The sequence below is a fragment of the Arenibacter certesii DSM 19833 genome, from assembly GCF_000429545.1.
GTDB classification, from domain to species: domain Bacteria; phylum Bacteroidota; class Bacteroidia; order Flavobacteriales; family Flavobacteriaceae; genus Arenibacter; species Arenibacter certesii.
In genome coordinates, this window is sequence record NZ_AUCB01000029.1 from 1 (window position 1) to 57,671 (window position 57,671).

A 57,671-nucleotide genomic window follows, 5' to 3' on the forward strand; every position below is an offset into this window, starting at 1 on the left:
GCTGGAAAAAGCGGCATAGGGACTAGCGATCCGAAACTTCGATGGGAAAGGTATGCCAGAACCTCACTAAAACGACCAAAAAGCCCTCTTAAACCGGACGAAAATCCACTTCGAAAATAAACCATAAAAAAAATCCCGGAAACATCGATGTTCCAGGATTCGTTCTGTCCAGTTTTTAGTGAAAATCGGCCTACTCCCGAATATCCCTTTAAACGAATTGGTAGAGTTAGACTATATGTAGTCTAGCGCCAATTTTAATCAAAACCCTATTATTATGCCAAATCGACATTTTGACAGTGCTGCCTACTTGCATTTTATTGATGATTTAAACCAGATTTTGTCCGATTTCAACATCAATAAATTAACTATTTCCTAAAATGAGGAAATAAGAAAGACTATCTAAGAAAGATTCATTCTTATAGTACTTTGAGGGGGAATCCGTTTGAAGAACAACGCTTCAATGGTATAATAAAGATCCTCAATTAGACCAGTAAGTTATCTTCTTTAGATAGTCTTATCTTTAATTAAGAACGCTATCCTAAATATGTTTTTAGCATTTTGTTCCTTGAATTATGGCGTAGTTTTCTTATCGCCTTTTCTCTAATCTGCCTTACTCTTTCTCTGGTTAGATCAAACGTAAGTCCTATTTCCGCCAGGGTCATGGACTGTTGATCGCCTATTCCATAATATAATTTAATTACGTCAGCTTCCCTCGGTGATAGCGTATCCAATGCCCTGTTAATTTCTGTGTTTAGGGATTGGAGCAATAACGTTTTATCTGGTCTTGGTGATTCTCCAGAACGCAATACATCATAAAGGTTAGAGGTTTCACCTTCTTTTAATGGGGCATCCATAGAAACATGTCTCCCAGAAATTTTCATGGACTGTTCTACTTCTGCAATGGATAGGTCTAATTCCTTTGCAATTTCCTCTGCCGAAGGCGGACGTTCATGCGCTTGTTCCAAATAGGAAAAAGTCCTTTTAATTTTGTTGATTGAGCCAATTTTATTCAAAGGAAGTCGAACCACCCTTGACTGCTCGGCCAAAGCTTGAAGAATAGCCTGTCTGATCCACCACACTGCATAGGAGATAAACTTAAATCCACGAGTTTCATCAAAGCGTTTGGCAGCCTTTACCAATCCTAAGTTGCCCTCGTTAATTAAATCTGGAAGGGTTAACCCTTGATTTTGGTACTGTTTAGCTACGGAAACTACAAACCTAAGGTTTGCTGTAGTTAGCTTTTCCAATGCCAATTGATCCCCATCCCTGATTTTCTGAGCCAATTCCACCTCTTCATCGGCCGTAATCAAATCAATCTTACTGATATCTTGCAGGTACTTATCCAATGATTTTGATTCCCTATTCGTAACCTGCTTGATAATCTTTAGTTGCCTCATATATATCTGTCTTAAAAAATTAAGCTGTTAATCTCTCAGTATACGTTATTATTCCGTCTTTTCCAAAGGTTTACGTGTTAGATAGGCTTAATTGTGAAAACATTATGATAATGATGACCCTTATCAGCATTTTATTTACTAATTTCATTTCTTGTGCGGTTTTTAATCCCAAAAAGATTCTCTTATTTTGCACGGAACCAATTTGTGATTAATGAGCAAAAGAGCATTGACAAAGTATTTGTCCGAGTTAAAGAAGAAAGAGTTGGAAATGCAAGTGATGGATTTGTATACTAGATTTCCAATTGTTAAGGAATACTACGATTTTGTTTTTAATCCTAAAGAAGAGAAACTACTACAAGAGGCAAAAATAAAAATATCCAACGAATATTTTCCCCAAAAGAGGAAACGTGCGAAAGCAAGGAGATCTATAGCTCATAAATTCATCAAACATTTTATTACCTTAGGTGTAGATCCACATATTACGGCAGATCTTATGCTGTACAATTTGGAAGTAGCACAGACTTATTCCATGCAAAATAATCTAGCTACCGCTTTTTATAAAAGTATGGAGAAATCGTTTAGTGAAATGGTGCAGTATATTTCAGTTAACGGCCTATTGTCAGAATATAAAGAGAGGATTGTAAAATGCTATCTTTTTACCACGGAAAATGATTGGCCTTTTCAAGAAGATTTCTCCAAAAGTCTGGATATCCTAGATTAAAAATCATTTAACTTGTGTTAAGGATAGCTCCTTAGATTTCAATTTTAAAGTTTTCCTAGCCTGTATTGAACTGATTGATATGTTTTGCTTTAATTATTTCATACAACCTCAAAAAATCCCTAATTTTGTAAGGTTTGATTGTTTTGAATTTTAAAACTACACGTTAGCTTGGAGTATACCAAAAAAAGTATAGATAAAACACTTTATGATTATCAGGAAGAAGATCTTCAAAAAATTTTTGAATGTTTAGATAATTCTCCAAAAGATTTCAACCTCTTATACCAGTTACCTACGGGAGGGGGTAAAACTGTTGTTTTTTCTGAAATCGCAAGAAGATATATCCAAAAAAACAATAAAAAAGTCGTAGTACTTACCCACAGAATTGAATTGAGCAATCAGACCTCAAAAATGTTGAAAGGGTTTGGGGTAAAGAATAAAATTATCAATAGCGAAGTAAAGGAACTTCAGGATCAAAATCAGTATATGTGTTTTGTGGCAATGGTAGAAACATTGAATAACAGGCTACAGGACGAAAAGGTTAAAATTGACGATATTGGCTTGGTGATTATAGACGAGGCCCATTATAATTCGTTTAGAAAATTATTCAAGTATTTTAAAAATTCAATTATCCTTGGTGTAACCGCAACCCCTCTAAGCTCTAATATTAAGCTTCCCATGAAGGACCACTATCAGAAATTAATAGTAGGGGAGTCTATATCATCTTTAATTGAAAAACAATTCTTGGCCAATGCCAACATGTATAATTATGATGTTAGCCTTAAAAGCTTAAAATTAGGGATCAATGGGGATTATACGGTAAAATCTTCAGATGAGCTCTATGGGAACCAGACAATGCTTTCTAAATTAGTAAATGCCTATCAAGAAATTGCAAAGGGTACCAAGACGCTAATATTTAATAACGGGATAAGCACCTCTAAATATGTATATGAAACCTTTAAAAAAGCGGGCTATAACATTCGTCATCTAGACAATAAGAACAGTGCATCGGAAAGAAAGGAGATTCTTCAATGGTTTTCCAAGACCCCAGATGCGATACTCACCTCAGTAAGTATATTAACCACTGGTTTTGACGAACCTACCGTTGAGACCATTATATTGAACAGAGCAACAAAATCGCTCACCCTATATTTCCAGATGATTGGTAGAGGTTCAAGGGTACTCCCACACAAAGACCAGTTTACCGTTATAGATATGGGGAATAATGTGGCTAGATTTGGTTTGTGGAACGCCCCAATAGACTGGCAGGAAATATTTCATTTTCCAGACTTCTATTTGGAAAACATTAAAAATGATGAAGATATAGAGCGCGAGTTTGTATATGAGATGCCTCCAGAAATTAAAAAGCTGTTTAGCAAATCCAAGGAAATAGAGTTTGATGTTAAGGCAGAGTATAAACGCGTCTTTGCACAAGGGAAAAGATCTAAGGCCGTATTAGAAATGAGTATCGAGCAACATGCCACCATCTGTGTAGAGAATAGTGAGGATGTCTTTGATGCCCGTATTCTTGCCAAGCAACTAAAAGATGAAATTGCCTATAGAGTTCGGCAATATTCCTATTGTATAATGAACAATACAAAAAATTATAAAGAGTGGTTAGAGGAAGACTATGAACGTAAACTTCGCTCCCGTATTTCTCAAAAATTCGCCCAAATAACGTAGATTATTAAAGGGGATATGAAAAAGAAATTATTGATTATTGGCTATATTTGGCCAGAACCAAATACTACCGCTGCCGGTGGTAGGATGTTACAATTAATACACTTCTTTTTGGAACGAGGGTACAAGGTTACTTTCGCTAGTACGGCAGTGGAAAGTGAGTACTCGTATAATTTAGAGCAGTTGGGAGTGCGTAAAAGTACGATTCAGCTGAACCATTCTAGTTTTGATGTTTTTATAAAAGAACTGGATCCAACGGTGGTACTTTTTGATCGATTTTTGACCGAGGAGCAGTTTGGTTGGAAAGTGGCCGAACAGCTGCCAAACGCTCTTCGGATTTTAGATACGGAGGATCTTCATTCGTTAAGGACCGCTAGGCAGGAGGCATATAAACGGAATCAACCCTTTACCATTGAGGGTTGGTTGGAAATGGATATCACCAAAAGGGAAATAGCCAGTATTTATCGCTCAGATCTTAGCCTTATTATTTCATTGTTTGAAATGGAGCTCCTAGAAAAAACGCTGAAAATTAATAATGATATTTTACTTCATTTACCCATGATGTACAAGGCTATAGATTCCAATGAACGTAAAACCTGGCTAAGTTTTGATGAAAAGTCAGATTTTGTATGTGTGGGTAATGGAAAGCATGCTCCAAATATAGATGCCGTTAAAAAACTTAAAAAAGAAATATGGCCTTTAATATATAAGAAACTTCCTAAGTGTAATTTACGTATTTATGGAGCTTATTTACCCAACAGTGTTACGCAATTGCACAATCCAAAGGAGGGATTTTACATTATGGGTCACGCCATCGATAGTAGTGAGGTGATCTCCCGGTCTAGATTAAACTTAGCGCCCATTAGCTTTGGAGCGGGAATTAAAGGGAAATTATTAGAGGGGATGCTTTGCGGCACTCCGAGTATTACTACTGATATTGGCGCTGAAGGTATCTGCAATGCAATGCCTTGGAATGGGGGTATTGCTAATGACCTACAAACATTTGCCAATGTAGCCATTGCCCTTTATGAAAATGAGTCGGAATGGGAGAAAGCACGAGAAAACGGAGTATCTATTATCAACTCAATTTATGATAAAGAAGCACTCCAGGAACGATTTTTATTGAAAATAAGGGAAATTCACCAAAGTTTAAAAAAACATAGAGAACAAAATTTTGTAGGCTCCATGTTACTGCACCATAGCTTTGCAAGTACCAAATACCTATCTAAATGGATAGCGGAAAAGAATAAAAATGATTAAATAGACAACAAGCATCTTGCATCTAATTACAGTGTTTGTGAAAGAATATTATCTTTGAGACCATTAATACAATTTTATCATGCAAAATAAAATCGACTGGAAAGTTGCAAAAGAATTTGAGGATATTACTTATAAAAAATGTGGGGGAGTAGCTAGGATAGCGTTCAATAGGCCAGATGTTCGCAATGCATTTAGGCCCAAGACTACCAGTGAACTCTACCAAGCTTTTTACGATGCACAAGAAGATACGAGTATAGGCGTAGTATTACTTTCTGCCGAAGGTCCTTCAACTAAAGACGGAGTGTATTCTTTTTGCAGTGGAGGCGATCAAAAGGCTAGGGGACACAAAGGGTATGTGGGGGAAGATGGTATGCACCGTTTAAATATTTTGGAAGTACAGCGTTTAATCCGTTTTATGCCCAAGGTAGTTATAGCTGTGGTCCCTGGGTGGGCAGTTGGTGGCGGACATAGTTTGCACGTAGTGTGCGATTTAACTTTGGCAAGTAAAGAACATGCTATTTTTAAACAGACAGATGCCGATGTTACTAGTTTTGATGGAGGATATGGATCTGCATATTTAGCTAAAATGGTAGGACAGAAAAAGGCACGTGAGATATTTTTCTTAGGAAGGAACTATTCTGCACAGGACGCATTAGAAATGGGGATGGTCAATGCAGTAATTCCGCATAATGAGTTAGAGGATACCGCCTATCAGTGGGCCTTGGAGATTTTGGAGAAATCCCCCACTTCAATAAAAATGTTGAAATTTGCTATGAACCTTACAGATGACGGAATGGTAGGGCAGCAAGTTTTTGCGGGAGAAGCTACTAGATTAGCTTATATGACTGAGGAGGCCAAGGAAGGGCGAGATGCCTTTCTAGAAAAAAGAAAGCCCAATTTTGGAAAAAATAATTGGATACCATAAAAAACCTGTAACGAGTTGTTCAAAAATAAAAAAAACCTCATCTGTTAGGACGAGGTTTTTTTCCGAGAACACTATATGAAAATGAAAACTTGTTATTCTTAACTACACCGCTAAAGTAGCATTGGAATTCCATTGGGAAAACAATTTGTTGTGAACGTGTCAAAAACTGTGGTGTAACTAAAGAAAAATGATATTCGATAAAAAAATGTTCTGAGTACTACGAATGTTAAATTGGAACTAATAACAATATAGTGAAAAGGAAACAGACGTCTTTTATAATAGAGAAAGCCAAATTTCGGAAATATAATAGAGTACATTATATGGCATGTTCCTAATAGAACATAATAAAAAAAGCCTCATCTGTTTTAACGAGGCTCTTTTCCGAGAACACTATATGAAAATGAAAACTTGTCCTTCTTATTTTACACTACTAAAATAGCTTCTTAAACCCATTTCGAGAATAAATTGTGGTGAAAGAACCAAAAACTGTGGTGAATCTTGAGAATAATATTATTTCATTAAAACACGAATTAAATATGGCATTTAAAAAACTACTACCCCAATTAAAAGAAGCTTTGGAACGAATAGGAATTACCTCTCCAACGAAATTCCAAAAAGAGGTACTCCCAAAAATTAAGGGAGGGGCCAATTTGTTCGGAATTGCACCTGAAGGCGCAGGAAAAACTGCCGCAATTATAATTGGAACACTGCAAAAATTAGAGTGTTCGGCATTCGAAGAGGCTCCTAGAGCCCTAATTTTTGTTAAGGACAAAGCTGCAGCATTAGAGTTAGAGGAGGAGTTTAAACGTATTGCCTATAGAATGGATCTACGTATATATAGTGTATACGAAGAATTACATATTGAAACGCAGCGCAGCGAAATTTTCGCAGGGACAGATATTGTTATTGCCACCCCAAAAAGATTAAACAAGCTCTTTTACCTCAACGGAATTAATCTGGGAAAATTAAAAATGCTTATAGTGGATGAGGCTGATTTTTTAGCAAACGCAAAAGCGTTTTCCGATTTGGCACGGATTCCGGAGAGCCTAGATCGCTGTCAGTATCTCATCTTCTCTGCCAAGACCCATAAACGTATAGAAAGAATGAGAGAGCTGTTTATGGCCAATGCCCAGATAATTGAACATAAATAATATCATATAACCCAGCTCTTTGGGGTATTTTAATTGTCATATTATCTAGAAATAATTTTTTGAAAAATACTTTTCCAAATACCCATAAACTAAAAAGAGCCTAATCCGGTTGGGATAAGGCTCTTTTACGAGAACACTATATGAAAATGAAAAGCTTTATTTCTTATTTATACTGCTAAAGTAGCCCCATATCCCTTAATGAGAAAATCAATGTTGTGTAAGTGACCTATACCGTGGTGAAAAGTAAGTATATTGTGGTTAGGACAAAAAGCACCAATATTACAATGACACTTAAATTTCCATTCGTTTACAGATATGTGTTCATAATAGTATTATTAGTTTCCCTGTCTAGCTGCAAAAATAAGGAGACGGAGAGTGGTTATTATTGGAAGTCTATCCAGGTAACTGCAACCGCCTATAATTCCTTCCCTTCACAAACCTCCAGAATTCACCCAAATATTACTGCGTGGGGCGATTCCTTAAAACCAGGAATGAAAATCATTGCAGTATCTCAAGATTTAATCCCTTTAGGGCTAGATTATAATACCGTAGTTAGAATAAAAGGAGACACTACTCAGTATTTGGTAAAAGACAAAATGAATTCTAAGTGGAAAAAAAGAATAGATATCTATATGGATAAAGATAAGTCCCGTGCCTTAAAATGGGGGAGGAAAAAGGTAACCCTATTCTATAGGGTGAAAAAAGATTCCCTAAAAGTAGAATGATTTTGTAGTTTTAACAACAACCAATAAATTTTTATTTATGAGATTTGTTACACTGCTTTTCGCTGTCCTTTTAAATTTCTCCTGCGCAGTAAAAAGGGAAATTGCAGATATGCCCATTATATTTAATGAGGAAAGAGAAAATCTAACTTTAGAATATTTATCAGAGAGATACGGTCTGGAACTAGAGAAACCTACTATAGAGCCTAAAATGGTCGTTTTGCACTGGACGGTTATTCCCACCTTAGAAAAATCTTTTCAAGCTTTTAATAATCCAAGCTTACCCAATTGGAGACCAGAAATAGCATCTGTAAGCGGATTAAATGTATCCGCTCATTTTTTAGTAGATCAAGATGGAACAATTTATCGATTGATGCCAGAAACGGTAATGGCCAGACATGTGATAGGACTTAATCACAGTGCCATAGGAATAGAAAATGTAGGAGGAGGCACCAAGGACAAAAAATTAACACCTGCACAATTAAGGTCCAATATTTGGTTGGTGCGCTATTTAAAGTCTAAATACAATATCGACTATGTTATAGGGCATTATGAATATACTCTTTTTGAAGGAACGGAGCTGTGGTTAGAAAAGAATGCGGATTACCGTACAGTTAAATCGGATCCAGGTGAAAAATTCATAAAAAGAGTAAGAAGAGCAACAAAATCACTTAATTTTAAACCCTTACCCACAAGTAAATAAGACCATGAATAAAAAATATTATCAATTAACTATACTTTACTTTTTCACCATGTTTTCTGTTGCAGGGCAAGAGAACGATATTACAGGAAAGCTCTTTTCTACTTATGAGAAGTATCAAGAACCATCTATTTCTGAACGACGAATAAAACATGACGATATACAACCGCTTATTGCCAAAATAGGGGAGGACTCAAGATTTCAAGTAAATAAAGTGGGCGAGTCTATTGAGGGAAGAAGTCTTTCGTTAATAAGTATTGGAACGGGTACTACAAATGTATTCTTATGGTCACAGATGCATGGGGACGAGCCTACAGCAACTCAGGCTATTTTTGATATTCTTCATTTTTTATCCAGTGATGACCTGCAACAGGAAAAGGACGAAATACTTAAGAATTTAAAGCTTCACTTTTTACCCATGCTTAATCCTGATGGGGCACAAGTATATAAACGTAGGAATGCACTAGGAATTGATATTAACCGCGATGCCTTAATGTTGCAATCCCCAGAAGGAAGGACACTAAAAAGGGTACGCGATAGTTTAGATGCTAAGTTTGGCTTTAATCTACACGACCAGAGTACCTATTACAATGCGGAAAGAACTAATAAACCCGCAACTATTTCATATCTGGCACCTGCATTTAATTATGAAAAGGAGATTAATGAAGTTAGGGGAGATGCAATGAAGGTAATTGTCTTTATGAACCGTATCATTCAAAATTACGCTCCTGGACAGGTGGGTAGGTACAATGATGATTTTGAACCAAGAGCTTTTGGAGACAATATTCAAAAATGGGGGACAAGTGCCATTTTAATAGAATCTGGAGGATATAAAGACGACGTGGAGAAACAATTTATTAGAAAATTAAATTATGTATCCATCCTTTCCGCTATTTATACCATTGCCAAAGAGAATTATAAAGATATTTCTATTTCTGAATATGAGGAAATTCCTCAGAACGATAGGAAGCTATTCGATCTAAAGCTCAAAGGAGTTATTTATAACTTATTGGATAAGCAGTATCAGTTAGATATCGGTATCCACAGGAATGAAGTGGATATCCCAAACAAGAATAGCTTTTATTACAGTAGTAGAGTAGCGGATCAAGGAGATCTCTCTACTTTTTATGGCTATGATGTTTTGGAGGCCGAAGAATATACCATTAAGCCAGGGAAGGTTTATCCAAATATACTAAAGAATATAGAGGAATTGTCCCAATTAAAGGTAATGGAAATCTTAAAGTCGGGCTATACCTATATAAGAGTAGAAAATATCCCTGAAAAAAAGCGGTTTTCGGAATGGCCAATACATATTATAGGACCCAGTTATAAAGTTTCTAAATTTGACCTACAGGTAGGAATCAATCCCACTTTTCTTTTGGAAAAGGATGGTGAAAATGAATTTGCCATCATTAATGGGTTTCTGATTAATCTTAGTACAGGGGACGGGAAATTTAAGAACGCCCTAATTCTTAGATAGAGTAATTATTGTTGAGTAACCTTGTTGTACATATTTCACCATAAAAGCTGAATTTTAGTATATTACTAATTGAAAATAGCAAGCGATGAATAATTTTAGAAATATAATTGTCTGTTTTTTAATCCTAGGTTTATACACGGTAGTGGGGCAAGAGACCAAGAGTTATAAGATTCACTCCCATAACGATTACCTTCAACATGCTCCTTTTTGGGATGCCTATGACCATGGGTTAAATTCTATTGAGGTGGATGTATATTTAAAGAAAGGTGTATTATATGCCACCCATAGCGAAGCTGATATAGTAAAGGAGCACACCATTGAAAACCTTTATTTGCAACCCCTTCAGAAAGCATTTTCAAGGCAATTGGGAGCGCAGCAGGATATACAGTTATTGGTGGATATAAAATCGGAGGCGTATAGCACTCTGATTGAAATTATAACAGTGCTGCAAAAATATCCAGACCTGATTCAAAATCCGGCCATTTCAATTGTAATATCTGGAAACCGGCCTAAAACAGAAGATTATACGAACTATCCCGACTTTATAAAGTTCGATTACCAAAATTTGGATAGTAAGCCAAATGCGGAAGCTTGGGAAAAGGTGGCCATGATCAGTTTAAACTTTAAAAAGTTTTCGCATTGGAATGGGGAGGGTAGACTAACAGTAGAAGATTTACACAAGGTAAGGAATACTGTAGAGAAGGCTCACAGTTTTGGAAAGCCCTTTCGGTTTTGGGGTACACCCGATTCCAAAACCGCCTGGAAAGCCTTTATAGAATTGGGAGTGGATTATATTAATACTGATAAGCCAGCCATGGCGTCTTCCTTCATATATTCCTTAAAGGACTAGCGAAGAATAAAGCCTAGAACAGAATTTTAGGGTGTTAAATCACTTCCTAGAGCTTGTCCAAGAAAACGCACTCTGTCTAAAACAGTGTTGGTAAGTTATAAGGGAAAGGTATAAAATTATCGAAGTAAAATTATTTGCACGTAGTTGCCCGTAATGTAAAATAAAGAGCTCGGCAATCAGCATCTTGAGTTATTAAGTAAACGATAAGTTATTGCATAAAAAAAAAGGGATAATGCCATTGACACCATCCCTTTTTAAAATTCTTTTTATACTGATTAAAGACTCTCAGAGTCCAACATTGCAAAGAACTTGTCCAAATTAGGAATAATAACTATCCTAGTTCGTCTGTTTTTAGCTCTGTTTTCTTTGTTATCGTTATCCACTAAAGGTAAGTAACTACTTCTTCCTGCAGCAATTAAGTTTGCTGGGTCTACATTGTACTTATTCTGTAATAATCTTACAACGGAAGTTGCTCTTTTTACACTTAAATCCCAGTTATCTTGGAACATTGCGGTATTAATAGATCTTGAATCGGTATGGCCTTCCACCATAACTTCCATGCTAGGCTCAGAATTGATTACTTCTGCTAGTTTTCCTAAAATGGAATGCGCCTTATTACTAACTCTATAACTTCCAGAGTTAAATAATAACTTATCTGAAATATTGATCATAACCACAGTCTTATCAATGTTTACCATTACATCGTCCTCCTCATCGGAAATAGACTGTTTTAGGTTGTAGGAAATAGCAAGGTTTATGGAGTCTTCCATTGTTTTTGCTTCCGCCAACAAACTTGGATCTACTTTAGCCAAAGTAGCTCTCATTTTTGTTTTAGTATGATTGCTCATAACTGCAACATCATCAATAGCGGTCAATTGAGAATCGTTAATTTCTTGAAGGGAGCTTATTTTTTGGTTGTATTCTGTTACCCTAGCTTCAATTTTGGTCATTTTAGATTCTAGCTCTTCTTTTTCAACCTGTGTTTTCATTAAAACACTTTTGGTATTGGAAAGATCACTTTCTAATGCTACATACTTTTTCTTGGATACACAGGAGGAAAGTACTGCCATTCCCAATATACCTACTAAGACTGTTTTTTTCATTTTACTAAATTAAAGTTTACATATAGTTTTCATTATAGTTATACGTACACTTTGCCTAAATAGTTGTCCAGGTTAAAGTAAAATTGGTCAAAAAAAATAGAGCATCGATATTAGTCGATGCTCTGTTTGTTGGTTATCAGCGAAATACACTGCTTTTATTCACATCCGCCAGTAAAGCCTTTAGCATTAAATTTTGTTTGTACCGCACCTTCTCGGTTACCATACTTCACTTGGATTGCTAAATTGTTCTCGCCACTACCGTCACGTTTTGGACTGCAATATTCAAAAAGATAGAAGCTATTTGCTCTTTCAGAAACACGTTTAGAGATTTCATTAAAGGTAGTTTCCAATTGCGCTTTATCCGTAGCAAATACGCTATGGGTCTTACCTATCTTTTTTAAGATGCTAGGGTCTATTTCATTCCCCAATCCAATACTAAAATAAGAAATGTTATTGTTAGCCCTATCTACCTTTTGGACAGCTGCACTTTCCGTATAACGCGAAGCTTGGTCTGTACCATCGGTAAATATCACTACAGATGCAGCGCCAATCCTATCATTTGTAGTACTTTCTTTAAGTAATTTTTCGGCAGTATCGGTCGACTTAATTACGGCTCCATAGAGGTCCGTGGATGGATCTTTACTGATATTCTTGTTTATACCGTTTATAGAATTGATCAAGTTTTGTTTTACATGGGTTAATGGGGTAAGGGAATGTAATTTATCTTCTCCATTAAACCAATAGATTGCCATTTTAAAAACTTCGGAATCCGTAGCTGGCATCACGTTATTGACAAAACTAATGGATGCCGACTTTAATTCTTCCAAACTTGAATCCAGTACACTATTACTTAAATCCAATACCAGAACCGTATTACTATTGAAAATTTGAGCATTGGGAGAAATCCTAGCGGAGGATTCCGATGGAGATATTTTGTTGAAGCAAGCATCATTCCTGCCCTGTTCGTAGATAGTAAACTGATTGGCCTCTAATCCTGAAACAGGCTTTCCTTCTTTATCCGATACCCTAAAGAATACAGAAACCTTTCCTGGCAAGGTAGTAAATTGATTTTGGATGGATAGTACTAAATCCCCGCCTTCAAGATTTAAACACTTATCCACAGGCTTACCAAGACCTAAATCTCCACTGATATCGGTACTTCCACCAGGGTTAACTCCAAATTCAACATCATCATCCGCGTTACCGCAGGATACAAACAAGGCTATAATAAAGCTAATAGCAGCTATTTTTGTGTAAAATTTCATTTTCAAAATGTATTAGGTTCAATTAGCAGAACGGTCAAAACTATTTAAAATTATAATCGAAAAAAAATTCTATGTTAATAATTGTTAAGGAGTTTATTGACATTATTTTTTTGTAGCTTACCTAGACTATTTCAGCGCAATAGGTAATCCAATTCCATTTATTACTATTTTGTTGAATGAAAGCAAGTTGTTCATAACTAAGGCTATATAATGTGGTGTAGGTTTCTATTAAATTTAAGGAAATTATGCCGCAACATTATGGGGCATTAAACCGTTGACTAGATATGCAAATACACTATTGTTCAGATTATAATGAAATGAGCCAAATGGCCAGTGACCAAGTAATAGCTAATCTTAGGGAGCAACCTAAGAAACTTCTTTGTCCCACAAAAGGAGCTTCTCCCATGGGACTTTATAAGAATTTGGTGGAATACCATGAAAAGGAATCAAAACTATTTGATGAATTGACAATTATTAAACAAGATGAGTGGGGTGGCCTTTCCGCCTCCGATCCTAATTCTTGCGAAACCTACTTAAAAACTAATCTTTTAGAACCTCTGAAGATTTCACAAGAAAGATTTATGTCGTTTGATAGTAGTCCGGTCGATGCTAAAAAGGAATGTAACAGGATGGACAATGAAATTCAAGAGAAAGGGCCTATTGATATTTGTATATTAGGAATGGGAAAAAATGGCCATCTTGGTTTTAATGAACCAGATAAGCATCTAATTCCTAATTGCCATATTGCAGAACTTAGTCCTACCTCCTTAATGGGGAGTATGACCAAGACCATGTTGCACAAGCCAAATTATGGACTAACTTTAGGTATGGCTCACATCTTGCAATCAAAAACAATTATTTTTTTACTAAGCGGTGAGGGTAAATATGAGGCCACTAAAAAATTAATGAACAAAGAAATCTCTACCTACTTGCCAGCCTCTTTTTTATGGTTGCATCCCAATGTACACTGTTATTTAGATAAATCCAGCATGTAGGGGGAAGGTGTTTATGTGAATTAAATAAGGAAATGTAACCTCTCACTCACACACAAGAAACTGTTAAATTGGTTTCTTTTATTTCTAAATTTTATAACTTGTAAAGTATTGATGCAATTTAACAGAGAAAAAATATGCCAACTTATAATATAATAGTAAACGGAATTTCCCAGAGTATAGAGGTAGCAAGCGACACTCCATTGCTGTGGGTGTTAAGGGATCACTTAAATTTAGTGGGCACAAAGTTTGGTTGCGGAATAGCCCAATGCGGTGCATGTACCGTTCATATAGGCGGGAATGCCGTTAGGAGTTGCTCACTTCCAATTTCATCCTTAGACGGAAAAGAAATTACAACTATAGAAGGACTGTCCGAAAACGGAGACCATCCGGTACAGTTGGCTTGGAAAGAATTAGATGTACCCCAATGTGGCTATTGTCAGGCTGGACAAATAATGACCGCAACCGCATTTTTAAATAATAATCCGAATCCTGACGAAACAGAAATAAAATCGGCCATGCACGGTAATATTTGTAGATGTGCCGCCTATACAAGAATTCATAAAGCGGTAGCTCTAGCAGCCAGTAAAATCAGATAACTATTAGGCGTTTTATTTATCAATACTTGTTCCATCATTAACATAAAATCATAAATCCTTTTTTATCAAGGATTAAAATATAAGAACTATGTCAACATCCTCAATAGCTTTTAACAGAAGGGATTTTATTAGAACTTCATCCCTAGTTGGGGGCGGACTGCTAATTGGTTTCAACCTTTTTACGGCCTGTAAACCTAAAGTAAAACCGCCAATAGACATTTCTAAACTAAATTTCAACGATTTTAATGCGTTTATAAAGATTGCGGATAATGGGGTAGTCACTATTTTTGCTCCCAATCCAGAAATAGGACAGGGGGTAAAAACAGCCATGCCTATGCTTATTGCTGAGGAGTTGGATGTGGCATGGAAAAACGTACACGTACAACAGGGCATATTGGATACCGAAAATTACACACGTCAACTTGCAGGGGGGAGTCAATCGATCCGACTTGGTTGGGAACCCTTAAGGCAAACCGGAGCAACAGCAAGACAGATGTTGTTAAATGCCGCTGCTGCTAGATGGGGAGTAGATCCATCAACATGTACCACATCAGAAGGAATAATCACCAATAGTAAGGGAGAAACCCTGGGATATGGGGACGTAGTCAAGGATGCTGCCTTATTGGATGTCCCTGAAAAAGTCACCTTAAAAAGTCACAAGGATTTTAAGATTATTGGTACAGATGCACCTAATGTAGACCTAGATGAAATAGTTACAGGGAAACCTCTTTTTGGGCTGGATTATAAGGTAGATGGAATGGTATATGCAGCAGTGCTTAGACCACCTGCTTTCGGTCAGAAATTAGAATCATTTGATGATACCGCTGCAAGGGCTATGCCAGGGGTTATAGATGTGATCACAATAGGGGAAAAGGCTAGAGCACTTACTTCTGGTGAAAGTAATAACTGGACAGTAGCTTTGGCAAATAGTGATAAGGTGGTCGTTATTGCAAAAACCACTTGGGAAGCCATGAAGGCTAAAAATGCGATAAAAGCAAATTGGGTGGAAGAAACCCCCTTAGAAAGCACCGAATTTCAGGACAAACAACTGTTGGGATTATTGGATGGTAATAAATTTGAGACGTTAAGGAAAGACGGAGACATAAATAACGCATTTGCTCAGGCAGATCAAATTCTTGAACGCACCTATGAGTCGCCCTTTTTACCTCATAACTGTATGGAGCCCATGAACTATTTCGCCAATGTTACCAGTGAGAAAATACATTTGGTAGGACCCGTACAGACACCGGAATTTGCAGCAACTGCTGTTGCAGGTATGCTGGGAAGGGATCCTAAGGAGGTACACTTGGAGATGACCCGTATGGGAGGTGGATTTGGAAGACGTTTGTATGGCGATTTTGTTTATGAGGCAGCTGAAATTTCCAACGCTATAAAAAAACCGGTAAAATTAATATATTCTAGAGAGGATGATATGACAGCTGGTACTTACCGGCCAGCAATAAAATATAGAATTAAAGCAGCTGTTAAAGATGGTGAAGTTACTGCCTACCATTTAAAAGAAGCCGCCATCAATGGTAATATGTACGGGTTAATACCTAATTTTTTTCCAGCAGGAGCTATAGCTAATTATCAGGTAGATGTAGCCAATTATAAGAGTAATATAACCACCGGGGCTTGGAGAGCGCCCTACACTAATTTCTTGGCCTTTGCAGAACAAAGTTTTTTTGATGAGTTAGCGGAAACTATGGAAGTAGATCCAATTCAATTGCGAATAGATCTTTTGCAAAAAGTAAAAGGAACTACAGACGAGCGTATCGAATATTCTCCTGAGCGTTTAGAAAATGTGATCAAGGTAGCAGTTGAAAAATCGGGATGGGGAAAAAAGGGAGCCGGAATCTACCAAGGATTTGCTGCCTATTATTGCCATAATTCCCATGTTGCAGAGGTTGCCGATGTTGAAATAGAAAATGGAATTCCTGTTGTAAAAAAGGTAACCTGCGTAGTAGATTGTGGAATAGTGGTTAATCCTTTAGGGGCAATAAACCAGATAGAAGGTGGTGTAATAGATGGTGTAGGCCATGCTATGTACGGGGATCTAGAATTTAAAGATGGTAAACCCAATTCACAAAATTATGATAGCTATCGTTTAATTAGAATGAGAGAAGTGCCTGTGGTAGAGACGCATATGGTTGAAAGTGATGTAGCACCCACAGGTCTAGGAGAACCTACCTTACCGCCTGCGGGAGCAGCAGTGGCTAATGCCCTAAAGGCCGCTACGGGTAATAGATTTACCGCGCAGCCATTTTTAAAATTCACGGAACTGATGAAGGTTCCGGCAAAATCAATTATAGGATAATATGACAATACTACTTTTTGGAATTACTAAGGACATCGTAGGTAGTTCCACTTTATCTATGCCAAGTTCTAGTGAATTTGGCGCGAAAAATACTAAAACCGTAAAAGAACTTAGAATATACTTGGGTAAAATGTACCCTGAATTAAATAAATTATCCTCTTTGGCGATTGCTGTAAATAATTCCTATGCGGATGATGATACTATTATCGATAATTTTGATGAAATTGCACTTATTCCACCAGTAAGTGGGGGATAATGGAAAATGAGGATACATGTTAATAGACAATCATAATAGAAAAATCAATTATTTACGACTTGCAGTTACGGATCGGTGTAATTTACGCTGTAACTATTGTATGCCTTCCGAAGGAATTGATTTCGCCCAAAAGAACCACCTTTTTACTATCGCAGAATTATGCAGATTAAGCGAAATTATGGTTGAGCAAGGCATTGATAAAATTCGGATTACGGGTGGGGAACCCTTCGTGAGAAAGGATTTAATGGTGCTTTTGCGAAAATTGGCCCAATTGGATGGGCTAGAGGATATTTCTATTACTACTAATGCCACTTTGATTGGACCTTATATAAAAGAATTAAAATCCTTGGGTATCCTAAATATCAACGTAAGTTTAGATGCGGTTGATAAGGAAACTTTTGAAAAAGTTACCCGTAGAGATCAATATGATACGGTCTATAATAACCTTACTAAGCTTATTGCAGAAGGTTTTAACGTTCGCATTAATTTTATTGCGCTAGAAGGGCAGAATACTCAGGATATTATTCCGATTTTAAAATTAATGAAGCATTATCCGGTATCTGTTCGGTTTTTGGAAGAAATGCCTTTTAACGGAGGTACTAAAGCTTTTAACACTATTGCATGGGACTACAAAAAAATACTGGCACATATAGAAACGGAATTTCCTGATATCACCAAACTGGAGTCGCCAAAGACTTCTACTTCTATCAATTACCAAATTAAGGGCCATAAAAGCACATTTGGACTGATCCCTTCTTTTTCCAGAACCTTTTGTGGGAGTTGTAATCGATTGAGAATATCGGCAACTGGAGACGTAATTACTTGCCTTTATGGTAAGCCTAGAATGAATTTAAGGGACGTGATGAGAGGGGAGAATGCAGAGGAGAGAATTAAAGAACATATTCTTAAGGCCATTGGGAGCAGATCTAAAACGGGCTTTGAGGAACAAGAAAAATACGCTGGAATATTCCAAAACTCCATGACCTCTATTGGAGGTTAGGGATATTAGAAAATTGATATTATGAAGGTTGATAAAATAAACGGACTTGTACTTTCCGGAGGAAAAAGTACAAGAATGGGTGTAGATAAGGGGTTAATAGATTATCATGGGATGCCACAACGCGAGTACCTCTATAACTTACTGAAACCGCTTTGTAATGCTACCTATTTGAGTGTTAGGGAAGAACAGGTATCCGAATTCACTGAAGAGTATAAGTTAATTGTAGATAGGGATGAATATAAAGGACCCTATAATGGCCTGTTAAGCGCCCATCACCTAGACCCTAAGGCAAGTTGGTTGGTATTAGCTTGTGATCTGCCATTAATGGATCTACACACATTGAATCAGTTAATCCAAGGGAGGGATTCTAATAAACTAGCTACCGCCTTCGCTACAAGGGAAAGCGGTTTGCCCGAGCCACTTTGTGCTATATGGGAACCGGAAGGTTTACAAAATTCCATTACCTATCTAAAGGCAGGAAATGGATCTTGCCCACGTAAATTTCTAATTAATGGAAACATTCAGCTGCTTTTTCCAGAAAATGAAGAGGTATTGTTGAATGCCAATTATAAGGAAGATTACGAAAAGGTATTGTCAAGACTATCCTAGCTTGAATAGAGTATCTTATTAAAGTTAATTAAAGTGGTTTTCTAATACCTGCTCAAATCTTTAACAGGATGCTCATGTGAAATTAACAATTTTAAATATTGTCATAACATCCCAATAACATTTTGCTATTAATGGAATTCAATAGATATCAAAGGCAGACCAATTTAAACGATTTTGGTCCCGAGGCCCAACAGAAATTAAAAGATGCCCGTATTTTGGTCATTGGGGCAGGCGGACTTGGAACTCCGGCGCTGTCTTACCTAAATGCCATGGGAGTGGGGACCCTAGGTATAATTGAACAGGATATCATAGAACTAACCAATCTACAGAGACAGGTACTTTATACAGAAGCTGATTTAGGTAATTCCAAACTAAAAACGCTGGTGGCGCACTTAAAATCCCAAAATTCAGCGACCCATTTTATAACGTATGAGACTTTTCTAAATAAGGATAATGCCTTGGAAATTATTTCACAATTTGACTTGGTTGTAGATGGTTCAGATAATTTTTCTACACGATATTTAGTGAATGATGCTTGCGTCATCCTAAATAAGCCTTTTGTATCTGGAGCTATCCAAGGCTTTGAAGGACAACTTAGCGTATATAATTATAAGGGAGGTCCTACGTATAGATGTTTGTTTCCCAACATGCCTTTGGCAAATGAAATCCCTAACTGTAATGTGAATGGAGTGCTAGGTGTAATTCCTGGAATTATTGGATCGCTACAAGCTTTAGAAGCTGTTAAAGTAGTTGCACAAATAGGTGAGGTTATGTCTGGTAAACTAGTATTATTCAATGGTTTGTTGCATAGGTATCAAATTATGCGATTCAGTGCAAATCCAGGAAACACGATTATAAAGGAATTAAAAGAAAGCTACGGAAGTGAAAATTGCTATCCTATAACTACTATAAATAGTGGCGAGTTTCTAAAAATATGGAAATCAGAAGACACCCTACAAGTAATAGATGTTAGGACCGAGGAAGAATTTAAAAATGATCCATGCACAAAATCTAAGGCAATTAACATTCCACTGAACCAACTAATGGAATTTAATTTAGATATGGACATTAATAAACCCATTTACCTTATCTGTCAATCTGGTCAACGAAGTAGCACAGGGGTGAAAATATTGCAAGATAAATTTGAGGGTTTTTCTTTTGTTAATGTAGCGGGAGGTCTTAACAAACTACTTATTCTTCAAAAATAATTTGGATATTGGGCATCTCATAGATTCCGTAAATTGCAGGTATGATTTCATTTAAAGAGGCGCATAAAAAAGTAGTAGATAATAAACAGGATTTTGGTACGGAGCTAATTCCATTAAAATTGGCAATGGGTAGGGTTCTTGCCGAAGAGGTAATTGCCGATAGAGATTTCCCTCCCTTTAATAGAGCTACCAAAGATGGCATTGCCATAAATTACGAATCCATTGCTTCCGGCCAGACCACTTTTAAAATAGAAGGGGTGCTTCCTGCAGGCGTGGCACCTAAACCATTGAGCAACACGGAGCATGCAATTGAAATAATGACTGGAGCCGTTGTTCCAGATAATGCCAATACGGTAGTGATGTACGAGCATGTGGTTATAGAAAATGGATGGGCCACCCTAATTCATAATCCGACTAAGGGACAGGATATTCACAGACAAGGCAGTGATCGAAGGATGGGTGAGACGGTGCTAGAAAGTAATACCAAAATTACAGCTGCAGAGATAGGTATTTTGGCTTCTGTTGGGAAATCCACCGTTTTAGTAAAAAGACTCCCTAGGATCGCAATTATATCTACAGGAAATGAATTAGTAGAAGTAGGGGAGCAACCCTTACCACATCAGATAAGGAAATCTAATATTCATACTCTTTTTGGAGCATTATCCCAAGAGGGCATAGTTCCTAAAGAATTTCATCTTGTAGATGACAAGGAAATTATTAGGAAGGAATTAGCTAATATCCTTTATAATTTTGAGGTAGTACTACTCAGTGGAGGGGTATCTAAAGGGAAATACGATTATATTCCGGACGTATTGGAAGAATTGGGGGTAGAAAAAGAATTCCATCGGGTACTTCAAAAACCGGGAAAACCCTTTTGGTTTGGTAAACAGCCAATAATCGGCACCTTGGTATTTTCTTTCCCAGGTAATCCAGCTTCAACGTTTGCCAGTTATCAGGTCTATTTTAAAGACTGGTTAAAATGTTCCTTAAATCTACCCAATCCAACAATTAATGTAATCTTGGAAGAGGGAATCCCTGTTAAGGGCGATTTAACGCTATTGTTAAGGGTTAGGTTAAAATGCACTGATGGACAGTTGTTAGTCTCTCAAGTAAGGGATAATGGATCAGGAGACCTCACCAGCCTAGCGCTTACAGATGGCTTTATTGTTTTAGATCCAGATCAAGAATTTTATGAAGCGGGCGAATCGGTTTCTTTTGTCCCTACAAGACAACTTTGGTAATTATGCTGCACGAACTCAAAAATATCATTAAGGAATACCAACAAGCCACTTTAAAAGGTAAGCAATGTGTATTAGCGACGGTAGTCGCATTAGACGGTAGTTCTTATCGTAGACCAGGGGTTAGGATGTTGATTTTAGAAGATGGGCGAATGGTAGGGGCAGTGAGCGGTGGATGTGTCGAAAAAGAAGTGTTGAGACAGGCACAATCAGTATTTAAGGATAATACGGCCAAAGTTATTTCATATGATGGTCGTTATCGATTGGGGTGTGAAGGGGTGCTTTATATATTGCTGGAACCTTTTCGGCCGGATACAAAATTTTTAGAAGCCTTTAATGAAGCCTTAAAATTACGTTGTAAATTCAAGGTAGTCTCCATATTTGAGAAGAAAGAAGCTTTGAATAAGCATTTTGGTTCTGTGGTGGATTTCGGAAATACTGTTTTGCCATTTTATTCTGATTTCGAAAAAACAGAAGACTTGGAATTGTTTGAACAGGAAATGGAGACTTGTTTTAAGCTCTTTATCATTGGTGCAGAGCACGATGCGGTACAACTAAATACATTGGCCTCTCAGATTGGATGGGAAGTCACAATTATTGCCGATCCTGCCGAGGAAAAGAATATTTTGGATTTTGAGGGTGCCCATGATTTTATGGGAATTTTGCCTGATGAATTCCCTTTTAGTACCATAGATAATCGTACCGCAATTGTTCTAATGAATCATAGTTATTCCAAGGACCTTAGATATCTTATGGTCTTAAAAGATGTGCAGCCCTTATATTTAGGGCTTTTAGGCCCGCACAGCCGCAGGGAGAAGCTTTTTAATGAATTATTGGAGCTTAGTCCCTTAGTATCCTATAATTTCTTGGAACGTATCCATGGTCCGGCCGGACTTAATTTAGGGGCAGAAACACCACAGGAAATAGCAGTCGCTATAATTGCCGAAATTATGTCGGTCCTAAGAAAGCAACAACCCATTCCTTTAAAAGATAAGAAAAAGGGCATTCACGATTAATGAAAGAAATAAAGTTTAATATCGCAGTTATTATCATGGCCGCCGGAGCTTCTTCCCGAATGGGGACAGCAAAACAACTCTTACCTTGGGGGAAGTCCACCTTAATTGAAAATGCTATTAAAAATGCCACAGATTCGGATGCCAAAGAAGTTTATGTGGTATTGGGAGCAAGGGCTGAACAACTTAAGAATAGCATTGGATTAAAAGAGGAGGCTATAATTTATAATCGGGATTGGCAATCAGGATTGGGCAGTTCTATTGCAATTGCTACTAGATTTATTTTGGAGCAAACCGTAAAATTTGATGGTATTCTTATAATGTTGGCAGACCAACCATTGATAGATGCTACCTATTTAAACCAATTGATTACTGCGTTCTATGAAGCTGATGAAAATATAATTACCACAAAATATGATAACGGAAATGGCGTGCCCGCTATTTTTGGTTCTTCACATTATTTGGAGTTACTACAAATTAAAGACGATTCTGGGGCCAAGGATATTATTAGGCGTCATAAAAATAGGCTTGTAAGCATAGACTCTAAGGGGAAAACAGCTGATGTGGACACCTATGAGGAGTATCTGAAGATGTTGGAGGGGAGTGTTGATAAGTGAGTACAAAGTAGTTAGGTATCTTTTTAGTAATAGCTTATTTAAACGGCGAAGCCTAACTCCTTATCCGTAGAGGACCGCGATGTAAATGCAACGATTTGCATTTAAAGTGAGGGGCCAGTTGGCGCGTTGGCCATCGCTGCAACTGGCGCCTTAAAACAAAGGAGCACTGTACCTAGTTTACTGGCCCTGTTCTTTTCTTTTATTCCTACGCTTGTCTATTTTTATTAACGGAATTCATGAATGCATAGCATTTAGGCGAGTAAATAAAATCGACGAAGGAGATTCATGAATACCTTTTATAATTAGATAAAGATCAATGCACTACATCAACGAAGGAGGTTCATGAATTCCTATACTAAATTAAGAAGGTATAATCCTTACCTATTTAAAATTAAGAGATTACGCAATGATTTGTATAATAGATGGCGATATTTGTCAGATTGCGCTCTACCTTAAACAATTAAACCAGTATTAATAACCAATTTCTTTAGCCTTATTCACTACTTCCTGCGCTCGTTCCCATAATTTTTGATTTCCACCCTGTAATACCTGTACCAGTGCTTCCATTTCGGGAATATATCTTTTGGCGAACCCTGAGTCATTGTGGCTTATGCTTGGTAGGTTATCAATTATATCGGCAAGTTTTATGCTTTGTGCCTCACTGCTGACATTGGCTATTCGTTCCGTTTCTTTTTTCTTTCGCCAAGGTCTGTTAAGTTCGGGGTACTTATCTTTGGTAAATTCATCGGTAAGCTCCTCTACTAGCTTGCCCACTTTCTTCCCGAATTCCTTGTTTATTTGCTTTAAAGTGACCTCCGTATCCTCCACAACATCATGTAGATATGCTGCACTAATCATTTCTGGAGTATGAGGGATTTCTTTTAGCATTTCCGCTACACGGATTGGATGTTCTATGTACAACTCTTTCTTATATTTTCGTTGTTGATCACCATGCGCTTTTCTGGCAAATTCTAAGGCTTTTTTTTCCATACTAGTTTAAAGTTAGACGTTCTTAAATGATAAAGCAAAACAGGATAGAGGAAGAGTATAACATTTTGCAAATCCTATCTCATGCAAGCTTTGAGTTACCATTTAAGTATGGCTTCTTTAAAATTTATTGCTAATTCTTCTAATTTATCGTTATAAGCCATAAATTTAGTCCAAAATGTAAGAGTGCTATGAATCATAAAAATATAATCGCTTTACTTTTTATTGTAATTATAACCTCTACAAATCTTATTGGACAAGAAATGGGTTTTGAGGAATACAATCCGATCTCCACCCTTAAAGTCCCTGGAAAGGAAATTTTAAAAGCGAAATTTCCATTTATAGATGTACATGGACATCAATATCAGATGCCTACTCAGGATCTTGCACCTCTTATTTCGGAGATGGATAAACTTAATATGGCTATTATGGTAAACCTTAGTGGAGGATCTGGAGCTCAACTTAAAGAGGCTATTGTCAATGTTAAGACTCATTTCCCGAATCGATTTGTGGTTTTTGCAAATGTAGATTTTGACGGGGTGGGAACATCAGGTTGGGCCAAAGAAGCAGTTACTCAACTGGAAATGGATATTAAAAACGGAGCCAAAGGCTTAAAGGTGTATAAAAGTTTGGGACTGAGAAATAAAGATAATTCTGGGAAACGTCTGGCAATTGACGATCCTAGATTGACGCCTATTTGGGACAAGTGTGGAGAGCTTGGTGTTCCAGTGCTTATTCATTCGGCAGATCCTAGACCTTTTTGGGACGACGTAAATGCCGATAATGAACGTTGGTTAGAACTAAAAACACATCCGCGCCGAAAGCGTTCCAGCACAGATCCCGCATCTTGGGAGCAAATTATTGCCGAACAACATAACATGATTAAAAATCATCCCAAAACTACTTTTATAAACGCCCATATGGGATGGTATGCGAACGATTTACAAACGCTGAGTCAGCTATTGGATCAAATGCCAAATATGTACGTAGGTATAGGCGCCATTATTGCCGAATTAGGGAGACAGCCTCGGAATGCTCGTCAATTTTTCATTAAATATCAAGATCGCATTTTATTTGGAAAGGATAGTTGGAAGCCGGAGGAGTTTCCCACCTATTTTAGGGTATTGGAATCGGATGACGAATATTTTCCATATCATAAGAAATATCATGCGTTTTGGGCTATGTACGGAATGGACCTCCCTGACGAGGTTTTAAAAAAAGTGTATTATAAAAATGCTCTAAAACGTATCCCGGGACTAGACAGTAAACTCTTTATGGAATAATTAACAGCTAATTTCCTTCTGGATCTTTGGAAATCAATGTAAAAATGTAAATAGGAAGTGCGTAAGTGGAGTAATGGATTACACCCTGTAGGCAATCTGAAAGGTGAACTGGTTTACCCCATAATTGAGATGAGTAGAGTAGCGATCAAAATAAGGAAAAATAACAGTAGGCTTAATGCCAATAATCGTATTGATCTATTTACGAATTTGAACTTTGCGGCGGCAATTTTGGAAATAATAAAAATTTGTTGCCCAATTTGATCAAAGAGTTCGACCTCATCCAGGCTAATCTTATAAAACGTTTTTGAAAACTCTTTAATATTCCCATACTTGGTGATTACATCTCCAAAAAAGAATATATTTTTATCAAAATTGGACTCTATCCTAGGCATAAAGCAGCGAATACTAAAATATATCGAAGACATTGTCAACCCTAACCAAATAGCGATTAGGACATAAATAAAATAATAGTCTGTTGCTATAAATAATATATATGAGGTATTTTTATAAATAAAATTAAGAAGGATCCCAAAAAAGGAGAGTATAAGTCCGGCTTTAATTTCTGATGCTTTTATAAGGCTAAATACGTAATTAACACTACCCCAATAGTGGTCAACTAAATCTTCTGTATGACTTCCTCTTCTAATAGGCGGATTAGATTTATCAGGTGTTGCTCCTTCTAAAGGTTGTTGTGGCTGGTCCATAAAAAACTGAGTTAAATTTGTTGATCTAGAATAGCAAGTCATTGTATTAACTTACTAGAGGTGGGGTACTTGTAAGATAAGAAATAGATAGCATAAATCGGATCTTTTTTTCTTGTACCTATTTTAACCGCTGGTAATGGTCTTGGCCATTCAATATTTATTTCTCTTGTTACAGCAAACCGATAACCAATAGAAGCCTTTGGGACATTAAAAGAGGGGTTTCATCCTTATCAGTAGAATTTTGGTGTTGAGCGATGGTATATTACATATTAATTCCAATAAAATCTTCTAATTATGAGAACCAAAAAGAACCATTTCATCATATGGGGAATTTTGCTGCTGATGTTCAGTGGCACTGCTTATGCCCAAACTACACATGTAGTTACCCTATATGTAGATACCGATTTACTTAATCAAGGGAATAATAAAAAGGCATATTCTTTTTCTGTAAGTGAAGGAACCGATTTTTCTGATATAGAGGACCCAGAAGCGTTTACCATTTTTGTGAATGAGAATGATGAAGTAGAGTGGGAAGCCGAGTCTTCCTCTGGAGAAGAAGTAAATATAGAGGAGATTGAAATTTTAGACGATCTTCAAAATCCAAATAGAAAGGACCTTTTTAAAAGTAAAAAACTTAATGGGAATAGGAATAATGACCACAGTAAAAAGAAGGTAAAGGCAAAAATAAAATCAAACACAAAAGACAATGTTTACAAATACATTATAAGATTCAGCCTAGAAGGTAATACCTACGAAATTGATCCAAAAATCAGGGTATAAGTCAAACTCCATCTACGGTATGATTATGACTTTATTCTTTTATATAGCAAGAGGATGTTACAATAAGACCGTTTTTTGCGCCGGAATTCTATTGTTATACTGCTGTATATTTTACGGCCAGAACCAAACAATGGCGGATAGTCTTGAATTGATTTATAATGCAGGCAACTTTGCTAAGAAAGATCGCTTACAACTTCTGGGAGAGCTTGCTAAAAACCATCCTAATCCAGAAAAATCATTACGTTATAGCGAAGAGCTACTAAAAACGGCCAAAGAATTGGGCTCCACCCAATATCTACTTGTGGGTTATCGTGAAAAAGGAAATTCCCTCAGATTAAAAGGAGACCTTAGTGAAGGATTATCGAGTTATTATGAGGGGGTAAAGTTAGCCGCCAAGGATAATCTAAATCACGATTTAGGACTTTTGTATACCTCTATTGCCCATGTTTATTCCATTATGGGTAACCAAAACAACACTATTCTGTATTACAAAAAAGCTATAGCTATTCTCGGGGATTTAAACGATTCCTTGAATTATGCGAATGCCTTGGAAAATTTGGGAGATGAATACAACCTAAATATGGCCAAACCTGATTCTGCTCTTATATTTTTCAAAGAATCTGGGGCTATATTTAAAGCGCTGGATTCAAAGATTGGGATGGCTTATAATCTTGGCAATACTGGCTTGGCCTATGCGCAATTAGGACAATATGAAATCGCTGAAAAAAACATCTCTGAGGCCATTATACTATTAGAGAACCTTGGCGATTATTATCCTATTTGTGTATATCTAACCTATATGTCCGATATATATATGCAACGTGATGACTGGAATGCGGCATTAGAATATGCGCTAAAAAGTCTGAAGCTTGCTAAACAATACGATCTTAAGGATCAGATAAGTGCCGCTTTTCTACAACTTTCGCAATTATATGACAGTAAAAATAACGCTGTAGAAGCTTTTGGTTATTACAAGCAACATATCCTTTATAAGGATAGTGTAAAGAATATAACAGCCGTTCAGCAAATGGCCAATATGCGGACTAATTTTGAGGTTTCACAGAAGCAAACTGAAGTAGATCTTTTAAGTCAGCGTCAAAAAACACAACGCATAGTAGTTATTGCCACTGGTGTTGCTTTATTTTTAATTGGGTTGCTGACATTTGGTCTTTATAGACGCAATAGGTATATCCGAAAAACAAAAAGGATCATAGAGCGGGAAAAAGAGCGTTCAGACGAATTACTTCTTAATATACTTCCTGAGGAAACTGCAGCAGAATTAAAACAGAATGGGAGTGTAAAAGCTAAAAAGTTTGAGTCTGTCACCGTGCTATTTACAGATTTTGAGGGGTTTACACATTATGCTGAAAATTTAGCTCCTGAGAAATTGGTAGAAAGTATAGATTACTATTTCACAAAGTTTGATGAAATAATTGATAAATATGGATTGGAAAAGATAAAAACTGTTGGTGATTCCTATATGTGTGCAGGGGGATTGCCGTTCCCAACCGAGGACCATGCGTGTAGAATGATTCAGGCAGCAATGGAAATACGCGACTTTGTAGTGCATGCCAAAATAAATCAAAATCAGTACGAAATCCGTTTTAACATCCGAATTGGAATACATACGGGACCTGTTGTTGCAGGGATAGTAGGTACTAAAAAATTTTCCTATGATATTTGGGGTGATACCGTAAATGTGGCCTCACGAATGGAAACTATGTCTATTCCTGGTAGGATTAATATTTCAAAAAATACGTATGACCTAATTAAAGATAAGGTTGAATGTGAATATCGAGGAGAAATCCAAGTTAAGAATCGGGGGGAGATTAAGATGTTCTTTGCCAACCATTGTAAATAATAATCAGGCTGTACATCCTAGTTCTTTATATCTGATAATATATTTTACTCTACTAATTTATTAAGAACGGAGTTAATCAGGTCGCTATTGCTATTTATGGTATTACTGTATTTTTCTAAACGTTTGCCGAAATCATCAGTTTCTATAACTTTAATATTGATATCGAAATATCCGTAATCCGCTACTGTGTTTCCGCTATCCACAGATACTGGGGGCAAAGGAAACCAGTTATCTTGTTGCAATTTAATTTGACTACTGTTTTCATCATATACCTGATTGATTACAATATCCGAAAACCGGAATTCAAAACTGCCAATTTCTTTTTTATTAAACGTTTGGCCCGCATCTACCCAAGTAGAAGAAATACTAATGGACACCACTACATCTAAATTCTCATCCTTTTCATTAAGTTTTGCTTTTGCATAATACACGGCAATTTTCTTAGGGTTTAAGGACATAAATGTTCTTTCAGGATTTAAATCGAAATGAAAAATAAAATTGCTTGACAGTTCTGTTGTTGAACTCTCCTTATTTTTAGATGATATAGCGGCCTTTCTAGAGATTTGAATTCCCCTATATTTTTGCTTCAGCCTATTTTCTCCTTCGCTCGGTAAATAAAAGTCGTTTCTAGAGATGCTGGCACTATAATCTGCCGTATATTTTTCGGCTTGTTTATCTATCAGGGTTTTTGTTCCGGTAACACCCCAATTTATAAGCTTTGGAATCACCAATCCAAGAACGGATGGAAGAAAACCTTCTAACTGTTTTTCATGCTCCAAGAGTTCAATTTCTACTTTTTCCCCTTTAATAGCATAAGATCGTTTATTAGCAGAGCAACTCCCAAGGAATACGATACCAAAAATAAATATACCGCCTTTTTTAACGAGTGCAGAATAAGTTCGGGATAGGTGTAAGCACTTCATAAATCTTTTATTTTATAAGGTTAGTGTAATGTCAATAAGGGGGATATAGATCAAAGAAACTACCTGAATTTAAAGAATTATAACGAAAAGTCACCCTACTTTATAAAAATAAAGATCAAAGCGACTTTTTTTTTCAATTTCATAATAGCCATGATCTCTTTAATAACTGATCAGATTATAATATTAGAGACACTTGGAATTGATTATATTTGGTTAAGCATATATTCTAAAAAATAAACTATTAGGACTTCTTTCTTTTTAGTCGTTCATTTAATGCTTGTGAGTATAATTGTGAAGTATCAAATTACCAACCAATGATCAGAATTTTATCTTCCTTGCTAAACCTTACTTTTATCCGTTAAATATGAATAATAAAAAAAGAAACATAACTAATTTAGGGTAGGCATGAATTGGATTTTATTATTAGAAATTTTATACGTAATCATAATGTTTTTGGTGATTTTCCGTGTATTGTATGACACACGGAGTGGGTCCAAGGCACTTGCTTACATTCTTTTTATTGTTATGATACCCGTGCTCGGCATTTTGTTTTATTTCTGGTTTGGGGTGAACTATCGCAAACGAAAACTCTACTCCAAAAAAATAGATCAGGACAAGAAATTACGTGAAGAATTAAGGAATCGGATGTTTACTTATTCTGCAACAATCTTGAATTCTGGGTTAATACCTATAAAGCATAGAAATCTAGTTGAGTTCATCCGAAAATCTAGCAGTAGCCCCTTAACAGCAAACAATGCCGTTAAACTTCTTTTGAATGGAGAAGAAAAATTTCCTGAATTATTACACGCATTAGATGCTGCTAAATCGCATATTCACTTAGAATATTACATTTACGAGAATGATGAAACGGGAAATGAAATAGCCCAAATGCTTATTAAAAAAGCTACTGAAGGGATAGAAGTCCGTTTTATGTATGATGATTTTGGGAGCCATGGATTGGGATCCGAGTTTCTTAAAAGGTTAGCGGATGCTGGAGTAGAGACCGCCCCTTTTTATAAAATAAAATGGTATGCTCTGGCAAGTAGATTAAACTACCGTAACCATAGAAAAATCATTATAATTGATGGAGAAACCTCTTTCATTGGAGGGATTAATATCAGCGATAAGTACAGGAATGATACCGAAGATAAAAATGGATTATATTGGAGAGATACCCATCTAATGATAAATGGTATTGCTACGCTCTATCTACAGTACTTGTTTTTATGTGACTGGAATTTTTGCAGTGAAAATAAGTTGGAATACAACGAGAATTATTTCCCGTCCCCCAATAAAAATGTCCTAATACAGCAAAAATTGGTGCAGATTGTACCTTCCGGTCCCGATTCTACCTTACCTGTTATTTTCTACTCCCTGATGCAGGCCATTACCTCGGCCAAAGAGCGGATATTAATTACCAGCCCCTATTTTATTCCAGGAGACAGTCTTATGGATGCCATTATCATTGCCGCCAAGAGTGGGGTTGAAGTTATTTTATTGGTTCCTGGCATATCGGACTCAAAAATGGTTGATGCGGCCGCAAGGTCTTATTATACCGAATTATTGCAGCACGATGTGCGAATATTTCTTTATAATAAAGGATTTGTCCATGCAAAGACCATGGTAATTGATAGGGGGTTGTCCATTATAGGATCTGCAAATATGGACTATAGGAGTTTTGATCTAAATTTTGAGGTGAATGCTATGCTTTACAGCCCGGATCTTACCTCAGAATTGTATCAGGCTTTTGTGGAGGATTTGAAGCATGCCACCGAAATTAATGCCCATGATTGGATAAACAGGTCCAAAATATATCATCTTTGGGAGAGGGCAGTTAGGTTACTTTCCCCTTTTCTCTAATATCAGATTTTAATCATCCTCAAAACCAACAGAAATATCTGATCATTACTTGTTTATCTGTGCGGTCTGCTTATTTTGTTAGAAATGGTATTTATTCAATCAATTAATACTTTTGATTTAAATAGATTAACATTTTGTTAGTTCCCATATCTGTAGTAAATTAATGTGTATCTATTTCCTTACCTAAAGGAAATTCATAAGCTTTTCCAATCACCTGGAAATAAGCCATATAACATCTAAATAATTAAAGAATGAAGGCAATAGGATTTAAACAATCATTACCCATAACCGATACTAATAGTTTTATAACGTTTGAAACTGATAAACCTAAGGCAAAAGGACATGACCTACTAGTGAAAATTGCGGCGATCTCTGTCAATCCCGTCGACTATAAGGTAAGGCAGAATGCCGCCATAGATACCGTTCTAGAGATCCCCAAAATTATTGGTTGGGATGCCGTGGGAACCGTAGAGGAAGTAGGTAGTAAAACCTCAAAGTTTAAGGTAGGGGACCAAGTGTATTATGCTGGGGATATAACTAGAAATGGTAGTAATGCAGAATATCAATTGGTGGATGAGCGAATTGTAGGTTCAAAACCTCAAAATCTTACTATTGCAGAAGCTGCAGCCATTCCATTAACAGGATTAACAGCCTGGGAAACACTATTCGATCGTATAAGGATAGATCCTGTAATCGATCAGGGAAAAACCGTTTTAATCCTGGGTGGAGCAGGAGGTGTAGGTTCCATTTGTATTCAATTAGCTAGAAAGGTGGGCAATTTAACTGTAATCGCAACCGCATCTAGACCAGAATCTGCACAATGGTGCACAAAACTGGGTGCCAATCATGTGGTAGATTACCGTAACTTGAAGAAAGAATTGGAAAAATTAGGACACGCTCAAGTCGACTACATTTTAGACTTTGTAGACCTAAAGGAATATTGGGAACTTGCAGCCGATATTATTAAACCTCAAGGACATATTGTTTCCATTACCGGAAGTAGTGAACCCTTAAATTTAAACCTTTTAAAAAATAAAAGTGTGACCTTCTCCTATGAATTTATGTATACGCGTTCCATGTATACCACGGATGATATTGATAAACAACATCGGATTCTTAATAAAATTGGGAGGTTGTTAGATACAGGAAAGCTGAAAACCACCTTAAAAACAACATTATCAGGGTTTACTGTAGACAACTTGAAAAAAGCACACCAGCTTCAAGAATCGGGGAAAACAATAGGGAAAACGGTAATTGTTTTTTAACGACTTAAACATTCATGTTGGGATATGGGTTTAGGCTAAATGCATTAACATTCATAAATCTCTCCCATTAAGACGAAATTTGTAAAAACATTATATCATGGAAAACATACTCGTCGTAGGGGCTACAGGTACCACGGGAAGAAAAGTCGTTAGCATCTTGAAATCATCACCTTATTTTGAACCGATAGCTATGGTGCGTAAAGAAAGCCAAATTAGGGAATTCTCAGACCAAGGAATACAAACAGTTATTGGAGATCTTGAAAAGGATATTACACATATTATGGACGCTATAGATGTAGACAAGGTAGTGTTTGCAGCGGGATCCGGCGGTAAAAAAGTAGTTGAAGTGGATCAGGAAGGAGCAAAGAAAATGATTGACGCCTCAAAGAATCATAATATCAAGAAATTTGTTATGCTTAGTTCTATGGGTGCAGAACATCCAGAAGAGGCGACAGAACTTAAAGATTACCTAAAAGCAAAACACAATGCTGATGAATATCTTAAAACAAGCAATATTCGCTATACTATAGTAAGACCAGGTTCACTAACTAATGATAAGGGAATAGGTAAGATTAGGGTTGGCCAACCCTTAAATGAACGAGGAAGCATTAGTAGAGAGGATGTTGCACATGTACTGACTAAGACGTTGCATGAGGATGCCGCTTCCCACGATTGTTTTGAAATAGTGTCTGGAAATGAATTAATTGAAAATGCATTGGCGGATTTAGCAAACAGCTAAATCTAAATGAACTCACAAAATGAGATAAGTTTGCTTTGACGCGGGCCTGCCCGTATCCGTTCAGGCGGGCGTAGATTTGTTATCGTTATTTTCCTTTCCGTGCCAGATGTACTTACCTAGCATGTATGGAATCGTATGAATAGGACGTTTGACCCTTACTCTACGTTTGGTAGTTTATAGCTTTTATACGCACCTAGAACTCCAAATAGTGAAAGGACTAAAATAACTCCTTCTATAGAAATGATGGAGGCCACAGCACTAATACCGCCTGTTACCAATAGTATAAGGCCTATTATGGTATTGCTTACGGAGACATAATCGGTACGTTTATTTCCTCCGGCCATATCCACTATATAGGTTTTTCGTCCCAAACGGACCCCACTATGTGCAATTCCTAAAACAAAAAAAGCCAAAGGATATAACCATGCTGCGTTTCTTATAACGGGAATGTAAGAAATAAGTATAAACATAACTATTCCGAGCATGGAAGCAATAATGGCAGCAATGACCATTACATTCTTACTGGAAACATCGGCCATCCTTCCCCAAATTGGAGCGCTTAATATAGAAGCCAATCCATTTACCAAAATAAATAAACCCATCAAATAGCCCTCTTTTCCTAATATATCTTGAGCAAGTAGCACATAGAAAGGCGCCGTTAGTGCAGAACACAGTAAAAGAGATCTTGCAATTACGAAATTTCTAAGATTTTTATCACTCCCAATTAGGCTCATTCTTTCCATAGCTTCTTTCCATCCATTCTTTCCTCCGGAAGTTTCTCCTGGAAACTCTCTGATCATGGCATAGATTACAGCAGCAATCAACCACATACTACCCGCAAAAAAGAGGGTATAGCTATAAAAGGTACTATCAGCACCACTTTTGGATTGATACATTAAATATAATCCAGCCAATAATACCAAAATACCAGAGGCAGAAGCGGTATACCCTTTAAGTTTCCCTCTTTTTTGTTTAGGTATTGTCTTACCCAATACGTCTTTAGAAGCAACTGAGCACAATCCTCTAGACAAGCTGAAAATAATAAGGAAAAACATAATTAACCAGCCTGCTTTGGCACCCGTAGTATGAAGTGTTACCAAACCAATTGCCATAATACTTAGACATTGAAAAATACTGCCAAAAACATAGACCCATTTTCGCTTTTTTTTGGTTCTAATATAACTTGCAATCACAATTTGAGGAAGCATAGAACCAGATTCACGTATGGGGACAATAAAACTGATTAAATATACGGGGGCATTCACATAGCTCATCACCCAAGTTAGTACCGTTTTGGGATTGCTTAGGGTGTCACCAAGTTTGGTGAAGATATTGCTGATCATTATTATGAAGTAATTCTTGGGCGTGTATTGACAAGCTTCCTCATTGATTTCTTTACAAGCCCTTGCATCCTCTTCGTTATTTAAGTAATCATATAAACTCTCGGTCCAACGTGATTCTTTCATCTGATAAGTTTACGGGAAAAGTAACCATTTATTTAAATCCGCCCTAAAATTAATTCTCTTGAATTTTTACGGTATACTAACATATTAAATTCACCTATATAGGAGAAATTTTAGTTTATGAAAAGTGTTTTTTTTGTTTAACAATTACTAAATTTATTTTGACAAAGTAAAATGGATATTTTATTCTTTATTATACATTGTATCATGTCCACAGAATCTATATTGCTTATTTTTGATTTTAAGAATACCGAGGACCTTTCAAATTGGGTGGTGATTGATGATGGGGTTATGGGCGTTGTGTCTCAGGGCATTACCTTCTGAGATTTTTATTCTGGTTTCAGGGGAAACTGATTGGATATGCCCAATTATTCCGGAAAGGAAATGCAAGCGATTTCAATTTTGATCGGTAATAAAAGTGAGGAGTCCATTTATACGCCAATTAACTGGCTGCTTTTTGAACAGTGCTCTCCTATTTTTTTAGAATTTGAAGCTGTAAATACTTCATAAGCACATTTTTAAAACAGTTGCATTATGTTTTTATGCAGTTCATAATAGCAATGCTTTTAATATAAAGAATTGAAAGATTGTAAGGAGAACTCCTCATTATTTGGTTAGTAGACTAAAATAATAAGAATCTATCCAAAATTCATGGCATCCTTAACCAATTAATACAATTCCTTATTTTGGAAAGTGATACAGTAAGGAAATAAAAGTAACAACCGTGCTAATTCATAGTATTCCCCAAATAACAGTCACTATCTTTGCTAAAAAATAATTTATGCCAAAGCAATTCTCAGATTTAGGGATTAATGAACAACTTCAACAAAGTTTAGCCGATTTACAAATTTCTGTTCCTTCGGATATTCAGGAGAAAACCATTCCCGTTGTTCTAGATCAAAGTAATGATGTTGTTGTTTTAGCAAAGACGGGAACAGGAAAGACCGCTGCTTTTGGATTGCCATTACTGCAAATGATCAATACAGATAACTCCAATGTACAGGCTTTGATTTTGGCTCCTACAAGGGAATTAGGACAGCAGATCTATTCAAATTTAGTATCTTTTGCATCCCATAGCCCTAAAATTTCCATTGCTTCCGTATGTGGTGGTATACCCATTAAACCTCAGATAGAGCGATTAAAAGCTGCAACTCATATAGTGGTGGCAACTCCCGGACGATTGGTAGACTTAATTAAACGAGGCTCCATCAATGTTAAAAATTTAAAATACTTTGTTTTAGATGAGGCAGATGAGATGGTAGGCGCCTTAAAAGAAGAAGTGGATACTATTATTAAAGAGATTCCGAAAGCTAGGAGAACCTTATTGTTTACGGCTACCATGCCAGGAACTATTAAGCAATTGGTTCAAAATTATATGTCTAAAAATGTGGTGCATATAGAGGCGGACATGGAAACCATTGGTCATCAAGGAATAGATCATCAATATGTGGTTGTAGAACCTATAGAAAAACTGGAGGTATTACTTCATTTTTTGAGTTCTAAAGAAGGGGAACGCGGTATTATATTTTGTAAAACGAAAGCAGCTGTTAATAAATTAGCTAAAAATTTGGCCATAAATAAGTTCTCTTCTGGTGCCATCCATGGTAGTTTAACCCAAGGTATCCGAGATAGGATTATGGGGCAATTTAGAGAGGGACATATAGATATTTTAGTGGCTACCGATTTGGCAGCTCGTGGTATTGATGTAAAAGAAATTTCTTATGTTGTTAATTACCATTTGCCGGACACCTATGACACCTATGTACATAGAAGTGGTAGAACGGCTAGGGCAGGAGCAAAAGGACTTTCTTTAACGGTTTTACAACAGGAGGAAGTTCATGAAATTGCCGAGTTTGAAAGGGAATTAGGAATTACTTTTAATCGGTTTGAAAAAGCGAATGCACAGAGTATAGATGAGAATAATGCATTAATATGGGCGAAGAAAATTTTTAAAACAAAACCTAATAAGGAGTTATCCGAAGATTTTAAAGCTAAAATAAAGACAATTTTCCATCACTTGACAAAAGAGGAGCTAGTGGATAAAATTTTAGCAGATTATATAGCGCATTCCAATATTTCAACGGTAAAAACTGAAACGCCTAAAAAGAAGAAAAAGAAATAAGTAGTATGGCAAACGATATTAAAAGTCAAGAGGATATTTTATCAAAATTAAATATTTACAAACTAAATCCCATGCAAGTGGAGGCTGTTTCCGTAATTGAAAACACGACCAATACAATTATATTATCCCCAACGGGAACAGGAAAAACGTTAGCGTTTACACTGCCATTATTGAAACTCTTAGATCCCGAGTCGCAAGAAATTCAAGCTTTAATTCTGGTCCCTTCTAGGGAATTAGCTATTCAAATAGAACAGGTTATCCGTTCCATGGGCTCCGGTTTTAAAGTAAATGCAGTATATGGAGGCAGGCCCATATCTAAAGATAAAATCGAATTAAAACACACTCCCGCTATTTTAATTGGAACACCAGGGAGAGTACTGGATCATTTTGATAGTGAGCGATATTCAAAGGCTAGTATTAAAACACTTATTTTGGATGAGTTTGACAAGTCCTTGGAAGATGGGTTTGAAGAGGAAATGAAAGCCATTTTAAGTCAGTTACCAAGTGTAAATAAACGTATTTTAACCTCTGCTACCCAAGCTGTTACTGTTCCAGGTTTTGTTCGATTGAATAAACCGACAGTGGTTAATTATTTAAAAGAAAAATCCGGTTCAAAATTGGCCATTAAAACGGTGGTCTCGCCAGATAAGAACAAATTAAAAACCCTAGTAGAGCTCCTTCAGTATATTGGAAATGAGCCTGGAATTATATTCTGTAACTTAAGGGATAGTATAGATCAAGTGAGTAACTTCCTAATACGGAATAAAATAAATCACGCTTGTTTTTCAGGGGGAATGGAGCAAAAAGATAGGGAAAGGGCCTTAATTAAATTTAGAAATGGATCGGTACAAGTGCTAATCGCTACCGACTTGGCCGCACGAGGGATAGATATCCCTGAAATGAATTATATAATCCACTATGAATTACCTATTCATGAAGAAGAGTTTATTCATAGAAATGGAAGAACGGCAAGGGTCAATTCAAAGGGAACTGCCTATGTTCTAAAATGGGAAAATGAAATTTTGCCAGAATTTATTCAGAATGTTAAAGGCATCAATATTTCCAATAAAGCTCTCCATAAACCACAATACTGGGAAACCTTATTTGTTTCTGGGGGAAGAAAGGATAAAATTTCCAAAGGCGATATAGCAGGTCTGTTCTTTAAACAAGGAGCTATCAATAAAGATCAATTAGGAGTTATTGAACTAAAGCAAAATTGTGCTTTTGTAGCCGTCCCTTTAGCAATTGCTGACGAACTGGTTGATAAACTGAACAACACCAAATTAAAAAATAAAAAGGTACGTGTAACAGTATTATAATTATAGGGGACCCTTTTATAATTCTTTAAAGCTATAAGAATTTGCAGATCCTAAACAAAAGATAGATTTACTTAAAATTAAATGAACTTTAGAATAAAATAACAAGCGCATTAATCTTATAAAGCTATTTACATTGATTATCTATGATACTATCATAATAGGAGGTGGACAGGCTGGAATATCGGTAGCCTATTTTTTGAGAAGGAGTGCTTTGGAGTACCTAATATTGGACAATCAAGATAAACCAGGTGGAGCTTGGTTACAAACATGGGAGAGTTTGCAATTATTTTCTCCATCTCAATATAGTTCCTTATCGGGTTGGCAAATGCCGAAGACTAAAGAAGAATATCCTACAAAAGCAGAGTTCATCAACTATCTCACGGCTTATGAAGAGCGATATAGTTTTCCAATTAAAAGAAGTACAGAGGTACTCCGGGTAGAAAAAGAAAATGGGCTATTTAAAATAATTACTAGTAAAGGTGTTTATAAAGCAAAAACTGTGGTAAGCACTACCGGAACCGCTAAAAACCCATATATACCCAATTATCCAGATCAAAATAATTTTAAGGGAGTACAGCTACATTCAGCAGAATATAGTGACCCGAAATCATTTCAAGGAAAGAAAGTCCTTGTAGTGGGCGGAGGTAATTCTGGCGCTCAAATTTTATCAGAGCTGTCCAAAGTAGCAAAGACAAAGTGGGTAACTAAAAAAGTACCACAGTTTATGCCAGAAGAGATAGACGGTCGTTATCTATTTGTAAAAGCGAATTCGAGTTATCTAGACAACAATACACACAACTTTGAGGAGGAAGTTTCATTAAGCGATATCGTGCAAGTAGATAGCGTTAAAGAGGGCCTTAAAAGGGGTATTTACAATGCTGTAAGACCTTTCCTTTCTTTTTATGAAGATGGAGTTATATGGCAGGATGGTGAAAAGGAAGCCTTCCACGCGGTAATTTGGTGCACTGGTTTTAGAGCTAATCTATACCATTTACAACCTTTAAATATTGTTAAAGATAACCGCGTTATAACCAAAAACACCCGTAGCCTAAAAGAACCTAATCTTTGGTTGGTAGGATATGGAAGCTGGACAGGTTTTGCCTCCGCAACCATTTATGGGGTAGGGAAGACTGCCAGGGCAACCGCAAGCGAGATACAGGCCTATTTTGAATTGACCTCCTAATTTTAAATTCACTACTGCCATTATACATACAAACTTTAAAACTATCTTCCTTGTTAAAAAATTAAGGGGAGCTAAAATAGCGTCATTGGTGGACTTGGATGCCTATTCTTTATTGGAGAACCGTATTATTATTGTAAATTCATGCCAATCATAAGATACCTAAACATGAAATATTCTGGATTTACTATTGCATTTCTACTTGCCATGATGATGGCCTGCAATACAAGTACAAAACATAAAAAGGAAGATAACGCACTTGCAGATAATAACATACCTAATATAGTGACTGCCGATATTGAAGAAGGTATTAAAGCGAATATTGCCAAAAAAGTAGAAGAAGGAGGTGGGTATTTCCATATGGAAACAGAGGATAAAGAACTACGTCTACAGTTGGTACGTGTACATACTGAATACCTTTCCAATTTGGGCCCTCAACGTCATTTCGCCTGTGTAGATCTTGCCGATATAAATGGGGACGTTTATGATGTGGATTTTTTCTTAGACGGAGATCCAGGCAACATGACGGTTACTGAAAATACTTTGCACAAGCTAAATGGGAAACCTTTTTACACCTGGAAACAGCGAAAGGACAAGACCTGGTATAGAATGCCTATACAAAATGCATCACCAGACTTATTGGGAGTCATAGAGGGAGAGGACCAATTTGAATTTACCTATGAGGTTACCCTACCGGAAATAAAAGAACCGGGAAAAATATGGATTCCAATTCCACAAACCGATCGTTTTCAAAATATAGAAATAGTATCTATAGGGACTCCCGAAAAGCATCAGATTCTTCAAGACAAGGGGAACGACAACGCCATCTTATATATGGAACTTGCCCCGGTGCATAGCGGAAAGAAAATGGAATTTGTATATAATGTTAAAAGGTTAGAGAAAGTACCTTATGAAGAAAATGCCTCACCAACAAGATACCTTAATGCTAGTTTGCTGATGCCGGTAGGGGACCGATTTCAACTATTGGCAGACTCTATTATTGGTGATAAAAAAAATGTCGGTACTATAATGCAGGCCAGAGCGTTGTATGACTATGTGATTGATGAAATGCGATATATTAAGGCGGGCAAGTATGGTACTGGCGATGCTGTTTATGCGTGCGATGCCCTTACCGGTAATTGCACTGAGTTTCATTCACTTTTTATATCCTTGGCTAGATCGGCAGGAATTCCCTCTAGATTTGCCGTTGGGGCATCCATTCCATCAGATCGTGACGAAGGAGGTATTGATGGCTATCATTGTTGGGCAGAATTTTTTGCAGAGGGTAAATGGTGGCCTGTAGATATTAGTGAAGCAAATAAATATACCGCTTTGGCTACCTACTATTTCGGGAGGCATCCTGCAAATCGTATCGAATTTACTCGAGGACGAGATCTTATAATAGAACCAAGCCCAACCTCTGGACCCATAAATTTTTTGGCATATCCGGTTATGGAAATAGGAGAAACTATGGCATTTCCACAAACTTTCTTTTCATTTCGTAGAAAATCTAGTGCCATTTCAAGTTGATATGACACTAGATAGTAGAATTACGAGATGTTGTCAGTAAGCCCTTAAAACCAAAGCCTTTATAAAAAACTAGTTAGGATGCTCATCTTCGGCTTTTGTAGGGTGTTCAGAAGAGTCTTTATCCTTGGTAGGATGTTCCTCCATATCTTTTGTTGGGTGTTCATCACTATTTGTATCGTGGTGTTCCGTGTTTTCATTCTTTTTCTGATCTCTGCAGGAACTCAGTGTTCCGGCGGCAAGGAAAAAGAAAAGGAGCATAACCAAACTAAGGTATTTAAATTCTTTTAATCGGTTCATAATCGTTGTTGTTTAAATTTATAAGGATGCAGAACGAGTCCGTAATGCATGATTTATCTACTAAATATAACCATTTCTGTTTCAATCTCTTAAGAAATCTGTATTTAAATAGATTAGTTTTAAAATTATCATTATAAAAGGTGCTGTTTTATCGCAACCGTTTACAGAAAGTCGGAACAAATAAACATAATCTATAGACTATTCATTCTTTTAATAATATGGAAATGTTTTAAAATATAAATTGACTTTACATCCCGTATTTATCCATGAGTAGGATCAATCAGTGGAATTGAGTCCGTACTAATTTCATTTCCCTTATTACTTGAAAGGTCTAATTCCCTTGCTTTTTAGGTTGAAATCTCTTAACAATCAGTGAGTTTTCAATAAAGTAAGCAGTAATAACCGCTATTAAAATCGTAGGATTTGTATCATTTATTTTATAGATTTAATAAACTTTTAACATCGTCACCTATTTTAGGTGGTGGTGATTATTTAATCAACCTAAATATATGAAATTATGAAAAAAACTAATCAGCACACTATTTTTGCATGGATAATGGGAATATTTCCTAATCTCAAGGGTATTTTTGTTCTTAATCCGCTAAGAAAAAGTCGATTTAACAGCTTATTGACTTTGTGCTCCATTACAGGAACATTATTATTCACTTCTTGTTCACAAGATGCACTGGAGAATCAGGAACCTGCTGCTTCAGAAACCCAAGATGTAGTATTGGCATTGAAGGCACCGCCTACGGAACCCATTATCATAGATGATTTAACCACTACTGTGTTAAAAACAACAGAAGCTCCGGGGGTAGACCGAGGACGATTTAATATTACATTGAAATATTTATTACCACCTACAGAAAGACAAGTCGAAGTATTTGAAGCTGCTGCGGCCAGATGGGAACGAATTATTATAAAGGACGTACCTTCATTTACGGGCAGTGTCCCTTCTGCGTTTCAAGGTTTTCCAGATATAGAAGGAACAATAGATGATGTTGTTATTGAAGTTGCGCTGGCACCCATTGATGGTCCAGGAGGTATCCTTGGACAAGCCGGACCAAGTTTTGTGCGTACCAGTGATTTCTTACCATTATCCGGGGTCATGTTTTTTGACGTAGATGATTTGGATTTTCTAGAAGAATTAGATCTCTTCGAAGAGGTAATAGTTCATGAAATGGGTCACGTTTTAGGTTTAGGTACTCTTTGGAATGTAGAACCCTATTATGCTAGAACATTACGTAAAGGACCAAATAGCAATCCTTATTTCACAGGAAAAATGGCCAACGTTTTTTGGAATGCTGAGGGAGGAACCGGCGAATTACCAATTGAAAATATGGGAGGACCGGGTACAGCATTAGGTCACTGGCGCGAATCTATACTTAAAAATGAATTGATGACTGGTTACTTAAATCTAGGGGAGAACCCATTAAGTAGAATTACAGCAGGCTCCATGAGAGATCTTGGTTATGGGGCGGCTATGGTAGGTGAAAAATATGATTTGCCACGGGACACACCTGGGGTAGATCCTAATAACCTTGGAGACGACGGAACGGGTGAGACTCATGGTATTAATATTGCAAATAGGGAGGTTCTGCTTCAACCGATAGGTTTTGTAAACACCAAGAAAAAGTAAACTAAAATAGTATTATCTTCTTTAAATAAGTTTTACTTTATAAAGGAATATAGTGATAAAAGAGCTTTTAATTAGAACGATTGTCCTAAGTAAAAGCTCTTTTTGTTTCATACAGCGAAGGTGTAGGAAAAAGATATGTGATCTGCAGATAATAAATTACAATAGGTGCATAAATAGGTTAGATAATGTAAATACAACGTAACTTATACACCTATTTTAGCCAATTTATAGGGTTTTATTTAAACTCCCAGTCTTCTTTTAATGCCAATCTCCAAAGGTAATACAATAAGATGCTTTGTCTGTTCTTCTTAAATTATGGATAGGTTCATAATAATAGGCATTCATAACGGCTCTTGGAAAATAATTTACTGATCCTTCGGCTCTCAAGTTTAAAAAACCTACTCCAAAATGGCCTGCTTCCAAAGTATGTCCAATTTCATGGGTAAGTACCGAGGCTAAATCGATCCCTGGATTTGTGGAGGGGGTATCCGTCCATAGAAAGTCGTCGTTAAACCAAACCTCTTTTAAAGAGGTGTCTGCTTTTCCATCATTATCTATATCGGTAGGATTTCCTTCTTCATCCACAAAAATAAAGCTAAAGGTAACCCCTAAAGTACTTTTTGGGTCTAGACCATCGATAAAACCAAAAACAAAGCCTGGAACATGCCCTAGAATATTAATATCGGTAAAGGGATTCCCTGCCTCCCCACCTATAGAAAGGATGGCACTGTTAAAAGTATCAAGGTTAGGCTCTTTGATTATAGATGCTTTTCCGCACCTACTATTTCCCCAATTCATATATGCATCATCAGAAATTGCTTCCGTGGGAATACTACCATTTGCATAACTCAAGGGTTCAAATACGTTATAGCTTACGTTTTTCCCATTTCCTCTTCTAGGATCATCCTTTACCCAAGAGGTGTATTCCAATACTAATTCAAACTGCTTGTCAAAGATAACAATGGGGACCCTATTACTCATGGCCTCTACCTTAAGCAGTGCCATCCCGAAAGGCTTCAGCTTCTTATTGATCGTTTCAAATTGATCACTGGCCAAGGCCAATTCTTTAATTTCGCCTCCACCTTTACTGGTTTTAGTAGCCTTAGAAATTTCAGCCAAAATATGTTGGTTGAGCTTTCCTTGGTTTGGTGCATCAAACTTTAATTCTATTTCAGTTAGTTGCTTCAATTGCTTGGTTTGGAAAATAACAGTTTCCTGTTCGCAACCTATTATCAAAAATAACCCCAAAATTAATACGGGTAATAAACATTTAATTTTCATTTTATTACGATTTAGTGGTTCCCTAATGAAATTAGACGTTTTTAGTTAGAATTCACCTCTAATTCGCGATTTATTTAAGATTTTTCTTTAATTTTTAGGCGTTTTATAGGTAAAATGTACTTCAAATCTCATTAATAAACTGTTAAATACTTATATATATAATAAAACTATGGCTCAGTTATCTCCCCGGATCTTCTAATAAATACAACAAAGATATTCAGTGCCACCAACGGGAACGTATAACTTTACAATAGTTTCTTAATTTATGGATAACGCTATTTTTGGAGTTTTTGTGGAAAAGGTGGTCTAATGAATTCTTCGGAATAATTGGATTATCCAAAATGTATAGCAAATTTTCTTAGAAAGAGCTTTATTGAAATTGACACCTCTTATCAAGGGTAAATAATAAGGCGACAACACCATTATTTATTATCTTTTGGTTATATCATTCATACTGATATCGGTTCTAAATATATTACTTAGAAATTATAAATTAAGCAACACGGATAAATTCGATGGAAAAGAAAATTTTAGTTACCGGTGCTACTGGAAAGGTGGGTCAAGCTTTTATTAACACCTTTCTAAGCGATCCAAAAGAAAAGGGTACCATTAGAGCCCTCTGTCACAAGCGTAGTATACCCTCTAATGCTCGATTAGAGGTAATCCGTGGTTCCATATCGGATAGAAAAACGGTTTAAAATGCTATGAAGGGCATTACCCATGTGGTTCACTTGGCAACTCCCAAGGAGGACACAGAAACCATTATGGACGTTGCGATAAAGGGATTGTTTTGGTTATTGGAAAGTTGTAGAGCGTCCAGTAGTTTTAGACGCTTTATCTTGATTGGGGGAGATGCATCTGTTGGGCATTATTTCTATCCGCATAAAAACCCAATCACGGAAGAACAACCTCATACAGCTTACCCTGGAGGTTATGCCCTGTCTAAAGTACTGGAAGAAACGATGCTGCAGCAGTATTTTATACAATATAATGTGGATGGATGCTGTCTTCGCGCACCATGGATAATGGAGGGGAACGATTTAAAGCGGCATCTCAGCTTTGGGAAGCAGGTATTTGGCGTACCCGAATGGCACCAAATGGTGAGCCCTATTACCGCAATGAAATATGAGAAAGAGAATATCATTCCACTTATGTTAGACATTGATGGAAATCCAATGAAAAGGAATATGGTGCATCTAAAGGACCTAGTTACAGCTATACAGATTACCCTAGATCACAAGGAGGCAAAACAACAGACATTTAATATGTCCATGGATGAGCCTTTTGATTATGGGAAAGCGGCCAATTACCTTTTAGAAACCCGTAAAATTAAGTCGGTGCCGGTAGAAACGAAATACTATTCCACTTGGTTAGATAATAATAAAGCAAAATTGTTGCTGGGATGGAGGCCAGCATACGGATTAGAGAAAATGATAGATGCGGCGTGGGAAAATTAATACTCCTTTTACTCCATACTCATGTTATACATTTCTAGTAATAATCCAATTTTCAGATAGTGTTGTTGAATAGTACTCATTTGAGCATATAAGAATAGGAAAACGATGCTAAACTTCAATTCCAAGAAATGGTTTAGTTTATGGTAGACACATTATACTAATGAAGGGTAAGTCTTTAATGAGATACCGTACTATTCAACTTCCGTAAATAAATTGCTTAGAAAAATTAATTATCTTTATAAGGTTCTCCCCTCATTTAGTGCAATAACCCACGACTGTCTTTTATCTCTGCCGTAATTCCAATAATAGATTGAAATTAACAGACGATAAGGCCTAAATCGCTTTGTTTAAACCGGTAATAGGGTGTTTTGAGTTATTTTTAATCAACTAAAGAATGTAATGAATAGCCCAACTACCATCCAAGAAGTTCTTAATGAATTGGATATCATCATTGAAGATGCTATTGCTTCGAATGACCGATTAGGATTATTTGCTTATGTTTATAGAAGGACAACCTCAGAAATATTTAAGGAAATTCAATTACAAAATTTTGAAGACAACCCGCGTATGGAGAAAATGGATGTTGTTTTCGCCAATCTTTACCTCAATGCTTACAAAAATTATAAAATCAACAATAGCGTCCCTAAAGCTTGGGAATTTGCATTTACAAATAAAAATGAACCCTTAACCATAATACAGCACATTCTTTTAGGTATGAATGCGCATATCAATCTGGATTTGGCTATTGCAACAAGCACATCCATGAATGGTATTGAGTTGGCTGAAATTAAAAATGATTTTAATAAGATAAATGATATTCTTTTTAGTATAGTCAATGAGTTTCAGGATAGACTGAGCAGTGTTTCTTATATGCTTTTTTTGTTGGATATGATTGGTGAAAATTCCGATGAAAAAATTATTGATTTTAGTATGCGGAAAGCCCGGGAACAAGCGTGGAATAGTACCAATTTACTTTGGGCTCTTGGATCGGATAAACAAGGGGATACTATTAATGGCATAGATTCCATGGTGCTGCAACTCAGTAAAGTTATAAAGTCCCCTAAGTCACGTTTAGTTCGTTTTATTTTAAAAACTATTGGAAAGTTTGAGAAAAATGAAGTGGGCGCCGTAATTTCTAAATTACAAGAAAATTAGAAAAAACAATACCCCAGGCATGGGAACTAATCCTTCATTGAATACGTGAGCTTAATGATGATTTTTATAGATCTCCAGTTGTTTTATGCGAATATCTTAAAGCATAATTGACATTGAATAAATGGATTTTTAAAGGTGCAGTTTCAATACTTTTAAAAGAAATAATAAATAAAAGCTTGTTTATTGAAAAAATGGCATCACCTTTGCACTTTAAGTATTATAAATTTAATAAATATTACAATGAATAAAGGAACAGTAAAATTTTTCAATGACACTAAAGGATTTGGATTTATCACTGAAGAAGGAGTTGAAAAAGATCACTTTGTACACATTTCTGGATTAATTGACGAAGTACGCGAAGGCGACGAAGTTGAATTTGATCTTCAAGAAGGTAACAAAGGCTTAAACGCAGTAAACGTAAAAGTTATCTAATACATATACTTCAAGTTACTTCAAGCCCATCTATTTATTTAGATGGGCTTTTTTTATGGATACCTATTTAAAAATAAAACAACAACCATCGATGGATTACTTTTCTCTTTCAATGTATATTTTATAAATTATCCTTCTTGTTTTGTGTAAAAGTATAGCGCTGCTCTTGTGTGGAAGAGGCGTTTAGTAATTGGTTAAACTTCCTAATACTATTGAAATTTCGGGTAATCTCTTCTGAAACCGCTAGACCAGAAATACCCGTTTCCAAAATAGTAGCAATATCATCTATAGTGATTTCCCCAAATCCTATAATAGGGGTGTCAGTTTTCAAGATTTCTACAATTGCCGTATATCCATTTATTCCTAAAGGCTGACTCATATTAGGGTTAGCTGTTGCTGATCTATAAGGGCCTAAGCAAATGTAATCTACTTTCTTATCAAGTAAGGTTTCGCAATCTTGTAGGGTAGTGGCTTTACCGCCTATTATTTGCCAAGTGTACAACTGTTTTCTTGTTAGGGCAGGGCAGACGTCCCTGTTTTCTAAAAAGATACCATCCGCTTTAATTTCTTTAGCTATCCTATAATCGTTATTAATGATAAGTCTCGTTTGAAAATGAGAAGTTATTTCTCTAGCCTCCTGCGCCAGTTTCATCATTTTTTTGTCTGAAACCTTTCCTAAACCCAATTGTACTAATTCTATACCAGAGGTACAGGCCTTTTGAATATGCTCTAAGTGTTCTGTCGGAGAATTTCCCTGAGATATATAATGTAGTTTGGATATAGTCATAAATTTGTTTTAAATTAAATCTACTTTTTAAATTGTAGCCGCCAATCTACTGGCCTGATCTATGGCGCGTTTTGCATCCAATTCCACAGCAACATCGGCACCTTCAACTACATGCACTTTTAACCCAATTTCTTCTAACGGGGCTACCAACGCTGCATGTGGTAATTGACCTGCACAAATGATAACGTTATCTACTGACAACACATTTTGAGATCCGTTTTGAACATAATGCAAGCCATCATCGTCAATTTTGGTGTACTGCACGTTATTAATAAATTGTACTTTTTTCTTTTTCAATGTAGAACGGTGGATCCATCCCGTAGTTTTGCCCAAATTAGCACCAAATTTACCCTTACTACGCTTAAACATAAAAATTTCTCTTGGTGAGGGATCAATTTCTGCGGTGATCCCTTCTATACCACTCCTGGCCTTCATTGTTTTATCTATTCCCCATTCCTTTAACCAAGCGTCAATATGTAATGAGGGGCTTTCCCCTTCGTGCGCCAAATATTCTGACACATCAAAACCAATTCCTCCAGCTCCTATAACCGCAACACGTTTCCCTACCGGTTTTTTATGTTTTAAGACATCAATATAGCTTAAGACCATAGGATGATCCATTCCTTCAATTTTTGGTGTCCTTGGTTTGATCCCTGTAGCAACTATAACCTCGTCAAAATTCCCCATTTTTAAATCCTGGGCATCTACCATTTTATTTAATTTCACCGTTACCTCTTGTAATATTAGTTGTTTCTTAAAATAACGGATAGTTTCATAAAACTCTTCTTTCCCGGGGATTTGTTTTGCCATATTAAATTGTCCTCCTATTTCCTTGTCGGCATCAAAAAGCGTAACGTGGTGTCCACGTTGTGCAGCAATAGTTGCCGCAGCTAATCCTGCAGGACCTGCGCCTACAACAGCAATATTTTTCTTTTTTTCCGTTGGAAGATAATTAAGTTCCGTTTCATGACATGCTCTAGGGTTTACTAAACAACTTGCCACTTTACGTTCAAAAACATGATCTAAACAGGCTTGATTACAAGCAATACAGGTGTTAATTTCGTCGGATTTATTCTCTGCCGCTTTATTTACCCATTCTGAATCTGCCAAAAATGGTCGGGCCATAGAGATTAGGTCGGCATGACCTTCTGCTAATATCTTTTCGGCTGTTTCTGGCATATTTATTCTGTTAGATGTAACTAACGGAATGGAAAGTTCTTCCTTCATTTTTTTAGTGACCCAGGTAAAGGCTGCCCTAGGAACCGAGGTAGCAATAGTGGGTATCCGTGCTTCGTGCCAACCAATTCCAGTATTTATAATTGTGGCACCTGCTATTTCAATTTCCTTACCCAAAGCCACTACTTCTTCCCAAGAACTCCCTTTTTCTACCAAATCCAACATAGATAAACGATAGATGATGATAAACTCCTTACCAACAGCTTCTCGAGTTTGCTTTACTAGTTCTATGGGTAATCGCATTCGGTTTTCATAGCTCCCGCCATAGGTATCCTTACGTTTGTTTGTTCTTTCTACAATAAATTGATTTATTAGATATCCTTCGGAACCCATAATTTCCACCCCGTCATAACCCGCTAATTTTGATAGTTTGGCCGAATTTACAAAATCCCGGATGGTCCGTTTTATGCCAGATGGTTTCAATCTAAAAGGTTTAAAGGGACTAATGGGCGATTTTATGGCAGAAGGTGCCACCGCAAAAGGATGATAACCGTACCGACCTGCGTGTAATATTTGCATACATATTTTACCGCCTTCTTTATGCACCGCATCAGTAATTATCTTATGATGTTTCACGTGCTTTTTAGTGCTCATTCGTGCAGCAAACGGTCCTGTCCAACCTTGTACATTAGGGGCAATTCCGCCTGAAACAATTAAACCAACGCCTCCTTTTGCCCGTTCTGCATAATAATTTGCAATCCTTTCAAAACCATTTTTCTCCTCTTCCAACCCGGTGTGCATAGATCCCATTATAATTCGGTTTTTAAGGGTAGTAAACCCTAGATCTAGAGGTTCAAAAATATGTGGGAAATTGGTCATGCTTATTTATGTTTTTGCTATGCGCGCATAATAAGTGGTAAGTTACGGAATTTTTGGAATGAATAATGACGACTTAGGGTAGCATTTGTTCGCGTGAGTAGTGGGGTAGTACCAGTATTAGCTCCTCCTACTTATAGATCTAACTTGGCTACATATTATACGGCCAATAGTTATGTAAATAAACTATAGAGTGCGTAATTTATTTAAATTCAGTACATTATATGCTTGGGTCTTCCGAAACTTTTTAGCGAAAGTGGGTAGGAGGGGAGTGGAATTATACTATTATCTAAACTATCTATTGTAAAACTAAAACGCCAATATACCATAGAGTGCCAATTTGGGAATGGTATAAAAATGAGCACCTAAACAATATCCATTTTTATTCCATTTACAAAATACATTCTTACCGGTCCTCTATTTTTAACATTGATCTCTCCACGAGGCTCACAGTTAAAATAATCTTTAATCATGGAATAAGTAATTTCTGATATATTTATTCTACCGGACTCGGACATACTCTCCATTCGTGACGCTACGTTAACGGTGTCGCCCCAAATATCATAGGCGAACTTCTTGGTACCGACCACTCCGGCAACTACTGGGCCAGTATTGATTCCAATACGGATGTCAAAATTCATGGAAGTGGCGCTTGCATTTTCTTTGACTTTGGCAACAAAATCCACAATTTCTAGGGCTGCCAAAACCATTCTATGCGCGTGATCTTCTGTATGCGGATGTAAGCCTCCGGCGCACATATAGGCATCGCCTATCGTTTTAATTTTTTCCAAACCATGTTTTTCTATGATCTCATCAAACCTTGAAAAATAAAAGTTTACCGTATCCACCAAGGCTTCCGGGGAAAGTTTTTCCGAATAACTGGTAAATCCCTTAAAGTCCGTAAACAAAACCGTTACGGACTCGTATTTTTTGGCCTTTACGGAACCGTTCTCCTTTAATTCCTGTGCCGTCTCTCCGGGGAGAATATTGAGTAATAGCTTATCGGATCGATCTCGTTCCAATTCAATAATCTGTTTTGTTTTTTTTATATATCTATTACGTCTGTAAAGACCAAGGGCTAATATCCCAATTAACAATAGTGCCACTGCCGTTGCAATCGCGATATTGCGTTGGTTTTTACGTCTTTGGTCTAGTAGATCTACTTCAATTTGTTTTTGTGAAACCTCAAAAGTAGTACGCTGATCTGCCATTTGTTCTATGGCTTCAATATTTTTAACGCTGTCCCTGTAAACAATATGCTCTTTGTAGTAACGATGAGACGACTCATAATCGCCATAGCGTTCATATAGCTCGGATAACGTAAGATTGGCATCACTAATTTGATCTTTTAAACCATAAAGGGAAGCCAATTCCAGACTTCTTTTAGCATAAGTTAAGGCGGTCGAAAACTTATTTTTTCTTGAATATATATCGGACATATACGTTAAATAAATCGAAATGGGGTAATAATCTTCCAATTCCTCCAAAATTGCAATCGCTTTACTGATTTCCTCTTCAGCCTGACTATCATTTTCAAGTTCGGCATTTATCATCCCTAAATTTCCTAGACTATAAGCTTGACCAGTAGAGTGAACTATGTTTTCGAAGATAACCTCCGCTTCCTTAGTGTAAATAAAAGCGGAGTCTAATTTTCCGGAAGTAAAATAATCATCTCCTGCATTTAACAAAGCGGTTGCTATCTTACTGGAATCACCTAGTTTTCGTAACAATTTAATTCCTCGATTGTAGTATTCTTGTGCATTTTTGGAATTATCCATTATGGAATAGGTATCCGCGATGGTGATCATAAGGGTTCCAAAACCAATTTCGTCGTTAGTACGGCGTGCAAAGTTTAGACTCTTAAAATAAGCGGTTAATGCCTCAACGTTGTTACCTTTAAATTGGTGAGCATTACCCTTCTGTAAATAGCCCTGGTACAGGTAATTATACAAGGAGTCCTCAGCTGCCTTTGCTATCAGCATTTCCGAAAACGCTATTATCTTATCCGGATTTGTTTCTTCAACAGTAATTCTAGATAAGATTTCCAGATCGTTGTCCCCATGGGATTTAGAATTATATTCCAAAATAAGACTATCCGCCAATTTCTGATCTTGACCGAAAGAGAAACAAATACTAAAGCAAAAAAAGCCTATTGTTACATAGGCTAGCTTTTTAATCGTCGTCATATTGGATTAGGTGTTTTTATCTCATCTTGAGTTTTGGATCTTGGGTATAGTGCTTGCCGTTTACGGTATAGGTTATAGCATATGATTCCTCACTACCAGGGGGTAGGGACCCTATTACTCCTAACCAGATTCCATCCTTTGGTGCCCTTTGTCTCATAGGGTCCATCCTGAACAAATCATTCTTCTTATCCTTCCTTGGACGTTCAAACACATTGTCAATACAAGAAATATCTCCCTCAAACTGCCAAATCACCGTATCGCCATTGGTTACTTTTGTGGTCAATTCATCATCTCCATGGTGAGTATGGGATGAATCTCCTTCATCATCATGAATGACTAGCGGAGTAGGATTTTTTGTAGTAGCACTTATTGTAATGGTGTTTGTTGCATGGTTCTTTTGCCACAAAAAATTATCTTTCTCAGAATTATCGCCCTGGCAAGCTGGTTGACCGTTTTTGTTGCTAGCATTTAATATATTTAAATATTGTTTGCTACTTTTTACCTGTATTTTGAACCAACCTTGTTTATCTGGTTTAGAGAATTTCCATAAAAAATTATCAGGTGCATTATTGGAGTCGATTAAAATACCCTGGCCTACCCAATTGCCATTTTTATGGCCATCATCTAATACATTTAGATATTGGCCACTACTTTTTACCTGAATCAAATACCAATCTGTATTTTTTGGCGCATACAGTATTTGCCATAAGAAATTATCAGAAGTGGGTGCATTACCTTGGCATGCCCACGCTCCATTCATATTGCAACAATCCAATATATTCAAATACTGTAGACTGCTCTTTACTTGAAATTTTAAATAATAACTAGCCATAACAAATTGGATTTAGTAGTTACTCTATTTCTTATTATTCATAAATAATTCACATAAGATTCAATAAATAAAATTGATGGTCATTTTTCCCTCCTTACATTAATTTAGTAAAATCTTATGGTATAATACTTACCGTGTAGGATGAATAGGACGTATAAGTGTCCCAATATGGGGATTTACTTATCAAGGGATTTTGGTGAAAATAGTTATGGAACGCTATACACCATTCGGTTGCTTAAATTTTCGGGTTGTGACAAGGGTTTTACCGCACCTAATCGGAGTAGAAGGGATAGGAGGGGAGTGACACCGAACTTTTCGTGAGGTGCATAAATCCCTTTCTTTTAAATAGTTATCTATGAATAAATGTGTGTGAAGTAGGTTAAGAAATAATGATTACAAATCACCTAAAGTTCTTGATAAGTTGGACCTGCTGATTAATAATTGAACTAATAATATATAAAAACCCAGTAAGTTTAGAACTAAAACGACCGGGTTTTATTTAAAAATATTTTAGAGAGATTTACTATTCTGCAGCTCCAGAATCGGCAATGTTTTGTAAAGCGTTAGAAATTAATTCTAAATTCCCTGTGTTATCGTCTATATCATGTCGATCGGCCATTTGGTACGGATCGTTATAAATAATTTTAACGTCGCCGTTAGCGTTTTCATAAACCAACATTTTTTGAGGTAAATCCAAGGCTACTGTTCGAGATTCTTGCATTAAAGGTGTTCCTAATGCTGGGTTTCCAAAAATAATAAGTTTTGCAGGCATTAAGAACATGTCAACTCCCGCTGCATTAGCTTGATGATCTAATTCTGCCATCACGGTAATAGGCTCTAAACTATGTAAGGTGTTTAAAATTTGGTCGTAGGTGGTATCAAAATCATTCGGACTGGTCACTGTTATGATTCCAGCAGGATCATCTGTATCTACAGGATTTAAGATGACATCTTCTCCAGTGGCCGAATGAACGATATTGGCCAAGGCATTGGCGATGGTTTCAGTGGTAGCAACATCTCCTAAATTATGTCTATTCACAACATAATCCACAGAATTATAAGCCACAACCGTATCGCCGTCTTCATCAACATAGACTGTTATACGTTGCGGAAGATCTAATCCGGCTTGTATATTATCCTGCATTAGGGGCGTACCTAAAGCTGGATTTCCAAAGAATATGGTTCTCGTAAAATCCAAAGTTAACCCTGCATTAGAGGCGTTTTCTGAATGATTGACTTCGGCTACAATTCCAATATTATCGTTGGCATTTAAAATAGATATGATAGCGTTGTAAACGGTACTTGGAATTTCTGTAGTTGCTACATAAGCAATACCATCTGTATCTGGACTACTATTGTCTGGAAGTCCATTGTTATCATCATCATCACAAGTGCTAAATACAAGGAATACACTAAATAAAAACGTAATTAATTTCGTTGTTTCCATAGTAATCTATTTTTACATATACAGGTAATATAAGATAAGGGAATCTTAATGTTTAGCACAATAACATCTAATCTTGCCGTAAATCCTAAAAAGGTTTAAAGAAATCCGCTGCCCGACCTAGTCATTCAGGCGGGCTTATTATATGAGCTGACGGTAGGAGCGCAGTGACAATATGTTTGTGGAATGGTATTTTATATGAAAACGCTGAAAAGAATAAAAGAGTTACATTAATTTTGTATTTCATATATTTTACATAAAATCAGAAACTTGTTAGAGAAAAGACAACAATTACCCCAAGAACAATTTATAGCTTCAGATTATTTCATTTATTGTTTAGAAGGGGTTCATGAAATAGAAAAGGACATAGTTACCGAAGCCCAGGAAAACTTGGAACAATTGGCCATGAAATATGAAATAGCAAGTATATATAAAACCTGCGACACCATTGAAGGACTAGAAGATAGCTTAAATGCACTGATCTTGGCCGATCATAATTTTAAAGACTATGAAATAATCTACTTGGTGATAACAGGTGAAGCAAATAGTATTTGTTTAAATGACTACTACTATAGTTTACAGGAAATTGCAGAAATTTTTGAAGGAAGGTTAAAAGGAAAGATTTTACATTTTTCAAATGCAAAAATTCTAGATTTAGACGAAGAGGAAGCTCAATATTTTTTAGATATAACTGGCGCAAAAGGGGTTTCTGGCTATGGGAATGAATTTAATGGAATAAGCAGCTCAAATCTTGATATAGCATTCTTTAACTTATTTAAAGAAGATGATAATATGTTAGATGTTGTAGAAGAATTGCATCAAAGACATTATAACGTCTGCAAATTACTCGATTTTAGATTATATTATTAAACCCATATAGCGACTGATATCTGAAAAGAATCTAAAAACCTAACTTTTATTTTGGCGCCCGCCCGAATGTACCTTTTCGGTTCGGGCAGGCCCGCCCGAACGCGTGTTGAATCCTTAAAATTTACCAAGAGTATTAATTTGCTCAATATTAATACCTACCTGAGAATCGCGTATTTCGAAAATTATGGGCCTTAGTACGTAATAAGAGAATTATGGGCAGAATTCAATTGTTGGCATTCCTGTAAAATAGCTTTCATAAAGAAATAGTCAGTGGGGCACAATTAGCTTGAACATAATTACTCGATATAAGTCTCAAGACGTTATATCTGTAATGATGTCAAATATCGCAGAAAAGCGCTATTACGCATATTGTTATAAATGTTCTATAATTTACATTATGTAAAATAGGAATTGTATAAACTTACCGTATAGCTTGCAACTATGCCCTAATCACTATTATAAGGAACCAGGTAATTCCAAAACCTCAGAATGGATTTTTACAAGATTATGTATTCAAATCTCCTTCCACACCTAAGTCCGGCTGCTCACCACTTAACATCCCAGCGGCCATTTTAAATACGCTGACAAATTTATTGTGTTTGCTATCCCAATAATGGGCCTTTTGCGGAATTACACAAATGGCACTTAAATTGGGATCTTCTAGGCCCTTAAACTATATATCGTCCGATTTTCCATAAAGTTCCTTAAGAATCTGATTCTCATCGGTTATAACTGCCCTGCCAAAAACTGTCATGAATTCCATATCGCCCTTATTTGAGTAAAAAAGCTGGACAATAGGATTTTCCTTAATGTGACGATTATGATCGCTGTCCTTCCCACTCAAAAACCATATCTTACCTTCTGAGTCAACTTTTTTCGTACTCATAGGAATAGCATGTATCGGTAAACGGTCTAAAGCCGTTCCCATTAATGCGAAATCTATAGATTCTGCCAATTCCTTTATTTTTTCTGCTGCCTCCTTATTATGTAGATTGTCTGTGCTCATGATTTATTTTTTAATTTAACATTAAAATAGACCTTACAAATCAGTAATAGTAACCCTATTAATGCTATTTTTAATGCAGAAAGTTATCTTAATCAAACTGTATCTCCTCTCCCCTGATAGTCGATTTTCTCCGCAGTTGGTCAAGTAGTAGAACTCCCCAAAAAAGGCTAATCATAAAATATTGTACTTTCGGAGTTATAATGAACTATATCTCAATTTTTATATGATTCCCTCAATTAGATATATAATATTTTGGTTGGTAGATTATCTAAAAGGCGCTAAGGTCCGCAAACATTATAATTCATTAAAGAGAATTAATGAAGATCATGGGTCAGCTTCTTCCGTATCGGAAAGAGAACAATATCTATCTGAAATGCTGAACCATTGTATAAAAACCGTTCCCTTTTATAGAAATCTGGGAATTGCTGACGTTAATATAGATCAATTTCCTATCACCAATAAAAATTTGATTAAGAAAAACCCAGATGCCTTTCTTTCCGAATCCTATAAAGACAAAAAAAAATATTATGCCTCTACTAGCGGTTCTACGGGCATACCTTTTACCATAATCCATAATAGTGATAAGAAGCTACGACGCACTGCAGAGGTTCATTTCTTTGGGGATTTAGCAGGACATACTCTTGGGACTGGATTTATCTATATTAAAATATGGAATGAGAACAATAGGAAAGGAAAGCTCACACAAAAAAAGGAAAACATCATTCCAATAGATGTGTTTAAATTGGATGACCAAAAGATTGAAAAACTTTTAAAAAGAATAAAAGCCTCTAATAATCCTAAAAGCATTCTGGCCTATGCCTCTGCTCTAGATAGTATTGTAAAGTACTTAGATAGGAATCCTACAGATATGATTCATGCAGGAGTAACCTCTGTTATAGCCATGTCCGAAACCCTTGAAGAATACACCAAATCTGCGTTGAAAAAATATTTTAATTGTCCAGTTGTATCCCGATATGCTAATATCGAAAATGGAATTATCGCGCAGCAAACCAGTGAGTTTCAAAACGAATTTCTTATTAATTTGGGAAGTTACCATATTGAAGTTTTAGACCTACACGAAGATACCCCTGCCAAGAATGGCGAAAGTGGAAGAATT

51 protein-coding genes and 1 pseudogene (1 of these 52 running past the window's edge) are annotated in these 57,671 nt (G+C 36.5%); 37 read left to right on the forward strand and 15 right to left on the reverse strand.

Annotated features, from left to right (window positions below):
* Nucleotides 1-533 precede the first annotated feature (533 nt).
* Complete coding sequence (locus G466_RS0114035; protein WP_026814235.1) at nucleotides 534-1,397, reverse strand: sigma-70 family RNA polymerase sigma factor; 864 nt, start codon at nucleotides 1,395-1,397, stop codon at nucleotides 534-536.
* A 211-nt stretch (nucleotides 1,398-1,608) separates the two neighbouring features.
* Between G466_RS0114035 and G466_RS0114040 the strand changes: the two genes are divergently transcribed.
* The 9 genes from G466_RS0114040 (at nucleotide 1,609) to G466_RS22130 (ending at nucleotide 10,883) form a co-directional block, all read left to right on the forward strand.
* Complete coding sequence (locus G466_RS0114040) at nucleotides 1,609-2,118, forward strand: DUF6155 family protein (RefSeq protein ID WP_026814236.1); 510 nt, start codon at nucleotides 1,609-1,611, stop codon at nucleotides 2,116-2,118.
* Between the two features lie 168 nt (nucleotides 2,119-2,286).
* The gene (locus G466_RS0114045) at nucleotides 2,287-3,798 is read left to right on the forward strand and encodes a DEAD/DEAH box helicase (protein ID WP_026814237.1); all 1,512 of its coding nucleotides are present in this window, start codon (nucleotides 2,287-2,289) and stop codon (nucleotides 3,796-3,798) included.
* Between the two features lie 15 nt (nucleotides 3,799-3,813).
* Complete coding sequence (locus tag G466_RS0114050) at nucleotides 3,814-5,055, forward strand: glycosyltransferase (RefSeq protein ID WP_026814238.1); 1,242 nt, start codon at nucleotides 3,814-3,816, stop codon at nucleotides 5,053-5,055.
* Between the two features lie 79 nt (nucleotides 5,056-5,134).
* Nucleotides 5,135-5,980, forward strand: coding sequence for a 1,4-dihydroxy-2-naphthoyl-CoA synthase (locus G466_RS0114055; protein ID WP_189356714.1), 846 nt, complete (start codon nucleotides 5,135-5,137; stop codon nucleotides 5,978-5,980).
* A 536-nt stretch (nucleotides 5,981-6,516) separates the two neighbouring features.
* Nucleotides 6,517-7,131 (forward strand): DEAD/DEAH box helicase, encoded by a 615-nt coding sequence (locus tag G466_RS0114060; RefSeq protein WP_026814240.1) that lies wholly within the window; start codon nucleotides 6,517-6,519, stop codon nucleotides 7,129-7,131.
* 284 nt (nucleotides 7,132-7,415) lie between these two features.
* The gene (locus tag G466_RS0114065) at nucleotides 7,416-7,856 is read left to right on the forward strand and encodes a 3D domain-containing protein (protein ID WP_026814241.1); all 441 of its coding nucleotides are present in this window, start codon (nucleotides 7,416-7,418) and stop codon (nucleotides 7,854-7,856) included.
* Between the two features lie 37 nt (nucleotides 7,857-7,893).
* Entirely contained in the window at nucleotides 7,894-8,556 is a 663-nt protein-coding gene (locus tag G466_RS0114070) for a peptidoglycan recognition protein family protein (protein ID WP_026814242.1), read from the forward strand.
* Nucleotides 8,557-8,560: 4 nt separating this feature from the next.
* The gene (locus G466_RS0114075) at nucleotides 8,561-10,033 is read left to right on the forward strand and encodes a M14 family metallopeptidase (protein WP_034235735.1); all 1,473 of its coding nucleotides are present in this window, start codon (nucleotides 8,561-8,563) and stop codon (nucleotides 10,031-10,033) included.
* An 85-nt stretch (nucleotides 10,034-10,118) separates the two neighbouring features.
* Nucleotides 10,119-10,883 carry a phosphatidylinositol-specific phospholipase C/glycerophosphodiester phosphodiesterase family protein gene (locus tag G466_RS22130; protein ID WP_051315684.1) on the forward strand — a complete coding sequence of 255 codons (765 nt, stop codon included), beginning with the start codon at nucleotides 10,119-10,121 and terminating at the stop codon, nucleotides 10,881-10,883.
* Between the two features lie 275 nt (nucleotides 10,884-11,158).
* On the opposite strand, the gene G466_RS0114085 is transcribed toward G466_RS22130, so the two are convergent.
* Together G466_RS0114085 and G466_RS0114090 are read right to left on the reverse strand one after the other, a co-directional pair.
* Nucleotides 11,159-11,986 carry an OmpA/MotB family protein gene (locus tag G466_RS0114085; protein WP_026814244.1) on the reverse strand — a complete coding sequence of 276 codons (828 nt, stop codon included), beginning with the start codon at nucleotides 11,984-11,986 and terminating at the stop codon, nucleotides 11,159-11,161.
* A gap of 155 nt (nucleotides 11,987-12,141) precedes the next feature.
* Nucleotides 12,142-13,251, reverse strand: a complete 1,110-nt coding sequence (locus tag G466_RS0114090) for a vWA domain-containing protein (RefSeq protein WP_026814245.1) — start codon at nucleotides 13,249-13,251, stop codon at nucleotides 12,142-12,144.
* Nucleotides 13,252-13,535: 284 nt separating this feature from the next.
* Between G466_RS0114090 and G466_RS0114095 the strand changes: the two genes are divergently transcribed.
* The 10 genes from G466_RS0114095 (at nucleotide 13,536) to G466_RS0114140 (ending at nucleotide 23,100) form a co-directional block, all read left to right on the forward strand.
* Nucleotides 13,536-14,246, forward strand: coding sequence for a galactosamine-6-phosphate isomerase (locus tag G466_RS0114095; protein ID WP_026814246.1), 711 nt, complete (start codon nucleotides 13,536-13,538; stop codon nucleotides 14,244-14,246).
* Nucleotides 14,247-14,380: 134 nt separating this feature from the next.
* Entirely contained in the window at nucleotides 14,381-14,842 is a 462-nt protein-coding gene (locus G466_RS0114100; RefSeq protein ID WP_026814247.1) for a (2Fe-2S)-binding protein, read from the forward strand.
* Between the two features lie 88 nt (nucleotides 14,843-14,930).
* The gene (locus G466_RS0114105) at nucleotides 14,931-17,159 is read left to right on the forward strand and encodes a xanthine dehydrogenase family protein molybdopterin-binding subunit (protein ID WP_034235739.1); all 2,229 of its coding nucleotides are present in this window, start codon (nucleotides 14,931-14,933) and stop codon (nucleotides 17,157-17,159) included.
* A gap of 1 nt (nucleotide 17,160) precedes the next feature.
* Complete coding sequence (locus tag G466_RS0114110; RefSeq protein ID WP_026814249.1) at nucleotides 17,161-17,415, forward strand: MoaD/ThiS family protein; 255 nt, start codon at nucleotides 17,161-17,163, stop codon at nucleotides 17,413-17,415.
* 16 nt (nucleotides 17,416-17,431) lie between these two features.
* Entirely contained in the window at nucleotides 17,432-18,415 is a 984-nt protein-coding gene (moaA, locus tag G466_RS0114115) for a GTP 3',8-cyclase MoaA (protein WP_084418855.1), read from the forward strand.
* Nucleotides 18,416-18,436: 21 nt separating this feature from the next.
* Nucleotides 18,437-19,024, forward strand: coding sequence for an NTP transferase domain-containing protein (locus tag G466_RS0114120; RefSeq protein ID WP_026814251.1), 588 nt, complete (start codon nucleotides 18,437-18,439; stop codon nucleotides 19,022-19,024).
* Between the two features lie 131 nt (nucleotides 19,025-19,155).
* Nucleotides 19,156-20,232: a HesA/MoeB/ThiF family protein gene (locus tag G466_RS0114125; protein WP_026814252.1), complete on the forward strand. Its 1,077-nt coding sequence runs from the start codon at nucleotides 19,156-19,158 to the stop codon at nucleotides 20,230-20,232.
* A 41-nt stretch (nucleotides 20,233-20,273) separates the two neighbouring features.
* Nucleotides 20,274-21,473 carry a molybdopterin molybdotransferase MoeA gene (locus tag G466_RS0114130; RefSeq protein WP_026814253.1) on the forward strand — a complete coding sequence of 400 codons (1,200 nt, stop codon included), beginning with the start codon at nucleotides 20,274-20,276 and terminating at the stop codon, nucleotides 21,471-21,473.
* Between the two features lie 2 nt (nucleotides 21,474-21,475).
* Entirely contained in the window at nucleotides 21,476-22,486 is a 1,011-nt protein-coding gene (locus G466_RS0114135; protein WP_026814254.1) for an XdhC family protein, read from the forward strand.
* Nucleotides 22,486-23,100, forward strand: coding sequence for a nucleotidyltransferase family protein (locus G466_RS0114140; RefSeq protein ID WP_026814255.1), 615 nt, complete (start codon nucleotides 22,486-22,488; stop codon nucleotides 23,098-23,100). Before G466_RS0114135 ends, G466_RS0114140 begins: the two co-directional genes overlap by 1 nt.
* 471 nt (nucleotides 23,101-23,571) lie before the next feature.
* On the opposite strand, the gene G466_RS0114145 is transcribed toward G466_RS0114140, so the two are convergent.
* Complete coding sequence (locus tag G466_RS0114145; RefSeq protein ID WP_026814256.1) at nucleotides 23,572-24,090, reverse strand: HD domain-containing protein; 519 nt, start codon at nucleotides 24,088-24,090, stop codon at nucleotides 23,572-23,574.
* A 188-nt stretch (nucleotides 24,091-24,278) separates the two neighbouring features.
* Here G466_RS0114145 and G466_RS0114155 point away from each other — a divergent pair, with 188 nt between their 5' ends.
* Complete coding sequence (locus G466_RS0114155; RefSeq protein WP_026814257.1) at nucleotides 24,279-25,370, forward strand: amidohydrolase family protein; 1,092 nt, start codon at nucleotides 24,279-24,281, stop codon at nucleotides 25,368-25,370.
* Nucleotides 25,371-25,483: 113 nt separating this feature from the next.
* On the opposite strand, the gene G466_RS0114160 is transcribed toward G466_RS0114155, so the two are convergent.
* Entirely contained in the window at nucleotides 25,484-26,074 is a 591-nt protein-coding gene (locus G466_RS0114160; protein ID WP_034235741.1) for a Pycsar system effector family protein, read from the reverse strand.
* A 294-nt stretch (nucleotides 26,075-26,368) separates the two neighbouring features.
* Between G466_RS0114160 and G466_RS0114165 the strand changes: the two genes are divergently transcribed.
* A complete protein-coding gene (locus tag G466_RS0114165; protein WP_026814259.1) occupies nucleotides 26,369-26,854 on the forward strand; it encodes a hypothetical protein in 486 nt (161 codons plus the stop codon).
* A gap of 130 nt (nucleotides 26,855-26,984) precedes the next feature.
* Entirely contained in the window at nucleotides 26,985-28,715 is a 1,731-nt protein-coding gene (locus tag G466_RS0114170) for an adenylate/guanylate cyclase domain-containing protein (RefSeq protein ID WP_169720753.1), read from the forward strand.
* A gap of 44 nt (nucleotides 28,716-28,759) precedes the next feature.
* Here G466_RS0114170 and G466_RS0114175 read toward each other — a convergent pair whose 3' ends face one another.
* A complete protein-coding gene (locus G466_RS0114175) occupies nucleotides 28,760-29,638 on the reverse strand; it encodes a hypothetical protein (RefSeq protein WP_026814261.1) in 879 nt (292 codons plus the stop codon).
* Between the two features lie 405 nt (nucleotides 29,639-30,043).
* Here G466_RS0114175 and cls point away from each other — a divergent pair, with 405 nt between their 5' ends.
* The 3 genes from cls (at nucleotide 30,044) to G466_RS0114190 (ending at nucleotide 33,502) form a co-directional block, all read left to right on the forward strand.
* A complete protein-coding gene (gene cls, locus G466_RS0114180; RefSeq protein ID WP_026814262.1) occupies nucleotides 30,044-31,498 on the forward strand; it encodes a cardiolipin synthase in 1,455 nt (484 codons plus the stop codon).
* A 251-nt stretch (nucleotides 31,499-31,749) separates the two neighbouring features.
* Entirely contained in the window at nucleotides 31,750-32,763 is a 1,014-nt protein-coding gene (locus tag G466_RS0114185; protein ID WP_026814263.1) for a zinc-binding alcohol dehydrogenase family protein, read from the forward strand.
* A 97-nt stretch (nucleotides 32,764-32,860) separates the two neighbouring features.
* Nucleotides 32,861-33,502, forward strand: coding sequence for an SDR family oxidoreductase (locus G466_RS0114190; protein ID WP_026814264.1), 642 nt, complete (start codon nucleotides 32,861-32,863; stop codon nucleotides 33,500-33,502).
* 155 nt (nucleotides 33,503-33,657) lie between these two features.
* Here G466_RS0114190 and G466_RS0114195 read toward each other — a convergent pair whose 3' ends face one another.
* Nucleotides 33,658-34,968 (reverse strand): MFS transporter, encoded by a 1,311-nt coding sequence (locus G466_RS0114195; protein WP_026814265.1) that lies wholly within the window; start codon nucleotides 34,966-34,968, stop codon nucleotides 33,658-33,660.
* Between the two features lie 204 nt (nucleotides 34,969-35,172).
* Here G466_RS0114195 and G466_RS24500 point away from each other — a divergent pair, with 204 nt between their 5' ends.
* The 5 genes from G466_RS24500 to G466_RS0114225 all read left to right on the forward strand — a co-directional run bounded on the left by G466_RS24500 (nucleotide 35,173) and on the right by G466_RS0114225 (nucleotide 41,116).
* Nucleotides 35,173-35,289: a CIA30 family protein gene (locus G466_RS24500; protein WP_229797224.1), complete on the forward strand. Its 117-nt coding sequence runs from the start codon at nucleotides 35,173-35,175 to the stop codon at nucleotides 35,287-35,289.
* 457 nt (nucleotides 35,290-35,746) lie between these two features.
* Nucleotides 35,747-37,087, forward strand: a complete 1,341-nt coding sequence (locus tag G466_RS0114210; protein WP_026814266.1) for a DEAD/DEAH box helicase — start codon at nucleotides 35,747-35,749, stop codon at nucleotides 37,085-37,087.
* A gap of 5 nt (nucleotides 37,088-37,092) precedes the next feature.
* Nucleotides 37,093-38,406, forward strand: coding sequence for a DEAD/DEAH box helicase (locus G466_RS0114215; RefSeq protein ID WP_026814267.1), 1,314 nt, complete (start codon nucleotides 37,093-37,095; stop codon nucleotides 38,404-38,406).
* 133 nt (nucleotides 38,407-38,539) lie between these two features.
* Entirely contained in the window at nucleotides 38,540-39,589 is a 1,050-nt protein-coding gene (locus tag G466_RS0114220) for an ArsO family NAD(P)H-dependent flavin-containing monooxygenase (protein WP_026814268.1), read from the forward strand.
* 165 nt (nucleotides 39,590-39,754) lie between these two features.
* Nucleotides 39,755-41,116, forward strand: a complete 1,362-nt coding sequence (locus tag G466_RS0114225; protein ID WP_229797225.1) for a transglutaminase-like domain-containing protein — start codon at nucleotides 39,755-39,757, stop codon at nucleotides 41,114-41,116.
* A 69-nt stretch (nucleotides 41,117-41,185) separates the two neighbouring features.
* On the opposite strand, the gene G466_RS0114230 is transcribed toward G466_RS0114225, so the two are convergent.
* Nucleotides 41,186-41,413 (reverse strand): hypothetical protein, encoded by a 228-nt coding sequence (locus G466_RS0114230; RefSeq protein WP_026814270.1) that lies wholly within the window; start codon nucleotides 41,411-41,413, stop codon nucleotides 41,186-41,188.
* 517 nt (nucleotides 41,414-41,930) lie between these two features.
* Here G466_RS0114230 and G466_RS23235 point away from each other — a divergent pair.
* A complete protein-coding gene (locus G466_RS23235) occupies nucleotides 41,931-43,052 on the forward strand; it encodes a leishmanolysin-related zinc metalloendopeptidase (RefSeq protein WP_051315686.1) in 1,122 nt (373 codons plus the stop codon).
* A 258-nt stretch (nucleotides 43,053-43,310) separates the two neighbouring features.
* On the opposite strand, the gene G466_RS0114240 is transcribed toward G466_RS23235, so the two are convergent.
* Nucleotides 43,311-44,333 (reverse strand): zinc metalloprotease, encoded by a 1,023-nt coding sequence (locus G466_RS0114240; protein ID WP_026814271.1) that lies wholly within the window; start codon nucleotides 44,331-44,333, stop codon nucleotides 43,311-43,313.
* 515 nt (nucleotides 44,334-44,848) lie between these two features.
* On the opposite strand from G466_RS0114240, the gene G466_RS24250 reads away from it, so the two are divergent.
* The 4 genes from G466_RS24250 to G466_RS0114260 all read left to right on the forward strand — a co-directional run bounded on the left by G466_RS24250 (nucleotide 44,849) and on the right by G466_RS0114260 (nucleotide 47,377).
* Complete coding sequence (locus G466_RS24250; RefSeq protein ID WP_205622036.1) at nucleotides 44,849-45,031, forward strand: Rossmann-fold NAD(P)-binding domain-containing protein; 183 nt, start codon at nucleotides 44,849-44,851, stop codon at nucleotides 45,029-45,031.
* Nucleotides 45,032-45,037: 6 nt separating this feature from the next.
* Nucleotides 45,038-45,790, forward strand: a complete 753-nt coding sequence (locus G466_RS22140; RefSeq protein ID WP_205622037.1) for an NAD-dependent epimerase/dehydratase family protein — start codon at nucleotides 45,038-45,040, stop codon at nucleotides 45,788-45,790.
* Between the two features lie 399 nt (nucleotides 45,791-46,189).
* Nucleotides 46,190-46,945: a DUF5995 family protein gene (locus tag G466_RS22145; RefSeq protein WP_051315687.1), complete on the forward strand. Its 756-nt coding sequence runs from the start codon at nucleotides 46,190-46,192 to the stop codon at nucleotides 46,943-46,945.
* Nucleotides 46,946-47,185: 240 nt separating this feature from the next.
* The gene (locus tag G466_RS0114260; protein ID WP_026814272.1) at nucleotides 47,186-47,377 is read left to right on the forward strand and encodes a cold-shock protein; all 192 of its coding nucleotides are present in this window, start codon (nucleotides 47,186-47,188) and stop codon (nucleotides 47,375-47,377) included.
* 121 nt (nucleotides 47,378-47,498) lie between these two features.
* Here G466_RS0114260 and G466_RS0114265 read toward each other — a convergent pair whose 3' ends face one another.
* The 5 genes from G466_RS0114265 to G466_RS0114285 all read right to left on the reverse strand — a co-directional run bounded on the left by G466_RS0114265 (nucleotide 47,499) and on the right by G466_RS0114285 (nucleotide 54,681).
* Complete coding sequence (locus G466_RS0114265) at nucleotides 47,499-48,164, reverse strand: thiamine phosphate synthase (protein ID WP_026814273.1); 666 nt, start codon at nucleotides 48,162-48,164, stop codon at nucleotides 47,499-47,501.
* Between the two features lie 27 nt (nucleotides 48,165-48,191).
* Nucleotides 48,192-50,219, reverse strand: a complete 2,028-nt coding sequence (locus G466_RS0114270; RefSeq protein ID WP_026814274.1) for an NADPH-dependent 2,4-dienoyl-CoA reductase — start codon at nucleotides 50,217-50,219, stop codon at nucleotides 48,192-48,194.
* A 362-nt stretch (nucleotides 50,220-50,581) separates the two neighbouring features.
* A complete protein-coding gene (locus tag G466_RS0114275; protein WP_026814275.1) occupies nucleotides 50,582-52,402 on the reverse strand; it encodes an adenylate/guanylate cyclase domain-containing protein in 1,821 nt (606 codons plus the stop codon).
* A 16-nt stretch (nucleotides 52,403-52,418) separates the two neighbouring features.
* The gene (locus G466_RS0114280) at nucleotides 52,419-53,234 is read right to left on the reverse strand and encodes an RICIN domain-containing protein (protein WP_157373904.1); all 816 of its coding nucleotides are present in this window, start codon (nucleotides 53,232-53,234) and stop codon (nucleotides 52,419-52,421) included.
* Between the two features lie 523 nt (nucleotides 53,235-53,757).
* Nucleotides 53,758-54,681, reverse strand: a complete 924-nt coding sequence (locus G466_RS0114285) for a DUF302 domain-containing protein (protein WP_034235751.1) — start codon at nucleotides 54,679-54,681, stop codon at nucleotides 53,758-53,760.
* A gap of 267 nt (nucleotides 54,682-54,948) precedes the next feature.
* Here G466_RS0114285 and G466_RS0114290 point away from each other — a divergent pair, with 267 nt between their 5' ends.
* Entirely contained in the window at nucleotides 54,949-55,548 is a 600-nt protein-coding gene (locus G466_RS0114290; RefSeq protein ID WP_026814278.1) for a DUF6642 family protein, read from the forward strand.
* Between the two features lie 505 nt (nucleotides 55,549-56,053).
* On the opposite strand, the pseudogene G466_RS22150 reads toward G466_RS0114290, so the two are convergent.
* Nucleotides 56,054-56,554: pseudogene (locus G466_RS22150) on the reverse strand (pyridoxamine 5'-phosphate oxidase family protein).
* A 223-nt stretch (nucleotides 56,555-56,777) separates the two neighbouring features.
* On the opposite strand from G466_RS22150, the gene G466_RS0114300 reads away from it, so the two are divergent.
* Nucleotides 56,778-57,671, forward strand: the 5' portion of a protein-coding gene (locus G466_RS0114300) for a phenylacetate--CoA ligase family protein (protein WP_026814279.1). The gene runs 417 nt beyond the window's last position; the window shows 894 of its 1,311 coding nt (coding positions 1-894); its start codon is at nucleotides 56,778-56,780; its stop codon lies off the right edge, out of view.

Coding starts and splice junctions, on each gene's coding strand:
- G466_RS0114175 (WP_026814261.1), bottom strand. CDS start 29,638: ATGAAGTGCTTACACCTATCCCGAACTTATTCTGCACTCGTTAAAAAA.
- G466_RS0114040 (WP_026814236.1), top strand. CDS start 1,609: ATGAGCAAAAGAGCATTGACAAAGTATTTGTCCGAGTTAAAGAAGAAA.
- G466_RS0114260 (WP_026814272.1), top strand. CDS start 47,186: ATGAATAAAGGAACAGTAAAATTTTTCAATGACACTAAAGGATTTGGA.
- G466_RS0114140 (WP_026814255.1), top strand. CDS start 22,486: ATGAAAGAAATAAAGTTTAATATCGCAGTTATTATCATGGCCGCCGGA.
- G466_RS0114270 (WP_026814274.1), bottom strand. CDS start 50,219: ATGACCAATTTCCCACATATTTTTGAACCTCTAGATCTAGGGTTTACT.
- G466_RS0114120 (WP_026814251.1), top strand. CDS start 18,437: ATGAAGGTTGATAAAATAAACGGACTTGTACTTTCCGGAGGAAAAAGT.
- G466_RS0114185 (WP_026814263.1), top strand. CDS start 31,750: ATGAAGGCAATAGGATTTAAACAATCATTACCCATAACCGATACTAAT.
- G466_RS0114035 (WP_026814235.1), bottom strand. CDS start 1,397: ATGAGGCAACTAAAGATTATCAAGCAGGTTACGAATAGGGAATCAAAA.
- G466_RS0114060 (WP_026814240.1), top strand. CDS start 6,517: ATGGCATTTAAAAAACTACTACCCCAATTAAAAGAAGCTTTGGAACGA.
- G466_RS0114285 (WP_034235751.1), bottom strand. CDS start 54,681: ATGGAAACAACGAAATTAATTACGTTTTTATTTAGTGTATTCCTTGTA.
- G466_RS0114135 (WP_026814254.1), top strand. CDS start 21,476: ATGCTGCACGAACTCAAAAATATCATTAAGGAATACCAACAAGCCACT.
- G466_RS0114125 (WP_026814252.1), top strand. CDS start 19,156: ATGGAATTCAATAGATATCAAAGGCAGACCAATTTAAACGATTTTGGT.
- G466_RS23235 (WP_051315686.1), top strand. CDS start 41,931: ATGAAAAAAACTAATCAGCACACTATTTTTGCATGGATAATGGGAATA.
- G466_RS22145 (WP_051315687.1), top strand. CDS start 46,190: ATGAATAGCCCAACTACCATCCAAGAAGTTCTTAATGAATTGGATATC.
- G466_RS0114100 (WP_026814247.1), top strand. CDS start 14,381: ATGCCAACTTATAATATAATAGTAAACGGAATTTCCCAGAGTATAGAG.
- G466_RS0114210 (WP_026814266.1), top strand. CDS start 35,747: ATGCCAAAGCAATTCTCAGATTTAGGGATTAATGAACAACTTCAACAA.
- G466_RS22130 (WP_051315684.1), top strand. CDS start 10,119: ATGAATAATTTTAGAAATATAATTGTCTGTTTTTTAATCCTAGGTTTA.
- G466_RS0114095 (WP_026814246.1), top strand. CDS start 13,536: ATGCAAATACACTATTGTTCAGATTATAATGAAATGAGCCAAATGGCC.
- G466_RS0114050 (WP_026814238.1), top strand. CDS start 3,814: ATGAAAAAGAAATTATTGATTATTGGCTATATTTGGCCAGAACCAAAT.
- G466_RS24250 (WP_205622036.1), top strand. CDS start 44,849: ATGGAAAAGAAAATTTTAGTTACCGGTGCTACTGGAAAGGTGGGTCAA.
- G466_RS0114240 (WP_026814271.1), bottom strand. CDS start 44,333: ATGAAAATTAAATGTTTATTACCCGTATTAATTTTGGGGTTATTTTTG.
- G466_RS0114130 (WP_026814253.1), top strand. CDS start 20,274: ATGATTTCATTTAAAGAGGCGCATAAAAAAGTAGTAGATAATAAACAG.
- G466_RS0114110 (WP_026814249.1), top strand. CDS start 17,161: ATGACAATACTACTTTTTGGAATTACTAAGGACATCGTAGGTAGTTCC.
- G466_RS0114145 (WP_026814256.1), bottom strand. CDS start 24,090: ATGGAAAAAAAAGCCTTAGAATTTGCCAGAAAAGCGCATGGTGATCAA.
- G466_RS0114160 (WP_034235741.1), bottom strand. CDS start 26,074: ATGGACCAGCCACAACAACCTTTAGAAGGAGCAACACCTGATAAATCT.
- G466_RS0114070 (WP_026814242.1), top strand. CDS start 7,894: ATGAGATTTGTTACACTGCTTTTCGCTGTCCTTTTAAATTTCTCCTGC.
- cls (WP_026814262.1), top strand. CDS start 30,044: ATGAATTGGATTTTATTATTAGAAATTTTATACGTAATCATAATGTTT.
- G466_RS0114215 (WP_026814267.1), top strand. CDS start 37,093: ATGGCAAACGATATTAAAAGTCAAGAGGATATTTTATCAAAATTAAAT.
- G466_RS0114075 (WP_034235735.1), top strand. CDS start 8,561: ATGAATAAAAAATATTATCAATTAACTATACTTTACTTTTTCACCATG.
- G466_RS0114165 (WP_026814259.1), top strand. CDS start 26,369: ATGAGAACCAAAAAGAACCATTTCATCATATGGGGAATTTTGCTGCTG.
- G466_RS0114090 (WP_026814245.1), bottom strand. CDS start 13,251: ATGAAATTTTACACAAAAATAGCTGCTATTAGCTTTATTATAGCCTTG.
- G466_RS0114225 (WP_229797225.1), top strand. CDS start 39,755: ATGAAATATTCTGGATTTACTATTGCATTTCTACTTGCCATGATGATG.
- G466_RS24500 (WP_229797224.1), top strand. CDS start 35,173: ATGTCCACAGAATCTATATTGCTTATTTTTGATTTTAAGAATACCGAG.
- G466_RS0114275 (WP_026814275.1), bottom strand. CDS start 52,402: ATGACGACGATTAAAAAGCTAGCCTATGTAACAATAGGCTTTTTTTGC.
- G466_RS0114170 (WP_169720753.1), top strand. CDS start 26,985: ATGGCGGATAGTCTTGAATTGATTTATAATGCAGGCAACTTTGCTAAG.
- G466_RS0114085 (WP_026814244.1), bottom strand. CDS start 11,986: ATGAAAAAAACAGTCTTAGTAGGTATATTGGGAATGGCAGTACTTTCC.
- G466_RS0114065 (WP_026814241.1), top strand. CDS start 7,416: ATGACACTTAAATTTCCATTCGTTTACAGATATGTGTTCATAATAGTA.
- G466_RS0114155 (WP_026814257.1), top strand. CDS start 24,279: ATGAATCATAAAAATATAATCGCTTTACTTTTTATTGTAATTATAACC.
- G466_RS0114055 (WP_189356714.1), top strand. CDS start 5,135: ATGCAAAATAAAATCGACTGGAAAGTTGCAAAAGAATTTGAGGATATT.
- G466_RS0114105 (WP_034235739.1), top strand. CDS start 14,931: ATGTCAACATCCTCAATAGCTTTTAACAGAAGGGATTTTATTAGAACT.
- G466_RS22140 (WP_205622037.1), top strand. CDS start 45,038: ATGAAGGGCATTACCCATGTGGTTCACTTGGCAACTCCCAAGGAGGAC.
- G466_RS0114265 (WP_026814273.1), bottom strand. CDS start 48,164: ATGACTATATCCAAACTACATTATATATCTCAGGGAAATTCTCCGACA.
- G466_RS0114190 (WP_026814264.1), top strand. CDS start 32,861: ATGGAAAACATACTCGTCGTAGGGGCTACAGGTACCACGGGAAGAAAA.
- moaA (WP_084418855.1), top strand. CDS start 17,432: ATGTTAATAGACAATCATAATAGAAAAATCAATTATTTACGACTTGCA.
- G466_RS0114230 (WP_026814270.1), bottom strand. CDS start 41,413: ATGAACCGATTAAAAGAATTTAAATACCTTAGTTTGGTTATGCTCCTT.
- G466_RS0114195 (WP_026814265.1), bottom strand. CDS start 34,968: ATGAAAGAATCACGTTGGACCGAGAGTTTATATGATTACTTAAATAAC.
- G466_RS0114280 (WP_157373904.1), bottom strand. CDS start 53,234: ATGGCTAGTTATTATTTAAAATTTCAAGTAAAGAGCAGTCTACAGTAT.